Annotated in this window: 48 protein-coding genes; 27 read left to right on the top strand and 21 right to left on the bottom strand. The window is 60.7% G+C overall.

Features of this window, described 5'->3' with window-relative positions:
- Window positions 1-221 precede the first annotated feature (221 nt).
- From P0D68_RS32320 to P0D68_RS32345, 6 genes are all read left to right on the top strand, one after another.
- Window positions 222-1,439, top strand: a complete 1,218-nt coding sequence (locus P0D68_RS32320) for a XylR family transcriptional regulator (protein ID WP_408303061.1) — start codon at window positions 222-224, stop codon at window positions 1,437-1,439.
- A 33-nt stretch (window positions 1,440-1,472) separates the two neighbouring features.
- Window positions 1,473-2,558: an aldose epimerase family protein gene (locus tag P0D68_RS32325; RefSeq protein WP_408303063.1), complete on the top strand. Its 1,086-nt coding sequence runs from the start codon at window positions 1,473-1,475 to the stop codon at window positions 2,556-2,558.
- A 170-nt stretch (window positions 2,559-2,728) separates the two neighbouring features.
- The gene (locus P0D68_RS32330; RefSeq protein ID WP_408186596.1) at window positions 2,729-3,031 is read left to right on the top strand and encodes a DUF4148 domain-containing protein; all 303 of its coding nucleotides are present in this window, start codon (window positions 2,729-2,731) and stop codon (window positions 3,029-3,031) included.
- A 197-nt stretch (window positions 3,032-3,228) separates the two neighbouring features.
- A complete protein-coding gene (locus P0D68_RS32335; RefSeq protein WP_091808973.1) occupies window positions 3,229-3,450 on the top strand; it encodes a hypothetical protein in 222 nt (73 codons plus the stop codon).
- Between the two features lie 314 nt (window positions 3,451-3,764).
- Window positions 3,765-4,841 carry a polyamine ABC transporter substrate-binding protein gene (locus P0D68_RS32340; protein WP_408303134.1) on the top strand — a complete coding sequence of 359 codons (1,077 nt, stop codon included), beginning with the start codon at window positions 3,765-3,767 and terminating at the stop codon, window positions 4,839-4,841.
- Window positions 4,842-4,988: 147 nt separating this feature from the next.
- On the top strand, window positions 4,989-5,351 hold the full coding sequence (locus P0D68_RS32345; RefSeq protein WP_408303065.1) for a cupin domain-containing protein: 363 nt from the start codon (window positions 4,989-4,991) through the stop codon (window positions 5,349-5,351).
- 60 nt (window positions 5,352-5,411) lie between these two features.
- Here the strand turns inward: P0D68_RS32345 and P0D68_RS32350 are convergent, their stop codons facing one another.
- The 3 genes from P0D68_RS32350 to P0D68_RS32360 all read right to left on the bottom strand — a co-directional run bounded on the left by P0D68_RS32350 (window position 5,412) and on the right by P0D68_RS32360 (window position 11,183).
- Window positions 5,412-7,262, bottom strand: a complete 1,851-nt coding sequence (locus tag P0D68_RS32350; protein ID WP_408468802.1) for a GGDEF domain-containing protein — start codon at window positions 7,260-7,262, stop codon at window positions 5,412-5,414.
- 40 nt (window positions 7,263-7,302) lie between these two features.
- Complete coding sequence (locus P0D68_RS32355; protein ID WP_408468803.1) at window positions 7,303-9,474, bottom strand: EAL domain-containing protein; 2,172 nt, start codon at window positions 9,472-9,474, stop codon at window positions 7,303-7,305.
- A gap of 161 nt (window positions 9,475-9,635) precedes the next feature.
- Window positions 9,636-11,183, bottom strand: a complete 1,548-nt coding sequence (locus tag P0D68_RS32360) for a methyl-accepting chemotaxis protein (protein WP_408303069.1) — start codon at window positions 11,181-11,183, stop codon at window positions 9,636-9,638.
- Window positions 11,184-12,290: 1,107 nt separating this feature from the next.
- Here P0D68_RS32360 and P0D68_RS32365 point away from each other — a divergent pair.
- The gene (locus tag P0D68_RS32365; RefSeq protein ID WP_408186591.1) at window positions 12,291-13,040 is read left to right on the top strand and encodes a Crp/Fnr family transcriptional regulator; all 750 of its coding nucleotides are present in this window, start codon (window positions 12,291-12,293) and stop codon (window positions 13,038-13,040) included.
- Between the two features lie 38 nt (window positions 13,041-13,078).
- Here the strand turns inward: P0D68_RS32365 and P0D68_RS32370 are convergent, their stop codons facing one another.
- From P0D68_RS32370 to P0D68_RS32390, 5 genes are all read right to left on the bottom strand, one after another.
- Window positions 13,079-14,080, bottom strand: a complete 1,002-nt coding sequence (locus P0D68_RS32370) for a transketolase family protein (protein ID WP_408186590.1) — start codon at window positions 14,078-14,080, stop codon at window positions 13,079-13,081.
- Window positions 14,077-14,919, bottom strand: a complete 843-nt coding sequence (locus P0D68_RS32375; protein ID WP_408303071.1) for a transketolase — start codon at window positions 14,917-14,919, stop codon at window positions 14,077-14,079. The genes P0D68_RS32370 and P0D68_RS32375 overlap by 4 nt, the downstream gene beginning before the upstream one ends.
- A 45-nt stretch (window positions 14,920-14,964) precedes the next feature.
- On the bottom strand, window positions 14,965-16,293 hold the full coding sequence (locus tag P0D68_RS32380) for an MFS transporter (protein ID WP_408303073.1): 1,329 nt from the start codon (window positions 16,291-16,293) through the stop codon (window positions 14,965-14,967).
- Between the two features lie 136 nt (window positions 16,294-16,429).
- Window positions 16,430-17,179, bottom strand: coding sequence for an SDR family NAD(P)-dependent oxidoreductase (locus P0D68_RS32385; RefSeq protein ID WP_408303075.1), 750 nt, complete (start codon window positions 17,177-17,179; stop codon window positions 16,430-16,432).
- A gap of 163 nt (window positions 17,180-17,342) precedes the next feature.
- The gene (locus P0D68_RS32390) at window positions 17,343-18,233 is read right to left on the bottom strand and encodes a LysR substrate-binding domain-containing protein (RefSeq protein WP_408303077.1); all 891 of its coding nucleotides are present in this window, start codon (window positions 18,231-18,233) and stop codon (window positions 17,343-17,345) included.
- Between P0D68_RS32390 and P0D68_RS32395 the strand changes: the two genes are divergently transcribed.
- A complete protein-coding gene (locus P0D68_RS32395; protein ID WP_408303079.1) occupies window positions 18,226-18,561 on the top strand; it encodes a hypothetical protein in 336 nt (111 codons plus the stop codon). The genes P0D68_RS32390 and P0D68_RS32395 overlap by 8 nt on opposite strands.
- 56 nt (window positions 18,562-18,617) lie before the next feature.
- On the opposite strand, the gene P0D68_RS32400 is transcribed toward P0D68_RS32395, so the two are convergent.
- The gene (locus P0D68_RS32400; RefSeq protein ID WP_408303081.1) at window positions 18,618-20,045 is read right to left on the bottom strand and encodes a cytochrome P450; all 1,428 of its coding nucleotides are present in this window, start codon (window positions 20,043-20,045) and stop codon (window positions 18,618-18,620) included.
- A 254-nt stretch (window positions 20,046-20,299) separates the two neighbouring features.
- Here P0D68_RS32400 and P0D68_RS32405 point away from each other — a divergent pair, with 254 nt between their 5' ends.
- Window positions 20,300-20,818, top strand: a complete 519-nt coding sequence (locus P0D68_RS32405) for a RidA family protein (RefSeq protein ID WP_408303083.1) — start codon at window positions 20,300-20,302, stop codon at window positions 20,816-20,818.
- On the opposite strand, the gene P0D68_RS32410 is transcribed toward P0D68_RS32405, so the two are convergent.
- Window positions 20,809-21,927, bottom strand: coding sequence for a DesA family fatty acid desaturase (locus P0D68_RS32410; protein ID WP_459252021.1), 1,119 nt, complete (start codon window positions 21,925-21,927; stop codon window positions 20,809-20,811). The genes P0D68_RS32405 and P0D68_RS32410 overlap by 10 nt on opposite strands.
- A gap of 591 nt (window positions 21,928-22,518) precedes the next feature.
- Between P0D68_RS32410 and P0D68_RS32415 the strand changes: the two genes are divergently transcribed.
- The gene (locus P0D68_RS32415; RefSeq protein WP_408303085.1) at window positions 22,519-22,746 is read left to right on the top strand and encodes a hypothetical protein; all 228 of its coding nucleotides are present in this window, start codon (window positions 22,519-22,521) and stop codon (window positions 22,744-22,746) included.
- A gap of 177 nt (window positions 22,747-22,923) precedes the next feature.
- Here P0D68_RS32415 and P0D68_RS32420 read toward each other — a convergent pair whose 3' ends face one another.
- Entirely contained in the window at window positions 22,924-23,871 is a 948-nt protein-coding gene (locus P0D68_RS32420; protein WP_408303087.1) for a PTS sugar transporter subunit IIA, read from the bottom strand.
- 131 nt (window positions 23,872-24,002) lie between these two features.
- Complete coding sequence (mgtA, locus tag P0D68_RS32425; RefSeq protein ID WP_408468804.1) at window positions 24,003-26,519, bottom strand: magnesium-translocating P-type ATPase; 2,517 nt, start codon at window positions 26,517-26,519, stop codon at window positions 24,003-24,005.
- Here mgtA and P0D68_RS32430 point away from each other — a divergent pair.
- The 5 genes from P0D68_RS32430 to P0D68_RS32450 all read left to right on the top strand — a co-directional run bounded on the left by P0D68_RS32430 (window position 26,464) and on the right by P0D68_RS32450 (window position 32,133).
- Complete coding sequence (locus tag P0D68_RS32430; RefSeq protein WP_408468805.1) at window positions 26,464-26,703, top strand: hypothetical protein; 240 nt, start codon at window positions 26,464-26,466, stop codon at window positions 26,701-26,703. The genes mgtA and P0D68_RS32430 overlap by 56 nt on opposite strands.
- Window positions 26,704-26,936: 233 nt before the next feature.
- A complete protein-coding gene (locus tag P0D68_RS32435; RefSeq protein WP_408303089.1) occupies window positions 26,937-28,898 on the top strand; it encodes a phosphate transport regulator in 1,962 nt (653 codons plus the stop codon).
- Window positions 28,895-30,529: a PEP/pyruvate-binding domain-containing protein gene (locus P0D68_RS32440; RefSeq protein ID WP_408303091.1), complete on the top strand. Its 1,635-nt coding sequence runs from the start codon at window positions 28,895-28,897 to the stop codon at window positions 30,527-30,529. Before P0D68_RS32435 ends, P0D68_RS32440 begins: the two co-directional genes overlap by 4 nt.
- A gap of 138 nt (window positions 30,530-30,667) precedes the next feature.
- Window positions 30,668-30,886 carry an HP1242/YdcH family protein gene (locus tag P0D68_RS32445; RefSeq protein WP_091804415.1) on the top strand — a complete coding sequence of 73 codons (219 nt, stop codon included), beginning with the start codon at window positions 30,668-30,670 and terminating at the stop codon, window positions 30,884-30,886.
- Window positions 30,887-31,284: 398 nt separating this feature from the next.
- Complete coding sequence (locus P0D68_RS32450) at window positions 31,285-32,133, top strand: hypothetical protein (RefSeq protein WP_408303093.1); 849 nt, start codon at window positions 31,285-31,287, stop codon at window positions 32,131-32,133.
- Window positions 32,134-32,320: 187 nt separating this feature from the next.
- On the opposite strand, the gene P0D68_RS32455 is transcribed toward P0D68_RS32450, so the two are convergent.
- Window positions 32,321-33,451, bottom strand: a complete 1,131-nt coding sequence (locus tag P0D68_RS32455; RefSeq protein ID WP_408303095.1) for an MBL fold metallo-hydrolase — start codon at window positions 33,449-33,451, stop codon at window positions 32,321-32,323.
- Between the two features lie 85 nt (window positions 33,452-33,536).
- Here P0D68_RS32455 and P0D68_RS32460 point away from each other — a divergent pair, with 85 nt between their 5' ends.
- Complete coding sequence (locus P0D68_RS32460) at window positions 33,537-34,151, top strand: TetR/AcrR family transcriptional regulator (protein ID WP_408303097.1); 615 nt, start codon at window positions 33,537-33,539, stop codon at window positions 34,149-34,151.
- A 123-nt stretch (window positions 34,152-34,274) separates the two neighbouring features.
- On the opposite strand, the gene P0D68_RS32465 is transcribed toward P0D68_RS32460, so the two are convergent.
- Complete coding sequence (locus P0D68_RS32465; protein ID WP_408303099.1) at window positions 34,275-35,039, bottom strand: SDR family oxidoreductase; 765 nt, start codon at window positions 35,037-35,039, stop codon at window positions 34,275-34,277.
- 139 nt (window positions 35,040-35,178) lie between these two features.
- Between P0D68_RS32465 and P0D68_RS32470 the strand changes: the two genes are divergently transcribed.
- Complete coding sequence (locus tag P0D68_RS32470) at window positions 35,179-36,096, top strand: LysR family transcriptional regulator (RefSeq protein WP_408303101.1); 918 nt, start codon at window positions 35,179-35,181, stop codon at window positions 36,094-36,096.
- Between the two features lie 111 nt (window positions 36,097-36,207).
- Here P0D68_RS32470 and P0D68_RS32475 read toward each other — a convergent pair whose 3' ends face one another.
- From P0D68_RS32475 to P0D68_RS32500, 6 genes are all read right to left on the bottom strand, one after another.
- On the bottom strand, window positions 36,208-36,690 hold the full coding sequence (locus tag P0D68_RS32475) for a cupin domain-containing protein (RefSeq protein ID WP_408303103.1): 483 nt from the start codon (window positions 36,688-36,690) through the stop codon (window positions 36,208-36,210).
- A 267-nt stretch (window positions 36,691-36,957) separates the two neighbouring features.
- Window positions 36,958-38,118: a porin gene (locus P0D68_RS32480; protein WP_408303105.1), complete on the bottom strand. Its 1,161-nt coding sequence runs from the start codon at window positions 38,116-38,118 to the stop codon at window positions 36,958-36,960.
- A 603-nt stretch (window positions 38,119-38,721) separates the two neighbouring features.
- Entirely contained in the window at window positions 38,722-39,333 is a 612-nt protein-coding gene (locus P0D68_RS32485; RefSeq protein ID WP_408303107.1) for an ATP phosphoribosyltransferase regulatory subunit, read from the bottom strand.
- Between the two features lie 333 nt (window positions 39,334-39,666).
- Window positions 39,667-40,062 carry a hypothetical protein gene (locus tag P0D68_RS32490; RefSeq protein ID WP_408303109.1) on the bottom strand — a complete coding sequence of 132 codons (396 nt, stop codon included), beginning with the start codon at window positions 40,060-40,062 and terminating at the stop codon, window positions 39,667-39,669.
- A gap of 598 nt (window positions 40,063-40,660) precedes the next feature.
- A complete protein-coding gene (locus P0D68_RS32495) occupies window positions 40,661-41,095 on the bottom strand; it encodes a YybH family protein (protein ID WP_408303111.1) in 435 nt (144 codons plus the stop codon).
- A 64-nt stretch (window positions 41,096-41,159) separates the two neighbouring features.
- Window positions 41,160-42,113 carry a LysR substrate-binding domain-containing protein gene (locus P0D68_RS32500; protein ID WP_408303113.1) on the bottom strand — a complete coding sequence of 318 codons (954 nt, stop codon included), beginning with the start codon at window positions 42,111-42,113 and terminating at the stop codon, window positions 41,160-41,162.
- Between the two features lie 157 nt (window positions 42,114-42,270).
- Between P0D68_RS32500 and P0D68_RS32505 the strand changes: the two genes are divergently transcribed.
- The 10 genes from P0D68_RS32505 to P0D68_RS32550 all read left to right on the top strand — a co-directional run bounded on the left by P0D68_RS32505 (window position 42,271) and on the right by P0D68_RS32550 (window position 52,206).
- Complete coding sequence (locus tag P0D68_RS32505) at window positions 42,271-43,338, top strand: ABC transporter substrate-binding protein (protein ID WP_091804443.1); 1,068 nt, start codon at window positions 42,271-42,273, stop codon at window positions 43,336-43,338.
- A 57-nt stretch (window positions 43,339-43,395) separates the two neighbouring features.
- A complete protein-coding gene (locus tag P0D68_RS32510) occupies window positions 43,396-44,475 on the top strand; it encodes an ABC transporter ATP-binding protein (protein WP_091804446.1) in 1,080 nt (359 codons plus the stop codon).
- Window positions 44,462-45,334: an ABC transporter permease gene (locus tag P0D68_RS32515; RefSeq protein WP_408303115.1), complete on the top strand. Its 873-nt coding sequence runs from the start codon at window positions 44,462-44,464 to the stop codon at window positions 45,332-45,334. The genes P0D68_RS32510 and P0D68_RS32515 overlap by 14 nt, the downstream gene beginning before the upstream one ends.
- 15 nt (window positions 45,335-45,349) lie before the next feature.
- Complete coding sequence (locus P0D68_RS32520; protein ID WP_091804452.1) at window positions 45,350-46,147, top strand: ABC transporter permease; 798 nt, start codon at window positions 45,350-45,352, stop codon at window positions 46,145-46,147.
- On the top strand, window positions 46,144-47,280 hold the full coding sequence (locus P0D68_RS32525) for an NAD(P)/FAD-dependent oxidoreductase (RefSeq protein ID WP_408303118.1): 1,137 nt from the start codon (window positions 46,144-46,146) through the stop codon (window positions 47,278-47,280). Before P0D68_RS32520 ends, P0D68_RS32525 begins: the two co-directional genes overlap by 4 nt.
- A 7-nt stretch (window positions 47,281-47,287) precedes the next feature.
- Window positions 47,288-47,659 (top strand): (2Fe-2S)-binding protein, encoded by a 372-nt coding sequence (locus P0D68_RS32530; RefSeq protein WP_408303120.1) that lies wholly within the window; start codon window positions 47,288-47,290, stop codon window positions 47,657-47,659.
- On the top strand, window positions 47,649-49,067 hold the full coding sequence (locus P0D68_RS32535) for an FAD-dependent oxidoreductase (protein WP_408303122.1): 1,419 nt from the start codon (window positions 47,649-47,651) through the stop codon (window positions 49,065-49,067). Before P0D68_RS32530 ends, P0D68_RS32535 begins: the two co-directional genes overlap by 11 nt.
- Window positions 49,060-50,232 (top strand): NAD(P)/FAD-dependent oxidoreductase, encoded by a 1,173-nt coding sequence (locus tag P0D68_RS32540; protein ID WP_408303124.1) that lies wholly within the window; start codon window positions 49,060-49,062, stop codon window positions 50,230-50,232. Before P0D68_RS32535 ends, P0D68_RS32540 begins: the two co-directional genes overlap by 8 nt.
- Before the next feature lie 78 nt (window positions 50,233-50,310).
- Complete coding sequence (locus P0D68_RS32545; protein ID WP_091804468.1) at window positions 50,311-50,664, top strand: RidA family protein; 354 nt, start codon at window positions 50,311-50,313, stop codon at window positions 50,662-50,664.
- 198 nt (window positions 50,665-50,862) lie between these two features.
- On the top strand, window positions 50,863-52,206 hold the full coding sequence (locus P0D68_RS32550) for a TAXI family TRAP transporter solute-binding subunit (protein WP_408303126.1): 1,344 nt from the start codon (window positions 50,863-50,865) through the stop codon (window positions 52,204-52,206).
- Between the two features lie 69 nt (window positions 52,207-52,275).
- Here the strand turns inward: P0D68_RS32550 and P0D68_RS32555 are convergent.
- Window positions 52,276-52,660 (bottom strand): 4Fe-4S dicluster domain-containing protein (locus P0D68_RS32555; protein WP_408303128.1); only part of this gene is annotated, 385 nt, incomplete at its 5' end.

The following is a 52,660-nucleotide window of genomic DNA, read 5'->3' on the forward strand; positions in this document are numbered from 1 at the left end:
ATGTTGCACCGCAACCCGTGCGACGTCGTCGCGCCGGTCGACAAGGTGACGCCATGCTGCCGCTTGCAAGATGCATCGGCAATTGCGAAATTGCGCAGCGTGCTTGATGTTTCTTACCGCCCGCCATTTTGTTTCGCACCAGGGCGTGATTCGAGGCCTAGAATAACCAGACGCTTAAAACCGGTGCCGCGCTAAACGGGCACCCAACGCCGCTTACCGCCATGACCCGTCCGCAAATACCACAGACGACGCATCGGATCGCACTGCTGTTCAACGCGAACAAGGTCTACGATCGCGAGATCATCACCGGCATTGGTAATTACCTGCTGTCCACGCGTGTGGCGTGGGACCTCTTTCTCGAAGAAGACTTTCGCTGCCGGCTAACGGGCATTGAACGCTTCGACGGCGACGGCATCATTGCGGATTTCGACGATCCCGCAGTGGGCGAAGCGTTGCGCGATTGTCCGTTGCCCGTGGTTGCCGTGGGTTCGTCGTTCGAAGATCCAGCGCACTACCCCCCGGATTTACCCTATATCGCCACCGACAACAGCAAGCTCATCTCGCTCGCCTATACGCATCTGATCGGCGCGGGTCTCGAGCACTTCGCGTTGTACAGCCTGCCGCAAGCGCAGGAAAACCGCTGGGCGCAACAGCGCGAACTCGCGTTCGCCCATTTGCGCAGTGCCGATGGCCGCAGCGCCGCGCAGATCGCCAGCGAGATGTATCGCGGCCTGTCGACCAGCGCGCCGTCATGGAATCAGGCGACCGAGCAGCTCACCGCATGGCTGCGGGATCTACCGAAGCCGGTCGGCATCATTGCCGTGACCGATGCTCGTGCCCGGCATCTGCTCCAGGCGTGTTTGATTGCCGGAATTCCCGTGCCGGAGGAAGTCGCGATCATCGGCATCGACAACGATCCGTTGACACGCACGTTGACGCGAATTCCATTGTCTTCGGTGATTCAGGGCACTGAGGAAATGGGCCGCACCGCGGCTCACCTGTTGCATCAAATGCTGCATGGCGCGCGCTTTCCGGGGCGGCGCATTCTCGTGCCGCCAGTCGGCATCAACGTGCTCGAGTCGACCAGGCACCAACCGCTTGCGAGTCCTTACGTGATGCGGGCTCGCCACTTTATTCGCCAGTACGCGTGCCAGGGTATTCGCACCGAACAGGTCGCCGACTATGTGGGCGTGTCGCGTTCGTCGCTCGAAGAGTACTTCAGGCGCGAGCGGCAGTGCACCGTGCATCAGGAAATCCTGCGCCATAAACTCGATGTCGCGAAGGCGCTATTGGCGAAGCGCGATGCGTCGAGCGCGGAAGTGGCGATCCGTTGCGGCTTCACGTCACTGCAATACATGTATGCGGTGTTTCGCCGTGAACTCGGTTGCACGCCGCGCGAGTACCAGGAGCGGGTGAATTCGGCACCGGCGCCGGGCTGAGCATGCCTATTCTCTTTACTTCTCACCAACGACATGATCAGCATTGCACAACTTTCTTCTGAGCCGTGGGGCACATTGCGCAGCGGCGACGCCGTCCGGCTCTTCACGCTGCGTAACGCGCACGGCATGAAAGTCGCCATCAGCGATCTTGGCGCGACGCTGGTGTCGTGGCATGCGCCGGATCGTGCCGGCGTACTCGGCGATATCCTGCTCGGTCACGACACGCCCGCCGAGTATGTAGCGGCCAACACCTATATGGGCGGACTGATAGGACGCTGGGCGAACCGCATCGCCAATGCGCACTTCACACTCGACGGTATCGAATACACGCTCGACCGGAATAACGGCACGAACCTGTTACATGGTGGCACGAGCGGGTTTCATCGCGCGCTATGGGATGTGAGCGAGGACAACGGTGCACTGCTCATGCGTCTGGAGTCGCCCGAAGGCGACGCCGGTTTTCCGGGCAATGTGACAACGCAAGTGCGCTACTCGCTCGACGACGACGGCACGCTGACCATCGCCTATGAAGCCGTCACGGATGCGGCTACGCCGCTCAATCTGACGAGCCATCCGTACTTCAACCTCACTGGCCGCGCGGGTGCGGACATTCGTGGCCATATGCTGTCGATCGATGCCGACCGGTTCTTCGAAGTCGACACCGACTTGATTCCGTGCAAGCTGGCCGAGGTGGCGGGCAACGCCTTCGATTTTCGGCAGAGCGCACCGATCGGTGCGCGGCTCGAATGGCCGCACGCACAGTTGGCGACGGCCGGCGGATTCGATCATTGCTACGTGCTGCGCGATACGCGTGAGTTCGGCACGAATAGCGGCACGCCGGCCATGCGCCAGGTTGCCCGCGCCTACGACCCTGCCAGCGGACGTGAATTGACCGTGTCGACCGATCAACGCGGCTTACAGTTCTATAGCGGCAATTCGCTGAATGGCGATGTGGGACGCGGCGGCATTGCGTATCAACCGCACGCGGGCTTTTGTCTCGAAGCAGGCGGATTTCCGAATCAGGTCAACATGGCCGAACAGGACGAGGTGATCGTGCGCGCAGGCAACACCTATCGGCAGGTCACCGCCTACCGAGTGGATGTACGCCAGGGCGTGTAAAAACGTTTACTCAAATATTACGGCGGACATTACATCACGCCGACTTGTTGTTTGCCGCAACACTGAATTACCGCGTTAGTGGTTTCCCCTGGAGCACTCGCTTCCTAGAATCCGTGCATGGTGCCGAAGATTGGTGCGGCGCCCCAAAAAAATTCTCGGAGGGAAGCATCATGAAATCGCTCATCAAGGCAGTGGCGCTAGTCGTCGTGCTGGCCGCCCCGCTGGCGTCGTTCGCGCAATCCGAGCAACCGCTCACGCGTGCCGAGGTCAAGGCGCAATTGAAGCAGCTCGAACAGGCCGGCTACAACCCCGCGGTCGCAACCGACTCCACCTATCCCGCCGACATTCAGGCGGCCGAAGCCCGCGTTTCCGCGCAGAACAATGCGGCTACCGGATACGGTCCCTCCACGACAGGCTCGTCCGAAACCGGCTCTGGCGTTCCCGCCGGCAATCCGAATCTGCAGGGTCAATAGCGCTTCATCGTCGCGCATTCGATGCGAGCCATGCTTCATGTCATGCGCTCGCATTAGTACGTTCACCAGCGTATTGTCAGAAAATCCTTTGACGAAAATAATGGCTCGGCTATCCTAGGACGGCAGTTCGGTGGTTCTCACCGTGCATGCATGTGCATTATCGAGAACTTCTACTCAACGTCGCTTCGGGTTCAATCGTGAAAGTCCGTGGTCCATTGGTGAGATACCAGCGCGGTCGGGAAAGAACGATCCTGTTCGGCTGTCCGATCGCTCATCAGGGAAGTCACTGCGCTTCGCCATCCCGTCCTCTGTCTATCGACACGGTATTGTCGCGTCGCTCCGTACGCCGGCATAACGTCGTTGCAGCACCCTCCGCCATTCCTGTGCGCACCGACGAGATCGCGTCGCTTCTGCCCTAGCCCCCTTCTCTTTTCGCGGACCCGTGTTGCGTGCGAGGGGCCGTTCGTTTAGCGCTCGCGCCTGCAACGTCGTCCGTTCATGCCCGGCAAGCTCGCTTGCCGGCGCTTATCCGCATTCTTTTTAGCTCTGCTGTGCGCTTGCGCCGCAGCAGGCGACGCCACGTCTCTTGTCGTGGTTCGCATTCGTTGCGGATTGCGCGAATCGAGAAGGAAGGCACGCGCACGCCCGTACTGCGGTGAAAACTGAAGATCGATATCAAGGAGATTGCAGAATGAAGACTCGTCACGCCACGCTGCTTTCGCTTGCCGGCACGATGCTGTGCTCGCTGACCGCTTTGACCGCAATGAACGCCGCGCGCGCTGCGGACACATCGCTGAACGTCTATAACTGGTCGGACTATATTGGCAAGGACACGATTGCCAACTTCGAAAAGCAATCCGGCATTAACGTGAAATACGACAGTTACGACAGCGACGACACGCTGCAGGCCAAACTGCTTGCGGGCAGTTCCGGCTATGACATCGTGGTGCCGACATCGAGTTATATGGCGCGGCAGATCGAAGCCGGCATCTATCAGAAGATCGACAAGTCGAAGATGCCGAACCTCGCCCACCTCGATCCTGGCTTGATGAAACTGATTGCCGACGCGGACCCCGGCAATCAATACGGCGTGCCGTGGGCGTGGGGCACCGACGGTATCGGCTACAACGTGCAAGCGGTGAAGAAAGCGCTCGGCGGCGAAGCGCCTGTGGATAGCTGGTCGCTGTTATTCGACCCGGCGAATCTCGCGAAGGTGAAAAGCTGCGGGGTGTCGTTTCTCGACTCGGCCGCCGACGTCTTCCCCGCGGTGCTGCAGTACATGCATAAGGATCCGAACAGCACCAATCCCGGCGACTACCAGGCCGCATATGAGGTGCTGAAGAAAGTCCGGCCGTATATCACGCAATTCAATTCGTCCGGCTATATCAACGATCTGGCAAACAACGACATCTGCGTGGCGTTCGGCTTTTCCGGCGACGTGGGGATTGCACGGCGACGCGCATCGGAAGCCAGACGCGCGTATGAGGTGCGGTTCTCGAACATCAAGGACGCGGGCCTCGTCTGGATGGACGTGATGGTGATACCCAAAGATGCACCGCACCCCGAAGCGGCGATGAAATGGATGAACTACATCGAAGATCCGAAAGTGAGTGCGGAGATTACGAACGAAGTGTTCTATCCGACTGCGAATCGCGCAGCGCGGCAGTATGTGACGCCGGCGATCGAGCAGGATGCGAATGTGTATCCGCCTGAAGCCGTGCTGAACAAGATGACGTTGATGCGGCCACAGCCTGCGCCGATCATGCGGCTCGAGAACCGGCTTTGGGCCCAATTGAAGTCAGGCAGTTGAGTGACTGAGTGCCTGGCGATTGTGTTTTGAATCGCTCTTTGCGCTATTGCTATCGGGCGACATTCTTTTGGGCGTGGCGCGGGCAGTGGGTGCCCGCGCTGCGCTTCTTTTCCGTTGCGTTCTCTTTATTCCTCCATTCGAGACTTTATGAGTATTCTGAACATCGTGGATTTTTCAGCGCCTGCCAAGGAAAGCGCCGAGTACATGCCGAAGGCAGAAGCAGTGCTGGCCGGTGATCCTTTCCAGACCGTTCATACGCATTTCGCCAGCCCGTGCGGACAGCTTGCGGCGGGAATCTGGGAAGGGGCTTGCGGTCAGTGGGCCGTGAATTTCACCGAAAGCGAGTACTGCGAGATTCTCGAAGGCGTGTCGGTCATTCGGGACGCGAATGGAACCGCGAAAACCGTGCGCGCGGGGGACCGGTTTCTGATTCCCGCAGGATTTCACGGAACCTGGGAGGTTGTCGAGCCGTGCAAGAAGGTCTTTGTTTCGGTCGAGTTCAAAGGCTAGATTGTGTGGCCGCTTCGAGGCGGCTGACGAAGGGGCCGCGCTCGCCACTAAGCCATGTTGTCAGGCGTTGCCGCTTGGCACGCCGAGCGGATCGGCAACGATCCGATCACGCCCAGCCTCTTTTGCCTGATACAGCAGACGATCGGCGTGCCTGAAAAGGCGGCCCACGTCGCGCGATTCGCAGGCTGACGCGAGCGCGACGCCAAAGCTTGCGGTGATAGTGAAGCCATCGCCGCCGTTGCAAGGGATTCGGGTCTCGCTGATCTTGCGACGCAAGCGATCCGCTATCGCAAGCGCCTCTGCTGCATCGTGCACGCGGCTGAGTACCGCAAACTCTTCCCCACCCCATCTCGCGACGACATCCGAATCCCGGCAGGTTTCACGGCAAAGACGGGCGACGAGTTGCAACGCGTGATCGCCTGTGGCGTGACCGTAAGTATCGTTGATCCTCTTGAAGTGGTCGATGTCGAACATGATCAGCGCGAGTTCCGGTTCGGCCGCATTCCGTTCGGCACAGCTCACGCGCGCCCTGCTTTCGAACGCGCGGCGATTGAGCAGGTGGGTCAGGAAATCGGTTTCCGCCATGGCTTTCAGTTCATGGATCAGACGGCCTCGCTCGCGTTCGAGCTGCTGCCGCTCGACGCTGTTCGCTTTCAGCACGCCGATTGCATTGAACATGGCCTTGATCTCACCCCGATAGCGCGCTGCCGGGATTTCCGCGGTGAGGTCGCCGTTTGCTATCGCGCCAATTACATGCGTTGCGTCGAGGAGCGGTCGAATCACGCGTCTTCTGAATAACGTCGCGATCGAAAGCAGTATCGCCAACAGCAGAAATACGGAGAGGGCGCTGGCCGCGAGTAGCATCAAGGCATTGCTACGGTGTTGACGGATCTCCGTGTCAGCAAGATCCAGCACCTGGTCGCGGAACGCCGTAACCGGTCGCATCAGCGGCACGTAGTGATCCGCCAGCTGCGCGGGGGATATGCCGGCTCCGCCCGGCCGGCTCGCGAGCCGGCGAACCTCTGCGATATAGGCAATGCCCTCCCCGAAATACTGCTGATTCATTTTGTCGAACGCCGTTGATTCCAGCGCCGACCGGTCTCGGACATGCGCATCGATCAGTTCACGCAACTGGTCGACTCTCCCCTGCGTCCGCTCGATGGCGAGCTGATCGTCTTCACCGAGCGCTCTGCGCGCCGTCAGGGTCGCCGTAAAGTGTGAGCCGAGTTGGCCAGCCGCTTCCCGCAGATCCGCGGTCAGCGTGGCAAGAATCAGGCAATTCAACGCACGCGTATCGCCCTTGACCACATTTGCGGCCAACGCGTCGATCGCGGGCGCAAACTGTGGAATGACCTTGATCATCCCGTCCACTGCGCTCGACACCGCACGCTCCCGCCGTTGTGCCAACGGCAGACGGATGAGCGCATCGACATTCACCCGTGCGGCTGCGAGCTCGTCGCGTGCTTCCCTGATATGCGCAAGCTCCACGGCACATGCTGGACAGTGGCCGGACTGAAGCATCTCGATCAACTTCTCGATCGCGGCATCACTCTCCTCGCGCGCGAGACGCAGCTTCGCACTTCTCGCGTCAGGAGTCGGTAAGTCTTCGCCCAGCACGCTGTTCGTCGGGCCGCGCTCAGCCGAGACGCGCTCGATTGCCTGCAATCCGGCGCGATAGCTCTGGAACGCGTAGAGAGCGTCGTCAGCGACGATGTACGAGTGCCACTCGTGCACGACCAGCCTGCCACACAAAACCAGGACCGGAAGGAGTGCGACTGCGACACTGAGACTAAAACGCCTGTCTATGGACATGGCGGAGAATGCATTCCTGATCATGGAAACTTGCGCAAGACGTCGCGCGTCAAAAAGAAGAGAGATACCCCAATAGCGGGCGCACACGTATGCGGTCACCTCCACGTACGTTGCAGCCGCCTGTGCGAAGCGACATTGCTCAGTATTCCACCGCTTCGCTCATGATGGCGGTCACCAACCGCTGGCGTGCCGACCGATAGGCCACACTGTCCGGTCCGTGACTCACCGCCGCCGCAATCAGGGCTCGCTGCGCGGTCGGATCCGACAGTTCCCTCGGCAGAATGGACTCCGTTTCACTAAAGAACCTGGAGAATGGACAAACCTGACACGCCGAGTCGAGCGGCGCCGGCGCAGCCGCTGCAACGACTCCGATCGCGGGCGGCGTCGTCACGATGTCAAACAGCCTGCCAAAAGCGCGCGGGTCCTCGCAGATCAGATGCAGGCGTTCTTCCCAGATCAACAACGTCGCCAGTTTCCCCAACGCGCTTTTCGCGCTCAGAGAGCGCGGCAACTGGGGCCGGTTATGCATCCATGCCGTCAACTGCTGCGCGGGCATTGGGCGCGCAATCGCATAGCCTTGAGCGACGTCGGCACCGAGAATGACGATGGCTTCCAGCATGCCCGCATCTTCAATCCCTTCCACGACCACCGATTTACCCAACGAGCGGCCAAGCCTTGTCAACTGATAGACGAAACGCAACACGTTAGAAGCATCCTGACCCGCAACACTCACGATACTGCGGTCGATCTTGATCCAGTCAAAGGGCAATTCACGCAACCGATTCAGGCTGCTGTGCCCGGACCCCAGATCGTCTTCGGCCAGGTTGATGCCGAGCAACTTGAATTTCGCCAGTTCGCCGCACACATCCATACCGGATGGAAGTGCATCCGTTTCCAGAATTTCGAGGGTTAGCATGTCCGGGCAGCAAGCGTATTCCGTCAAGGCTTGCCGCGTGGCTTCGAAATAGCGGTTGTCACCCAACGCACTGGACGGCAGATTCACCGACACCTTCAACTCGAAACCCGCCTGGAGCCAGCGATTGCGCTGCGACAGCACCTGTGCCAAGCCCCGGACGTAAAGGTCGAGGAAATCATCCGAGGACAGCGCCGGGAAAAACTCACCAGGCGTCAGAACCCTATCGCCGTCGCGCAGTCGAGCCAGCGCTTCGACTTTGGTCACCTGCCCGCTTTTGAGGTCCAAAAGCGGCTGATAGTACATTTCCAGCGCATCCGATCTGAGCAGCGCCGCCCAATGCTGTCGCGTCGCATAAGGGACCGCCTGAGTCCGCCCTTCCTGATTCTCGATCCGCGCAATCGCGAGCCCCAAAAGAGTTTGTAATGGCGTGATGAAAGCCATCTGATCCGCTGCCGAATACCCGCCGGGAAACGCGCTATAGAGCAAAAGAATGGCTTTGGGAGCATGCCCGGGCTGACGTAAAGGAATCGCCACGCTGGAGCGGAAATTCTCCTGCATTGCCAGTGTCTTCCACGGCGCCATCAGGGGATCCGTCGCAAAGTTGATGCTTCGCTCCACGTTCCCGCTACGCCAGGCGCGCCCGACTGGACCCTGGCCTTGAGGCAGGTCGCCATTCGAGATCGGCCGTTGGGTCGAGTTCTCCATATCGGCAAGGTACCGCTCCATGGTTTTGCCTGACACCGACTCGAAGCGAAAAATCCCCTGACTATCGGGTCGCCCAACGGAGCAGCCCGCGACCTCGTCGTGTTCGCCGAGGATCTGAACAACCCGGCCGATTAGATCCGTGTAACTCTCCACTTCCCACGCCAGCCGGGTCACGCGTAACAGCACGTCCTGACGCGAAGTCTGCAGACGCTGGTAGGCCTCCGTTTGCCACGCCAGATCCTGCGTCAATCGCCTTCCCAGTACCGCCAGCGCCCTGCCGTGCAGTGTCGTATCGAGTGTGTCGTGAATCGCAGCGGAAAGAATGCCCCGGCTGCGAATCAGGTCTTCCCACTCCAATCCGACAATGGCGTGGATACGTCCGACCCGCAACGCCATTGCGCGATGATCCATTGCGGTCAGCTCCGGTGACGCGAGCGCGTACAGATTCTGGATCTGTTGCGTCTTGAGATGCTGAAGTTCCCGCTCCGACAGCGCCGCAAGCGTGTGCTCCGACTTGGGCAGGCGAATCAGGCCATCATAGAATCGCTTGACGATATCGGCGGCATTGTGCCGCAACACCTCCGTCAGCGAGGTGAGCGACGACGCCCATGCCTGGCTGTACAGATGTGAACCGTCGTCCATCAGGTCGTTCTCAGGCGTTGCGTCGGAAACCTCTTTCGACATGGCCATGGAAGCTCCGGGGTGTAGGCTTTCTTGCATGTTGTTGGCAGCGCGTCGCGCAGTCCGTGCGGGCATGAGTGCCGGTGGCATCAAGGCGGGCTTCGCGATGCATCGAGATGCGCCGGAACCCCACTGCGCGCCTGAGCGGCGAAGCACACGCTGGCACCACGCTATGCATCCAGCCGGAACGTGGAAACGACAGCCTTCAGATCGTCTGCCTGCATCTCCAGCGAACTGGCTGCGGCCGCGGCTTCTTCGACCAGTGCCGCGTTCTGCTGCGTAACCTGATCCATCTGCGTAACAGCCTCATTGACCTCGCCGATGCCCTTGCTCTGTTCCTGCGAAGAAGCTGCGATTTCACTCATGAGATCCGTCACACGCTTCACCTCCTGCGTAATCCTGTCCATGGCTTCGCCGGCTTCCTGCGCGTAGCCGGCACCAGTGCGCACACGCTGCACGGAATCAAGAATGAGTTCCCTGATCTCTTTCGACGCGGTCGACGAACGCTGCGCGAGCGAGCGCACCTCGGAGGCGACCACCGCAAAGCCTCTGCCCTGCTCGCCGGCACGCGCCGCCTCCACCGCCGCGTTCAAGGCGAGGATATTCGTCTGGAATGCGATGCTTTCGATCATGCCGACAATATCGGCAATCTTGTCGGAGCTGGCGTTGATCCCGTCCATGGTTTCCACCACGCGCGTTACCACGACACCGCCCTGTTCGGCCACCTTGACCGCCTGAGCAGCGAGATGATTAGCCTCGCTCGCATTCTCGGCGTTCTGAGTAACCGTGGAAATGAGTTGTTCCATGCTGGCTGCTGTTTGCTCCAGGGCCGCGGCCTGCTCCTCTGTGCGCTGCGACAGGTCCTGATTACCGACTGCAATCTGATGCGAAGCCGTCGCGATCGAATCGGCAGAAACCTTGATCGCGCCGATCGTTCGCGTGAGTTGCTCCTGCATGCTCTTCATCGAAAATAGCAGGCTCGATTGATCATCCCGATTCGTTTTGACCACTGCGGTCAGGTCATTGCTCGCAATCTGGTTAGCGAGTTCGGCCGCGTAGGATGGTTCTCCGCCCATCGCGCGCAGGATGCCGCGATTGAACAGCACCACGACAGTCGACAAAGCGCCGACTAGCACCAGCATGATTCCAAGGCTGCGATACAACATTGAACGGAACGCCGCGTCGATGTCGTCGACATAGACTCCTGTCGTGAGAATCCAGCCCCACGGCTGATAGCTCACGTTGTACGAAATTTTAGGAGAGGCCGCGGTCGAGCCCGGCCGCGGAAATGCGTACTCGTTGAACCCTTTGCCGTCGCGCTTGACGGCATCCACCGCGGCGCGAAAAACATACACGCCGTTCGGGTCCCTGTAGTTGCTCGCGTCCTTGCCGTTCAACTCTGGCCGTGTCGGATGCATCAGCACTGTTGCTTGCGAATTGATGATCGCGAAATAGCCTTCGTCGCCATACCGGATAGCACGGACCTTATCCATGGCCTGTTTCCTGGCTTCCGTCTCGGACAATGATCCCGCCGCTACCGCATCACCATATGTCTTGACGATGCTAAGGGCGATATCCGAAGCGTGGACCAGATCCATTTTTCGATCATCCAACTGCCCCTCCCTCTCTTCGTAGGCGTTGTAGATCGACATGCCGGCAAGACATGACAGGCTCAGAACGAGCGGGAGCCAGAGCTTCTGGGAGAAGGACAACTTCATACGTTAACAAACCTCTCAAATTGACCACGACGATCAGACAGTGCGGCATCCCCACAGCTTGCTAACGGCCTCAGGATCGATATCTTTAGAGAAACCCAACTTAAATATAATGTTCGGTCTACCAATTATTATCGACAAGACTGATTGACGTTTATTCAATCTCCCGCCGCAAACTGCGCCCGCACTCACGGAACAATTCAATCCCGGCTAGCAGGCGCACCGCTGCACGATAGGCAACTCGCAACGCCGGTGCGAACACACTTCGCATAGCACGTTCGCAACCTCGTCAGCCGAGCCCTCGATATGGATGCATCTGTTCCGCAGAATCATGTTGATTGTCTTACGCTCGCTTTCGCGCAGTCCTGCAGACTCGTCAGCTAGTAGTTCATCTAACAGCGCGTAAAGGCGATTGATCGCTGAACCCAACGGGGACGTGATGGGCCATGCATTCATCAAGTAGCACAGCGGCAGCACCGCGCGTCTCTCGCACCACTTGTCGAACAACGTCAGACAACGGTCATCCGCTGACCGCATGCACAAACACCATCGATCACGCATAAGAAAGTGCGCCTGCAAGTGGGCGGGTCATATGAGTTGAAATAGCAAAAGTCTGATGAATGCACGCCCGTTCATGCGATGCTTTAGATCGTTGGTTTAAGGTCCCTACCAAGATACCGGTTCATATCGCCACACTTGGCCCATTGGCGGCCCGGCAAACCTTCTCGTTTGACTTTAGTCAACTTCATGCGCTGTACCGGTAAGCGCTTAAAGTCGAGCGGGGAATATGATCGGTTCAGGACACAGTTTTGCCAGCATGTCAGGTTCACGGAGAAACCTGCGCGGATGGGACATGCAGCCGTGAGCCGAATCGGCGTTTTCGGCTCGCCCTTGCAACGTTGGCTAATGACTACATTTAGATTGAGACAGCCAATCGACGCGACGTAGGCCACGGTGTGGATGGCCAGGCATCGCCGGCACGACTGGCGCAAACGCGCTGGCGCATCCAACTGCGAATAAACACCCCCCTCGCCATTTCGTTGACGAAAGGGTCATGCACCGCCAATCAAAACTACGCCACGCGCGCGGCTCACCCGGTACTCATCATTCATGGACCACGAACTCCTCATCGCCCTTGGCAAGCAATCTTTCGCTAGCGAGCGCCCCAATCATTGTGCTCAATGCGGAATCCGCGACCTGTGTCTTGGGAGTGGGCTTGACTCGCATCAGATGTCGAGTCTCGCCGACGTGGTCGTCGAAAGAAGGCGCGTACAACAAGGCAAGGTTCTCTATGAGCAAGGATCCCCGTTCACGCATGTCTTCGCGATTGCGAGCGGTTCGTCAAAAGCCGTGGTGCGATCCGTCGACGGGCGTCTTCAGATCGCGGCGCTTGCACTGAGAGGTGATGTGGTTGGTTTTCTCGGCGCTGCGTCCGGGGCACAACCCGTTACGGTGGTTGCCCTTGAGAATTCGGTCTTCTGTGTTATCCCTTACCGGCACCTGTTGCGGCGTATCTCCCAGAACCAGCTGGTTGGCACCCAGTTTCAACGTCTCGTCGCGCGCGTCATGCAACAACGGCAGGCGGCGTTCCTGTCCACCGCGAGCGCCAATGCCGAACGGCGTGTGTGTGGTTTCCTCCTCTGGTTCTCGGACCAGCTTGCCGCGCGCAAACAGCATTTCACCGAGTTTTCGCTTCCCCTCAGTCGGACCGATATTGCTGATTTTGTCGGCCTGCGACTGGAAACCGTGAGCAGGGCATTCACCCGCCTTTGCGATCTGAATCTCATCGAGGCCAAGGGCCGGCATATCCGCATTCCGGACGTGCAGCTTTTGCGGAGATGGTTTTCAGAGTCGCGTTGAATGCCTGCGCACGATCGTAAAACGGCCCTATGGTGGGCTTATCCAAGCCAGCCCTTGATGGTTGCTGTCATGACATGGGTCGAGATGCCGTAGCGATCATGCAAGGTCGGCAACGCGCCGGCAGCGAGAAACTCGTCGGGCAGCGCGATCTGACGGTACATCGGCGTGACGCCGGCCGTGAGCAGCGTGGTCGCGACCGCCTCTCCGAGACCGCCGATTACCGAGTGATTTTCGGCGACCACCACCATGCGCCCCGTACGCCGGGCTTCGCGCAAGATCGTCTCAGTATCGAGCGGCTTGATGGTCGGCACATGCAAGACCGCGACGCCGACGTTGTCCACTTCCAGCGCCTTCGCGACTTCCAGCGAGCGCATGGTCATAATGCCCGAAGAAATAATCAGCACCTCCGCGCCGTCGCGAAGCAGCTTCGCCTTGCCCAACTCGAACTGATAGTCGTACTCATCGAGCACGGCCGGAACGTTGCCACGCAGCAGGCGCGCGTACACCGGGCCGTTATGCGCGGCGATCGCCGGCACCATCTGTTCGGTATCCAGCGCGTCGCACGGATCGATGACCGTCATGTTCGGCATCGCACGCATCAGGGCGAGATCCTCTGCCGCCTGATGGCTCGGGCCGTAGCCGGTCGTGAGGCCAGGCAGTGCGCAGATGATCTTTACGTCGAGGTTGTCCTCGGCAATGGCCTGGTGCATGAAGTCATACGCGCGACGGGTCGCGAATACGGCATACGTCGTCACGAACGGCTGGGCGCCCTCATGTGCCATACCGGCGGCCGCACCCATCAGCAACTGCTCGGCCATGCCCATCTGGTAGTAACGTTCAGGGAATTCCTTGCCGAAGATGTGCAAGTCCGTGTACTTGCCGAGGTCGGCTGTCATGCCAACGACATTCTTCTTCTCCCGAGCCAACTGGGCCAATGCATGACCAAACGGAGCGGAACGCGTGACCTGTCCCTCGCCGGCGATCGATGCAATCATCGCCGAAGTCTTCAGACGCGGCTTTTGGGTGGTGGTGTCACTCATGCTTGTCTCCCTGCTTCGAGTGCTGCGAGCGCCAGTTGCCACTCGTGGGCATCGACGCGGATAAAATGGTTCTTTTCCCGTTCTTCGAGGAACGGCACTCCGCAGCCCATGCGGGTATCGCAAACGATAATCCGCGGCTGCTCTTTCGGATGATTGCGTGCAGCATCGAAGGCCGCCTTCACTGCGTCGATGTCGTTGCCGTCCACCCGCTGCGTGAACCAGCCAAATGCTTCGAGCTTCTCGACGAGCGGCTCGAATGCCATGATCTTCGAAGAAGGACCGTCGGCTTGCTGGTTGTTGACGTCGACCATGGCGATCAGGTTGTCCAGCTTCCAGTGAGCGGCCGACATCAAGCCCTCCCAGATCGCGCCTTCGTCGAGTTCGCCGTCGGAGAAAAGCGTGTAGACGAAGGCGTTGGAGCCTTTGCGCTTCAAGCCCAGGCAGCGGCCCACCGCGATCGTGAGACCGTGGCCGAGCGAACCGCCTGACATCTCCATGCCGGGTGTGTAGCTCGCCATTCCGGACATGGGCAACCGGCTGTCGTCGCTACCGTAGGTTTCGAGTTCTTCCGGTGGCAGGAAGCCGGCTTCGAAAAGCGCGGCGTAAAGCGCGATTGCATAGTGGCCATTGGACAAGAGGAAGCGATCGCGGCCCTCCCAGTCGGGGTTCTCGGGCTGGTAGCGCATCGCGCCAAAGTAGGCAGCCGCGAGTACATCGGCGATATCGAGTGCCTGGCCGATATAGCCCTGGCCCTGTACTTCGCCCATCAGCAAGGCGTTTCTGCGAATCCGGTAGGCGCGCTCGGCGAGCGTCACCCCATCTGATGACGAACTGTTCATGGTGTCTCCTTGATTCAAAAAAGTGAGTCTTTGCAGCGGCCGGTGTCAGCGATTGACGGTTTTGGCTGGCACGAGGAAAACAAGCCCGGCACCGATGACGATGGCGACGGAGATGAAGATGAGCCCAGCCGTCGACTTACCGGTCAGATCGTTCAACCAGCCCACGATGGCCGGCGAGAAGAAGCCGGCGAGATTGGCGAAACAGTTCACCGCCGCGATACCCGCCGCGGCGGACATGCCACCGAGAAGCGCGGTCGGCAGTGACCAGAACTGTGAAGACGAAGCGAGAATGCCGGCAGCGGCAACACTGACACACACCAGCGATGCGCCGACTCCGCCCAGCATCGGAAGCGTTGCAAAGCCAGCTGCCGATACGAGCATCGGGATCGCAAGATGCAGACGGCGTTCGCGATGGCGGTCAGCACTCGCTCCCACCAGCGGCAGCGCAATGATGGCGCACAGGTACGGGATGGCTGTAAAGACGCCCACCCACAGCGGATCGGCTACGCCGGATTTGCGGATGATCGTCGGCAGCCAGAATGTGAGCCCATATTGACCGAGCACTACGCAGAAGTAGATGGAGGCCATCAACCACAGACGACGATCGCCGATGAATGACCTGATCGACACATGCGCGATCTTGTGTGCGTTGTCGTTGGCCACGTTTCGTGCAAGGAGTGCTTTCTCCGCATCGGTGAGCCACTTCGCGGCGGCGATACCGTTGTCGAGGTAGAGCAGAATGGCGACGCCAAGGAGCAGCGACGGCAGGGCTTCGAGGATGAACAGCCACTTCCAGCCAGCCAGTCCATGCACCCCCTGGAACGCATGCAGGATGTAACCGGACAGCGGCCCGCCGACAATGCCGGCCAGCGGAATCGCCATGAAAAAGAGTGAGAGTGCCTTTGCGCGCCGTGCCGAAGGAAACCAGTACGTCAGATACAGAATGACGCCTGGCGCGAACCCCGCCTCGGCCACGCCCAACATGAAGCGGAGAACATAGAACGTGGTGGGCGATTTGACGAAGACGAACGAGGCGGAGATCACAGCCCAGGTCAGCATGATGCGGGCGAGCCAGTTTCGTGCGCCCACTTTGTGCAACATGAGATTACTCGGTACTTCGAAGAGAAAATAGCCGAGAAAGAAAATGCCGGCGCCAAGGCCGTACACGGTTTCGCTAAATCGCAGGTCGTTGAGCATCTGCAGTTTTGCAAAGCCCACGTTGACACGATCGAGATAAGCGCCCAGATAGCAGAGCATCAGGAACGGTATCAGGCGCCGTCCGACTTTCGCATACGTTTTTGATTCGAAGCTCGCCGAGTCGGCGAGCTTCGTGACATCGCCCGCCATTGACGGCGCGGTTGCCTTCGTTTTCATGGTTGTCTCCTGTCGGCCAGCGTTAGCGCTTTAGCGCTTACTTCTGGCCCCATGCAAGATGTTTGCGGACATATCGCCCCGGGTTTTACCGCCGGGTGCAGTGACCCATCTGCCGCAGTCGCGACAGACGTCGTACTTAATGGATCAGCATTCCGCCGTTGACGTCGAGCGTGATGCCAGTGAGGTAAGTCGACAGGCCGCTTGAGAGGAACAGGCAGGCGTTCGCGACGTCCGCGGCATCGCCGAGCCGGCCGAGCGGAATGCCCTTGATGACGTCGGCGCGCATCTCCGTCGTAAGCTTGTCGCCGGTGATGTCGGTCTGAATGAGACCTGGCGTGATCGAGTTGACGCGGATGTTGTCCGGGCCGAGTTCACGTGCCATCGCGCGAGCGAGACCGAGCACGCCGGCTTTGGCCGCGCTGTAGTGCGGCCCGCCGAAGATGCCACCGCCGCGTTGCGCGGAAACGGATGACATGCAGACGATGCTGCCGCTCTTTTGCGCCCGCATTTGCGGAATGACCGCTTGCGACATATAGAGTGTGCCGCGCAGGTTCACGTCGATGACGGCATCGAAATTGTCAGCGCCGATGTCCATCGTCTTCAAAGGCTGCGTGATGCCTGCGTTATTGATCAATCCATCTACACGACCGTACTTCTCGATGACGGCCGTGGCGGCAGCAACACATGCGGCTTTGTCGGTCACGTCACAGGCGAGGCCGAGGTGGTCCTCGCCGAGTTCACGCGCGGCACGCTCGGCGTCTTCCTTGCGAAGGTCCAGAATCACCACGCGCGCGCCTTGGGCAGCGAGCGCTTTTGCGGTCGCCTTGCCAATACCGCGCGGCGAGGCTGCGCCGGTTACGATTACTACTTTGCTGTCGAGCAACATGTTTGTCTCCATCGATCACGTTAGTTGGTAGACGCAGTTTCAGTGCTTCGACCATCTCGATCAATGCAGTTCGGCTCAACTATTGCTGAAGAATTTTCAGGTGTCGCTGCGACCCTCTGGCATCACGCTGGGGTGCCGCCGCCCCGCTTGGCGTCGCTTGGCGCTACACGGCGGCGCGGCTGGTCTCCTGCTCGACCCAGGCCAAAAATTTGGCCACGCGCGGCAAATCCACGCTCCGAGCAGGGTAAACGAGGTGATGAGCTCCGACTTCGACTGCATACGTGCGATCGAAGACCGGTATGAGTGAACCTCGTTTGAGATGGACGGATGCGAGCATCGTGCTTTCGAGCGCGATGCCATGTCCCAATGCCGCGGCCTCGAGGGACATATACGAGCGGTCGAACGCGAAATCGTATGCCTTGTGCGACACCGCGACGCCGAATTTGCCGAACCATTGCTTCCACTGCACGACGGGCGTTTCCGAGAAAATCAGGCGCCGTTCGAGCAGATCCTCGGGGGTATGCACCGGGTGTCGTTTGAGGTATTCCTCCGAGGCAAGCGGCGCGATGAACTCGTTGCGTAGCGTTTTGATCTCGCCATCGGTCCAATGCGCGTAGCCATGCCTTATGTCGAGATCATAGTGGCCCGAGGTGAACGACACGTCCTCGTACGAGCACGCGAGATTCAACTGAATGTCGCCGTTCGCTTCCTGAAACAAGGCCAGCCGCGGCAGCAGCCACATCAGCCCGAAGCTGGGACTCGAGTGAATGCGAAGAATCTCGACACCCGATTGACTCGATGCCCGCTCGGTTGCGCGGCTCAGGTCGGCGAGCGATCCGGTTACATCCGCCAGATATTGCTGCCCCGTTGGCGTCAGCACCAGTCCTCGCCCAAGTCTTGTGAACAAGGGCCTTCCCACAATGGATTCGAGGTTGGCAATTTGATGGCTCACTGCCGACGGTGTTAACCCTAGTTCGTCAGCCGCCCGATTGACGCTCTTTGTTCGAGCGACACTCTCGAACGCGACGATGGCTTTTAGTGGAGGGATGCGCATTGTTTTTGGGTGCAGGGGTGCAAACCGTCTTGCTTCAGCATATTCTGCCGCGCTTCTGGCGATTCCAGAAATCTCGCGCATTCGAGAGGTAAAGGCAAGCGGTGGTTCGGCTGACTGGCGCTCGTCGATGGGCGCAATCTTTTCGCGTGGATTCGCCCAGGGCCGGGTTTATCTCAGGACATCAAGCGTGCGCGGTCGCTCGCTGAACGTTGACCCGCTTCTTCATGTTTTTTTGCCCGCCATTTCGACCTTCAGAAGCCACGCGGCCAACGTGGATTGCAACGACCGCATGCAGGTCCTCGCTGAGATTCGCAAGCAAGTCAGCTGAAGTCGGAGTCGAAGTCGGAGTCGGATCGGCCGAATGCACAAGCGCGCGGAGGATAACTATACGGTCCGTGCCGAAAGATGCACCGGCATGGCACTCGGGACCATAGTGAACGCAGTGATCTCCCGAATCGTATCCGGGTCGACCGCCATTCGGACCGTGAAATTGGCCATCAGCATCGACAGCACGAGGCGCATTTCCACAGCGGCCAAATAACGTCCCGGACATACACGTGGCCCGGCACCGAACTGCAGATATGCACGTGAGTCGTGCACTGTACGCGAGCGGCTATCGTCATGCAGCCATCGATCCGGGTCGAACTGCAAAGGATTCGAAAAATTGCGCGCGTCGATAGTGGCGGGCCGATTCAGGAAAAACATTTTCGTGCCGGCCGGCAACAAGATGTCGGCGAGACACACGTCTTCCAATGGCTCAAACGAATTCACCGCGGCGACCGGACGGAGCCTTCCGGTTTCCGTGCACACTGCCTCACACAGATCCAACTGCTTTAACGACGTAAAGTCCGGGCATACCGATGAAGAACCGAGCACACTGCTCGACGAGTCAAAGAGCCGCTGTTGCAAAGCCGGATCCGTAGCAACGTATAGCAGCGTCCACGCTATGGAATTCGCCGTCGTGTCTTCGCCTGCAAGCAGTAGCGTGAGAACATTCGCAGCCACCTGGTCATCGGTTACGTCGGACTGTGGCGCGTCGCGCGTGACGAGCATCGCTTCAAGGAGATGACGTGGCGCCTCCGAGGGGTCGTCGCGCATCCGCTCACGTGCCCTGGTCATCATATTTCGCACATACCGGTGAACTTCGATCAGAGAGCGATCGAGTTCGCGGTCCCGAGGAAATCTCACATATCGCCAGTAGGGAAAAGGCGCGTTGATACGTTTCATCAACATGGGAAAGATCAGCGCGAGATGCTCCTGTATGACACCACGATCCTGGTCGATGGTCCTCGAGTCTTCGCCAAAAGCAAGAGCACTGGTGACGTCCACCGTGTAGCGCTTGAGATCGTCAGTCATCTCGACTACAGTTCCGTGCGCCGCTGCGCGTTGCCAGCGTTGGTAAAGCCTTTCCGTGATGGCCTTCAGACTGGGGTAAAAAGCTTTGATATGCGGAATGGACAACGAATGCATGATCAGCTTTCGTTGAGGCGCCCACGCTGCGCCCTCGACCGAGAAGAGACCGTTGCAGCCGATTTCCTCCAGCACCGACTCTATCGACGCATAACGGCGATACCGGTGCGGACGTTCGCGCATGATGGTCTGACACAGCTCCGGATCGGTCCACACTGTCACCGGCATTCGACAGATCTGAAATCTGAAAGGCGAGCCTAGCTCCCGCGCCCATTGTTCGAGTACGAGGTGCAGCCGGGTCGGGGATAGCTGATGGAGGTTGCCAAAAAAAGGCAAACCCTTCGGACATGGGAGATCGGCCACCTGCCTGTACCGGATGTGGGAAGTGGACACTGTATCCATGGAATGCCCCTTGTTTCACGGTTCCTTGATCGAGACGGCCGCAGCCTGGCGCTAACTATCAGTCATTCAGCATAGATCATCCAGCATGCGCGGAGTCGGGAGAATGCCTGCTTTCATAAATCAGGCGGTGCAGTACTACGTACTACTAGCTTCAATAGAACGATTCGGGGCAGCGATAAATTTAGACTGCTCTGCCAGGCGGAGCAGCAAAGAACCATGCCCGGTCCGGTAGGCGGAACTCTGAGGAGGCGATCATGGCGCGAATCGAAGCGAAGTTGGCGGAATTAGGCTTGACGTTGCCTGCGCCGCTACAGATGCCGGCAAACATCCGCATGACTTTGCCTTTTGCATGGGTTCGAGTACGAGGTGCGCGAGCTTTCGTTTCAGGACACGTTCCGCTTAACCTCGACGGGACAATTGCGCAACCGGTCGGCAGAGTTGGCGCTGAAGTATCGGTGGACGAAGGCTATACAGCGGCGCGCCTCGTGGCGCTCGCGCATTTGGCGAGCCTGCAGAAAGCGCTTGGAGACCTGGATCGCATTACGGCATGGCTGCGCGTTTTTGCAATGATTAATGTAGCGCCGGGCTTCGATCAGATGCCAAGGATCGCCAATGGCTACTCTGATCTCATTCTTGAAGTGTTTGGGCCGGACATTGGCACGCACTCTCGCTCGGCAGTGGGCGTGGCGCTTCCTCTGAATGTGCCAGTCGAGTGCGAGGCTGAGCTCGAGATCGACGGCGGCCGAAGCGACAGCATTAAACCTCAACCGTAGTGGCGAAGGCGAAGCGAAAACTCCCTTAGTGCGTCGATTCGACTCTGTTCAGCGCGTCGACACCAGTCTTCCAGCTGGAACAGGAGTTGTTCGCGAGAGCGATTCGAGCGCTCCCAGATTGCCGCCAGATCCTCGCGCAGTTCGACGTAGACAAGAAGCTTCGCGTCGTTGCCGCAGAGTTCCTTGGGCACGGGATGACCCGCTCCGCCTTGCCCTGCCTCCCCGTCGCGAAACCATTTTTTCACACCACGCATCAGCAAGGCTCTCTCCCTCCGGCTGATATGCTTCACTCGCGCAAGTTCCTGCCGATAAGCGCGCTCAGCCGTTCTCGCATAGCTTGCCATCACCTCGCAACGGTTTCGAAGCACGGCTTGCAGCGTCTCGTCGTCGAGAACCGCTTTGCCTTCGACCATCCGCGGTCTAGGCGCCACTTTCCTGACTGTGGCCAACCCGAGCGCGGAAAGCACGCAAATATACATCCAGCCCATGTCGAACTCGTACCACCTGTTCGACAGCTTTGCGGACGTTGCATACGCATGGTGATTATTGTGAAGTTCTTCTCCGCCGATCAGAATGCCGATCGGAATCACATTCGTGCTCGCATCAGGCGGACCGAAATTTCGGTAACCCCAGAAATGGCCCAGCCCGTTGACCACGCCGCCGGCCCAGAAAGGAATCCACATCATCTGAACGGCCCACACCGATACGCCGACAATACCAAACAGCGCCACGTCGATCACCATCAACAGGCTGATACCCAGATCCGGATATTTTTCATAGACATTCCGCTCCAGCCAGTCGGCCGGCGTACCGTGGCCGAACCGGCGCAGCGTCTCCTCGTTCTTCGCTTCGGTGCGGTACAGTTCGGCGCCGCCAAGCAAGACCCTCCAGATTCCGCTGACCTGTGGGCTGTGAGGATCCTCCTGCGTCTCGCACTTCGCATGGTGTTTGCGGTGAACCGCGGCCCACTTGCCGGTCACGATCCCAGTTGTCATCCATAACCAGAAACGAAAAAAATGACTGGCGAGAGGATGCAGATCAAGCGCGCGATGCGCCTGGCACCGGTGCAGATAGACCGTCACGCTGACGATCGTAATGTGCGTCGACACCAGCGTAGCCAGCAGGATCCGCCACCACGAAAAGGCCAGTAGGCCCCCTGAGAAGAACGCGAGTGTATGACTAAACAAGTGAACCCTCTTTCTACAACGGCGTAGCGCCAATCCAGAAACACATGATCACCGGCCTGACGTTTCGGGCAGGCGACAGGTCAACGCACGCAGCAAAGGATTCGGGACGGACTGATCGACACCGGCAAGACGGGGGTTGGCGATCCGGACGCGAGGTGACCGTGCAGTCACGACTCTTTCAGCGAGCGCATCTTCAATGATGTCTGAAACTTTAAGAGACGTCGGTACGGTGCCGCACCGGGCGCCAACGAATCGCGGGCACACGATGTATGCGTTTAACGAGGGATATTCTTGCGCGGGCCACGTCTTGTAACGACGCACGGAAGACAGCCCGGCGTCCCGCAGGCGGAGCTTGGCGAGAGCAAGTCGCGTCGACCGAGCGCCAAAAGTTGCAGCGGTTTACATCCGGAACTGCGCGCTTCGATATAGCGCATTAACGGCATACGCCCCGCGGTTTTATAAATTCGTTATACCGTTGATGACAGAATCTCAATTCAAAGAACGAGGTTCTACATGCTCCGGTTGAGATTTCGTCAATACAAGACAATTGCAGCAGCGAGTATCGAGGATACGGGTAAGGGCAGAAGCCTCATTGTTGCCCATCAGATTCAGCGTCGCTGGTGTTTGGCGCTCGTGGCCATTGCGAGCGTTTCCACCATGTTTGCGCTTAGCCTGGGGTTTGCTACGGTCGGCGTCGCCATCGCCGTCGCGGCCATTTTGCCGTTCGCATTCGTGTCATAGTCGGCTGCCGCAAGCGCTTGCAGGAGCATGCCAAGGTGTGTGGGCGCCGAAAACCGCACCAAGTGTATGGTTCCGCCGAACACCGAGGATATTTTCCTACGAGCGCTTGCGTCAGCGTTGCACTGCTCGCGTCAACAAAGAAGCCCGCGGATCGATGATCCACGTACGGCAAGAACCCTACCCGCGCGGACGGAACCGTTTGACGGCCGCAGGTGGATCACCTGCGGGATTTGTGTGCGGCCCCCTACGCCCAACATCACCCACCGCCTCGTAGCTGGCGAACAGTTGGGATACGGCCCGCGCGTCGATACAGCGATGTAGCACCTCGCGGAACTGATGGTCGCAGAAACGCTGTGCCACGTCAGCCAGCAAAAGCAGATGCGTGCTGTTTGCCCATTCCGGAACCAGCAGAACGATCACGTCGCTCACAGGTTGCCCATCCGGGGCATCGAATGGAATTGGCTGCGCGGGACGCACATAAAACGCCATGGCGTGGCGCAGCATTCTGATTTGACCGTGTGGAACAGCCACACCCTGGCCGAGACCGGTCGAGCCTAGCGCCTCGCGCGCCATCAGCCCAGTGGTCACGCTTGTTGCCGGCATGTCGTAGCGCTGCTCGAAGAAATGGCCAAACTGTTCGAACAGGGTCTCGCGGTCTGCTACGTCCCAGCCAAGTAGAACATGATCCGGGGAAAGCAGTTGGGCAAGCGTGTCTGCTTTCCCTACTGATTCAGCCTGATAATCAGACGAATCGGCGCGCGGCTGGGACGGGGTATGCATCAGAGCCCGCCAGGCGTTGGTTGGCGCCTGGGGGATTTCAAGCAGTTGTCCCACCTCCGCAGTCGGCGCCAGATGCGCAAGCCGTTGCATGGCCCCATTGACCGCGTCTTTTGGCAGATAGAGCGATAGCCGCACGCGCCCCGTTCCGTGCAGAGGGGCCACGCGAATGGTCCATTGCTGATCGCCGCAGTCCCGGATCAGCGCCTGACGCAAAGGTGTGGCGTGTTGGGCGTCCAGGGTCACGCGCATCATCACATTGCGGCTCGGCACGGACCGCGAACGGCCTTGTGGCGATGCCTTACCCATTCCAAAGAAGGTCCGCAGACCAACCAATGCGCGCGTCATGTGTGCCACCTGTCCATTGCTTTTTATCAGGCTACGCGAATTGGCGTTAACCCGGCGTAAAAAAACGCCGCAATCAGCATGTCCGGCACACTGCCCGCCCTGGTGATGCTCCACTAGCCGAGTCGCAGCACTCAATCCAGCCCGAATCGCCGGACAAAATAGGTCTTCATCAGATGTGTCAACACGGCATAACTCAGGAGAATCAACAGAAGGGCTGGCCAGTAAGCCGGCGGCAAGGGAATGAAGCCCAGGAATGTGCCGAGCCACGTATAGGGTATGGAGATTCCCACCGCGGCGATGACGAGACTCGTCGCAATCAGCGCCGCGCTTGCTCGACTTTGCAAAAACGGCACTTTCGAAGTCCGGATAATGTGGATGATCAGCGTCTGGGTAAGGAGCGACTCCACAAACCAGCCCGTCTGAAACAAGGAAGGCTTGTCCCATGCGCCGAACACATAAAGCATCATGAAATACGTGACATAGTCAAAGACGGAGCTGATCGGCCCGATCAGCAGCATGAACTTGACGATGTTGCCGATATCCCACCGACGCGGCACACGCAGATATTCTTCATCCACGTTGTCTGTCGGAATGGCGGTTTGCGAAAAGTCGTATAGCAGGTTGTTGGTGAGCACCTGGATTGGCGCCATGGGCAGAAACGGAAGGATGATGCTGGCGCCGAGCACGCTGAACATATTCCCGAAGTTCGAACTGGCGCCCATCTTGATGTACTTGGTGATGTTGCCGAACACCTTGCGGCCTTCGAGCACGCCTTCGCCAAGCACGGCGAGGCTCTTTTCGAGCAGAATGATATCGGCCGATTCCTTCGCGATGTCGACGGCGCTATCGACCGAAATGCCGACGTCCGCGACCTTGAGCGCCGGTCCATCATTGATGCCGTCACCCAGGAAACCCACAACATGCCCCTTGCGATGCAAGGCGTCGATAACGGAAGCCTTCTGCGCCGGCGATACTTTGGCGAAGACAGAGGCGGTCTCCGCCAGATCAGCTAATTGCTCGGGCGATAGTGATTCGAGTTCCTTGCCCAGTACGACCCGATCCACGGCAAGCCCGACTTCATGGCAAATCTTGCGGGTAACGATGTCGTTGTCCCCGGTGAGAATCTTCACCTGCACGCCGCGCTCTTTTAACGTTGCAATGGCCGCCGCCGCCGTCTCTTTGGGCGGGTCGAGAAACGCAATGTAGCCGAGCAGTATCAGATCGGCCTCATCCTTGACCGCATAGGTGGCCTGCTGCGGCGGCATCTCCTTGTAGGCCACCGCGACGACTCGAAACCCATCGGCGTTGAGCGCGGCGGTGGCGTCTTTTGCCGCGGTGAAATTGCGTTCGTCGAGCGTGCCCATTACGCCGTTGATCACGTAACGGGTGCATACCGAAAAAATCTCCTCGACCGCCCCTTTGCAGATCAGAATGTGAGTACCGTCCCCCCGTGCCAGCACGACGGACATCCGGCGGCGCTCGAAATCGAATGGCATCTCGTCGATCTTGGTGTACTGCTCGTGCGCCTTGAGTTGCTCATGAAGCTCCACGTGCTTCAACACGGCGACATCCAGCAGGTTCTTGAGGCCCGACTGGTGAGCGCTGTTCAGATACGCATATTCGAGCACCTGATCCGATTCGTCACCATGGAAATCGAGGTGGCGCTTGAGGATGATTCGGTCCTGCGTCAGCGTGCCGGTCTTGTCCGTGCAAAGAATATCCATCGCGCCGAAATTCTGGATCGCGTTGATGCGCTTCACGATGACTTTCTTCCGTGACATCGCAATCGCGCCCTTGGCCAGATTGACCGTCACGATCATCGGCAGCATCTCGGGCGTGAGCCCCACTGCCACGGCGACCGCGAAAAGCAACGCCTCGAACCAGTTACCTTTGGTCAGCCCATTGATAACGAATACGAGGGGAACCATCACCAGGATAAAAGCCATCATCAACCAGGTGAATCGTGCAATGCCTTTGTCGAAGCTCGTCTGTACACGCTGCGCGGCGATCAGGTCCGCGACGCGGCCGAAAGCCGTCCTGCCCCCGGTCAGCACCACAACGCCGCAACCGACACCGCTGACAACGGCGCTACCCATGAAACAGATATTCGGCAGGTCGAAATGCGTTTCGGCAGAAGTGCTGCAGGCATGCGCGAATTTTTCGAGTGGCATTGCCTCGCCAGTGAGCGCCGATTGATTGACGAATAGATCTCTCGCCGAGATCAGCCGCAGGTCAGCGGGAATCATATCGCCAGCGGACAACAGGACGACGTCGCCAGGAACGATCTGTTCGATTGGAATGTCGATATGGTCCGCTTCAGCCGCCGTTGCACGCCGGCGTACACTGGCGTTCGTTCGCACCATTCTGCGCAGTGCGTCGGCGGCTTTGTTCGAGCGGTGCTCCTGAAGAAAACCCAGCGAAACGCTAAGCACCACCATCACCGCGATCATGATCGCGGCGCGTGAGTCGCCCAGAAAGTACGATGCAGTTGCCAGCGACAACAGCAACAGGTTCAGCGGATTGATCGATCGATTCGCGAGTTCACCGAGGATCGTATGGCGCACTTCGTGAGCCACCTGATTGGCGCCGGTAGTGCGCAAGCGCTCCGCTACCTCGTCGGCGGACAGGCCGCTCGCCGTGCTGTGCAAGCGTTGGAGCGCTTCATCAGGTGAAAGCCCGGCGATCTCGCTGAGCGTTTCGCTGCTCGTGGCCGACCCATGCGCGCCTGCCGGCGACGGCGAACGGCGCAGCCAGGTCCTGAAGAAAGGGATCATGGTGCGCATTCCATACTTGCCGTCGAGAAGTATCATGGCCTGGTCGATCGATAGTTGAACAGCGGTTTCCTTCGCCTGCGGGAAACGAAAGAAGAAGAACAATTCGCCAAGCGATTTCCCCTTCACCATCATGCACCCTGAACGCGTCATACGCGTTTCTGCGGATGCTCGCGCAGGTCAATCGGTGCGCAGTTGATGTGTATCAACGAATACTCCGGCCTCGTCGCTGCTGTCAGGAAAGTGTCATATACGCAGCCGAGACTGGACCACCTACCCGCACAAGTGGCTCCCATGACGCAAAAGACCCAGGCAATTGCTGCAATGGGACAGCGCAGTCTGCTGCTGCCAGGCTGGATCAAGGCGGCACTGTCCGCCAACGACCGTCTGAAGCTCTACCTGAGCGTGCTGCAGGTGGCATTCGCGCACGCCGAACATCCCGACCGCGAATTGCCGGACCTGACCGCAGAACTGGTCGCCGCACACGTCGACGCGCCATGGCTTCACGACATGCCTGCAAGCGCTTCGCTAGTTGACGGCACGTTGCTGCTGCCCGACCTCGCGCGTCTCGTGCAGCGTCTCGCCGAAGATCTGGAGACGATGGCCCGACCGTTGCTCCAACCGGACGACCAGACAGACACATTGCACGCGCGTGTCCAGCACTGGCTGGACGGGCTCGACGCACTGCGGGGCGAACGCCTTAGCCGCGCACAACTGCAATCGCTAACACGCGGCCAGCGAACGAATGGAGACGACAGCCTGCACCTGCTGGTGATGGACCTTCACCGTGCGCTCAACCAACTGGCGAATACGGTGTCGAGCGAGCAGATCGACGGTGCGCACGTGTGGCAACTGCAACCGGCCGACCGCGCGCGCGTCGTCGCGTTCATGCGTGGGCTGAACCGCACGGCGCCACTGAAGTTCGATCATCCGGGGCTCGACACCGCCGCGACACGCGACGGCGAGCGGCTGCTGCTGCAAAACGACATCGGCACCAACGACGTTCATGTGCTGGTCGTGCAGGTTGAAGGCCTGACGATTACGTTGAGTTATTCGGATCTGCACCGGCCGCGCTTCGCGTTCTTCCAGTCGCTGCTGGTGCCTTACGGTGCGCAGTGGAGCGACTTGCAATCGAAGGTCAATGCCGCGCTGAACGAAGGTGACGCTTACACGTTCGGCGTCGCGCGCTTTGATTGTGCCGACGAGCGCACGCTCGACACCGCGCTCGAAGGAATCGGGTCACGCATTGTTTTTCTGATCGACTGGAACCGGGCCCGCAAGCGGTTGCTGTCGTTTGTCGATAAAGACGCGGCTATCGAGGTTCTGCGCGATGCGGCCCGGCTCGACGTGGGTCACATGGCGTGGTTGAAGGCCGGTGGTGAAGCGCTCATCTACGCTGCGATGCAGGCCGTCGGTCAAGGGGCGTTCCGCATCGGCGACCGGCTGGACGCAGTGCTGGGCTCGCGCGATGCGCAGGCGTTCATGGTCGAAGTGCTGCAGATGGCCAGTCACGCGCTGATCGGCGGGCAGCCGGCGGCGCTCGTCGCCGATCAAACGCGGTTGCTGCTCGCCCGGCGTGTGCGCCAGCACAGCAGCGCGTTCGAGCTGCTGGAGGAGCACGCCGCGTACTGCCACGCACTGGCGCAAGCGGTAAGCGACGGCCTGACGCATGACGTCATGTGCGCGCCGCCAGCGGGCGAGAACCCTGCGCAGGCACTGGCCGCGAGAGCGAAGGCATGGGAGCGGCAGGCGGACCATCTGGTAATGCGCGCGCGTGAGCAGGCGCAGCGTCAGCCTCGCTGGCAGCCGTTCAAGCAACTGCTTGAACTCTCCGACGACATCGCCGACGCGCTCGAAGAAGCCGCGTTCCTGATGAGCCTGATCGCCGACGGCCACCAGCAAGGTTGGGACAGCAACGTCCACGAATCGCTGTCGCGCCTCGCACAAACCGTGCTGATGGCGACACAGGAGCACGTCAAGTCGCTCGCTATCGCACGCAGCCTCGGCACCGCCAGCGATACGTCCGACAGCGATGCGTTTCTTGCGGCGTCGTGGAACGTGCTGCGCTCCGAGCGCCAATGTGACGAACTGCTGCGCGCGGCACGCCGCGCCATTCTCGGTGTCGTGCGCGATGCCGCCAGCCTGATGCTCGCCAACGATCTCGCAACGACACTCGAACTGGCCTCGGATCGTCTGCTGGTGGCCGGCTATGCGTTGCGCGATGTCGCCTTCGGCGAAACCGGAGCGAACACATGACAGCCCTTCAACCGGATGCCGTTCAACGCTGGCCCGACGAGGTCTACCTGATCGGCTGCGACGCCACGCCGCGCGGTAATCCTGAAGCGACTCATGCCTCGGCGGAAACGGTCGGCTTCAAGGCCTACAACCTGCTGCGCATGACTGACCTCGGTCTGCCGGTGCCGCCGGCTTTTGTGCTCGGCACGCACTACTGTCGCGACGCTCAAGCCCGCGAAACTGCCACCGCGAGCGCGGTGTGGGCACCCGGTCTATGGGAACTGGAGCATGCCACCGGTCAGCGCTTCGGCGACGCGCGCGTGCCGCTGCTGCTCTCGGTGCGCTCGGGGGCGCCTGTGTCGATGCCGGGGATGATGGATACGCTGCTCAACGTCGGCCTGTGCGATGCCACCCTTGCCGGCATGCTCCGCCAGACCGGCAATCCGCGTCTGGTCTGGGACACCTATCGCAGACTCGTTGCGAGCTACGGTGAACTGGTCGCGGGCGTGCCCCCGTCGATCTTCGAAGCGGAATACGCCGCGCTCGCCGGAACTCGCGACGAGCACGGACTCGATTTCGCCGAACTACGCGAACTCACGCATCGTTGCCTCGCCGCCTACGAGGGTGCTGCCGGCCAGCCATTTCCGCAAGATCCACAGGTTCAACTGGCGAACGCCATCGGCGCGGTGCTGACGAGTTGGCAATCATCCAGGGCCTGTGCGTACCGCAAACAGTGCGGCATCAGCGATGCAATCGGGACGGCCGTGACTGTGCAGGCCATGGTGTTCGGCAATGCGGGCGGGCGTTCGGGCGCGGGCGTCGGGTTTACGCGCGATCCGGTCAGCGGCGAGCCGGCGCTTTGGGTCGACTTCCTGTTCAACGCGCAAGGAGAAGATGTCGTCTCGGGCCGCCGTAGCGCGCGCGGCCACCAAGAGCTCGCCCAGGCAATGCCCGCGGTCTGGGAAGCATTGCGCGATGCGGCCACGCGGCTCGAACGCGCGTTCGGCGACATGCAGGACATTGAGTTCACTGTGCAGGATGCACACTTGTACATGCTGCAGACGCGCAATGGAAAACGCACGCCGCAAGCCGCCGCGCGGATTGCGCTGGATCTGCTCGACGAGGGCTCGATCAGTGCTGATGTGGCGCGTGAGCGCACGGCCGCGCTGAAGCCCGCTGCGTTGATGCGCATGTCTATCGCGGCATCCGATAACGATCGCCCGCTCACGCCACTCGCGCACGCCGCGAGTGCGAGTTGCGGGATCGCGTCAGGGGAAATCGCTTTCGACGAAGCACGCGCGCGCACGCGTCATGCTGCTGGTGCGTCGGTCATCCTGGTGCGTCGCGACGCGGAGACCGACGACATCGCCGCACTGGAGGTGGCTGCGGGTCTGCTCACGCAGCGAGGCGCACGCACCTCGCATGCTGCGGTCGTCGCGCGTCAACTTGGCAGGGTTTGCCTTGTCGGCTGCGCGGCGCTGCATCTCGATGAATCGACACGAACTGTGCAGATGGGAGATACGGTAATGCATGAGGGTGACGAAGTGACCCTCGACGGCAACGACGGCGCGATCTATGCGGGCACGGTGCGCACGGTCGTCGAGCCGTTGGTCGGATTGCAGGCACGTCTTGAGCGATTGCGCGCGCCATGAATCGGAATGCGCGGCAAGCGGGCGCCGCGCCCGTCCGATAGCGCCTTGATAAGAATCAAGGCCGAGCATTCCTGCGGGTGAAATACTAACGAATTGAAAGGCCAGATCTTTCCCCCGTGATCGAAAAAGGAGTGTGTGATGTTCCCTGAATTTCGCGACCTGATTTCCCGCCTGAAAACCGAAGACGCTCATTTCTCGCGGCTCTTTGATCGTCACAATGAACTGGACCACCAGATCAGCAACATGGAAGCGGGCGTGACCCCGTCTGACAACCCCGCTATCGAAACGCTGAAGAAAGAAAAGCTCCAGCTCAAAGATCAGCTTTATGCGGTGCTGAAGAAGGCCTCTGCTGCGTAAGCCGCTTGCCGCCTAGATCACTTCCGTGAGGCGAGCCAAATATTTTGCAAGCACTGGCGTAATGCCACGTTCTTCTCAAACGTTGTCGATATGGTTTGGAGCTGTGGCCACGGTGGCCCGAATGATCGGCATGACAGCGACGTAGCGTCCGGTGCAACTCACGGTGACGCACCTTCAGACTTCTGACAACAGCCGCGTGGTTGCAGTCTTGTATTCGATTCAACGCCGACATATAACGAATCATGCGATGCGCTCCCACGGCGGTGGGCGCCTCGTCGAGATACATCAGGCAGATTCCGTGCGACGGTTCAGCACCTGTTGAGGCATGCCAACAATGCGGCACCCTCGGCTATGCATTGGGTAGCAGCAGATGAAGCTCGCCCCGGCAGGAGAACAGCATGAACGTCCACGCAAAAACGCGAGAACGTACCGCGATCATCACGCTTGCTACGAGGGGACTGCGAACATCGGCAGGGACGATCGCGCTTGCCATTCTTTTAACTGGATGTGGCGGAGGTGCCGGGAGTGACAGCGCCGCCACCTCGGTGATCGCCAACAGCGTCAATCCACAGGACGTGGTCGTGAATCACCATGTCGTGTCGCTCAATGTGCAGTTCCGCGGCAAAACATATAGTCAGTGGGCGGTCTCGTTCTGGCGGTGGGCGCTGGAATTGCCGCTCGGCCCCCTTCCCCATCCGTTCGACGACTGCAACCATCGTCCCATCTCAGCGGCGCAAACGGGAAACGTCTGGTATTGGGCCACGCCCAATTCTGCACCGCTGACCTGCAATCAACTGGCGACAACCATTCCTGCTGGGACGTCTATCTTTCTGTCGGTGCTCGACGGAACGTCTATCTTCCTGCCCATGTTCAATGGGACGACGTCGCTGAACAATCCACCACTCCAGGCGTTCACGCCGGACCAGCTGAAAATTGTCAGTGCCTTCGCAAGCGACATCCGTGATTTGTTCTGCACTATCGACGGTGTTTCCGTCGGCAACATCTCGGCTTATCGCACGCCGATCGGCCAATTCTCGTTTTCTGCTCCGAGCCCGTGGATTTTTGGCCATACTGGTGGAAAAGGGACTGCCGTTGCGGACGGCTACTACCTGCTGCTGGAGCCACTATCCGCAGGGTTGCACACGATTCACTATGGTGGGAAGTTTGTTATTCCCGCCGGTGTGTTTGGATCCGAGCAGGCTGTCATTGCCAAAGACGTCACGCTCCTGATCAGGGTCGGCTCATAGGCTCTTGTAAGCCTATCGCCGACTTCCCTGCCATCCTCATCAATTGCGAAGTTGTGCCGATAGACTGGCTCGCTTTGTAGCCTGTGCGATATTCCACTTCTGAGTAGCGGAGACCTGTAAATGAGTGTTGGCGAATGAGGTATTGCGACGCGCAATCACCCGACGACCAGGCGGCGCCAATCAGGCTTCAGGAAGACTCCGCGTCTGCGGCATTGCGCGACGCGCACAGGCGCCATGCGGTCTTCGGCGCAGCGGCGGTCTCGACGGCATGGCGCCACCAGCGTTCGCCGCGATGCGGGGCGCTCAGATCCAGCCGCTCGCCCATGCCGGGCGTCGAGAGCGCGACACCATGCACGAGAGCGAGGCCGCTCACCCTTTCGAACGGCTCCTGCCAGTGGTGCATCGCGAGGTCGAACGTGCCGTTGTGAATGGGCACGAGCCAGCGGCCGCGCAGATCGATATGCGCCTGCACGGTTTCTTCGGGCTGCATATGAACGTACGGCCACTGTGGGTCGTATGCGCCGGTCTCGACCAGCGTGACGTCGAATGGTCCAAGGCGCTCGCCGATCGTCCTGAAGCCGTCGAAGTAGCCGGTGTCGCCGCTGAAGAAAACACGCAGATCATCGTCGACGATCACCCACGACGCCCATAACGTGCTGTTGCCGTCGAACAGGCTACGGCCGGAAAAGTGCTGCGCGGGCGTCGCGGTGAACTGCATGCCATCCATCTCCGTGCCTTGCCACCAGTCGAACTGCCGTACTTTCTCAGCGTCGATGCCCCATTCGATCAACCGGTCACCCACGCCGAGCGGTGTCAGAAACACACCGGTGCTCTGCGCGAGCGAGAGCACGGTTTCGCGATCCAGATGGTCGTAGTGATCGTGTGACAGGATCACGCCTCGTAGCGGCGGCAAATCGGCCAGCGCGATCGGCGGCGCATGGAAGCGCTTCGGGCCCAGATTCCGGAATGGCGACGCACGCTCGGCAAAAACGGGATCGGTCAGCCAGAACTGGCCGCGCAGCTTCAGCAGCATCGTCGAGTGGCCGAGCCGGTAGAGGCTGCGGTCGGGCGCCTCGTCGAGCTGCGAACGCGTCAGCGCGCCCACAGGCAACGCGACCGTCGGCACCGTGCCGCGCGGTTTGTTGAACAGCAGGTTCCACGCGATCCCAAGCGTCTTGCGCAGGCCTTCGACGGGACGCGGCTTGACGTTGCGAAAACGTTCACCGTCGTGCTGCGGTGAGTGGCTGGACAACGCGCGGCCGCGTTTCGCGGCGGTAACGCCGAGCACGCGGCTGACAAAGGCGGGGAGCGACGTCATGAGATAGGCGGTCCAAAGAAAAATGTACACTCGGCAGTGTAGTTTATTTTCGAGAAAAGTAAACTGCCCGGTGTAAAATCCGCTTATGGATTCAAGTGACACCCCTCAACGCCTGACTGACCGCAAACGTGCCGCCATTGTCGGCGCCGCGATCGAGGAATTCCTCGCGGCCGGTTACGACGCGACCAGCATGGACCGTATCGCCGCCCGCGCGAACGTCTCGAAACGTACGGTCTATAACCATTTCCCAAGCAAGGAAGCCCTTTTCGCGGCGATTCTTCATCGGCTTTGGGACGCGAGCCAGCAGGGCGACGCGCCCGCCTACCGTGCCGACGAACCATTGCGCACACAGTTGCTCGACCTGTTGGGCCGCAAGCTGCGGCTGCTAAATGACGAGTCATTTCTGTCGCTTGCACGCGTGGCAATAGCGGCCGGAATTCATTCGCCGGAACGCGCGCGGGACATGGTCGCCCGCCTCGGTGAACGCGAAGAAGACCTGACCGTGTGGGTCCGGGCGGCCGCCGCGGACGGCCGTCTCAAGACCGACGACCCGCTTTTCGCGGCGCTGCAGTTGCAGGTGTTGGTGAAGGGCTTTGCATTCTGGCCGCAGGTGACGATGGGCCAGGCGCCGCTCGGCGAACAGGAGCAAGGTCAGCTCGCGGAATCGGTCGCTGACCTGTTCCTCGCGCGCTATGCGTGAGCCGGCGTCCGGGGCTCGCGATTCGAACTTCACATGCCGCGAACTGGCTGTCGACCACGAAGCGCAGCCATGTTCACATGGGCGATCTCTTCAAGCGAAAGGTCCCGGACGCCGCCCGGAATTTCACGTGCGTGTAATCGATGCGCCGCCATCCACTAGCGAAGCAGTGCCGGTCACGAAAGACGAGTCGTCGGACGCCAGATAGAGCACCGAACGGGCAAGTTCCTCCGGCCGCGCAACCCGCTTGAGCGCATGCAACGCGGTGACGAACGCTTGTGACTCGGCCGTATCGTTCATGTCGCGATACATTGGTGTATCCACGGCGCCGGGCAGAATCGCGTTGACGCGCACGCCTTGCGGGCCGTACTCGGCAGCGAGCGCTTGCGTCAGCCCAATCAGTCCGGCTTTGCTCGCAGCGTAGGCCGCGGTGCCGGGGAAAGCGAATGAATACCCGACGAACGTCGACGTAAAGATGATCGATCCGCCGCCTTGCTTCACCATTTCGGGGATCTGGTGCTTCGCGCCCAGAAACGCGCTCGTCAGATTGGTCGCCAATGCCGCCGACCAGCCAGCCTCCGACACGCCCGTGCTCGGGCCCATTTCGCCCAGCGTGCCGGCGTTGTTATAGGCAATGTCGAGCCGGCCAAAGCGGCTGACGGCGAGCGCCACCAGCGCTTTTGCGAAGTCCTCCGACTGCACGTCGCCCGCCAGGAAAGCGGCCTCACCACCCGCTTCGGCAATCTCAGCAGCGAGCGTTTCAAGTTCGGCTTCGCGGCGCGCCGCGATCACCACTTTCGCACCTTCCGCAGCGAATAGTTTTGCGGTGGCCCGGCCAATTCCCGCGCTGGCACCGGTCACGATGGCGACTTTTCCGTTCAAGCGTTGCATGTTCAATCTCCTGCAGCAGTTTGTCGACCAAGGCGGAATACCTCGGTCCGTGGAAAGCACTATAGGCTTCAGCCATGGATGCAGAAAGGCGCAAAATATGGGTATATCATTCAGCAATTATGAATAATCGGGAACCGACATGGACCGGCTGCGCGCTTTTGAAGTCTTCGTGACCGTGGTGAGCCGAGGCAGCTTCACGCGAGCGGCCGATGTGCTCGAAACCTCGCCCGCCAACGTGACCCGCTACGTGAATGAGTTGGAGGCGCATCTCGGCACGCGCCTGCTGAATCGCACATCACGCAAACTCTCGCTCACCGAGGGCGGCGAGACCTTTTACTCCCGCTGCAAATCCATTCTCGACGACGTCGCCGAGACCGAGGGGCTCGTGTCGTCCGCGTCGATCGAACCGCGCGGCCGGCTGCGCATCAATGCGCCTGTGAGTTTTGGGATTCTGCACCTGGCGCCGCTATGGCCCGAGTTCATGCGGAAATATCCCGAAGTGGAGCTCGACGTCTCGCTGATCGACCGCGTCGTCGATATTGTCGACGAAGGTTACGACCTCGCCATTCGCATCTCACGCGCCGGCTCGACTAACTACGCAGCCCGCAAGCTTGCGACATCCACCAACATTCTGTGTGCGTCGCCGGCTTACCTCGCGCGTTACGGATATCCCGCAGCGCCCGCGGACCTGAACGAACATCGATGCATCGGCTACTCGTATGCGGCCACCGGCGACGAATGGCAACTGATCGACAGAAATGGCAAGGCTCACATCGTGAAGGTCAACTACCACATGCGCACCAACAATGGCGACACAGCGCGTGCTGCCGCGCTTGCCGGGCAAGGCGTGATCTGGCAGCCCACGTTTCTGGTCGGCAACGACCTGCGTGCCGGCCATCTTGTTCGGGTCTTGCCTGAGTATCGTCTGCCTGACATCGACGTGCTCGCGTTGTACCCGAGTCGTCGACACATGAGCGCCAAGATGCGCGCGTTGATCGATTTCCTCGTCGATGCATTCGGCGGAACGCCTCCGTGGGATCGGCCCGGCCACGCGTGAGCGCGTGTCGCAGCGCCGACGAATCGAAAGGCGCCTGGAAAACTGCGTCCAGCGCGCGCCGACCTTGCCGTTGACGCCGCGTATGAACTGTCCGCGCTTTGGAAGCGAACGTTACTCCGGCTTCCCGTCATGATCGCCGATCGGTCTGATTGGCCAGTCCGTCCAGCGGTCCGCGCGCGTCAGTTCGTACGCTTCATTTAGTGGATATCGGATACGGTTGTCTTCGCGCGGGCGCTCGCCGATCACCATCAGCCTGACTTCGTCGGCGGTGTTGTTGATGAACGTGTGGCAGATACCGGTGCCGGCCGGAAACGCAACCGAGTCGCCTTCGACAAGAGCGTGCAGAACGCCGTCGATCCAGACATCGGGCTTGCCTTGAAGCACGTAGACGAACTCCTGCTCGGTACTTTCGGCGTGCGGATATGAAGTGCGGCGACCCGGCAAGAGCCTGACATGATGTATGCCGATCCGCGTAATACCCATCGCGGCGGAGAGGGGCGCGTCGAGTCCCATCGGCTCGGAGTCACCCCGATAGCAATGCGCATGCAGCTCTTCCAGTTCGGTCCAGTGCTTGATGAAATCCGGGCGACTCATCGCTTGTTCTCCTTGGTGACGAAAAACGATGATAGCGGGTTACAGAGAGAACGAACGACGCACGATCCTCGCGCGGTGGCCTTCAATGCCTGAAGCAATCCCCGCCTTTGCTGTTCAGAGGAACGGCTTGGCGGGGTTTGATCAGTTGTCTTCAGCTAAAGCCAGAGCTATCGACCCGCTCGATAACGCGCGGTCCGGCCAGCGCAGCCACGGCCGCCGCTGCGGATTGCGACAGAGCCCCTCGGCGCGCCGACCATGACGGGTCGGCTAAAAACGGTGCCTCAGCCCCAAGGCGGCGACGAACTGATTCGCGCCGGACGCGCGCGAGAAGTTCGAGATCTGCGCGCCCTGAATCCCGGTTCCTTGCAGTTGGTTGGCGCGTTGATAGATGGCTTCCGCATAGACGTCGGTGCTGGGCGACAGGAAGTAGGTGTTGACGATGCCGGCCTGATGCCACTTCGGATAGCGCACGCCCGTCGGCGTGGCGAAACGGCCGAGCGTGAATGTATAGGCAGCCGAAATATCCCACCGCGGAGTGACGGCGTAGCGCACGTTGATTTCGACGTTGTCGAAGCGTACGTCGTCGCCGGGCAGGCTGATAGCGGTATCGGCCACGTTGTTGATCGACGAGGCTTTGTCCAGCCGCGTTTCGCTCAATATGAGGCCGACCGCGGTTTGAGTGAAATGATAAAGGCCGCCCGCCGCCCAGGTGCGCTGCCGCTCCGCGTTGAACGGCGCGCCGGCCGGTTCGGCGCCGTTCGTATTGGCCGTCGCGAGGTTCGATGCGTTATTGAATTGAAAGTAGCCCGCGCCGAGGTCCAGATTGGTGTACTGATACCCGAGACCAAAACTGTAGCCACGGTTATCCGCGAAGCCGCCCGCTTCGTTCGAGAAGCCATATAGCGCCCCGAGCTTCAGTCCACCCAGCAACACCGGACTCGTGTACTTGACCGAATTGTTCGTGCGTGTGTAATTGTCGAGGTTGTCGTTGTCGAAAACGTGCGCGAAAGCGGTCCCGCCGTATCGTGTGCCGCCCAGCGCGAACGGCTCGACGAACTGAACGACTTCGTCGAACTGACGACCGAATGTGAGCGTGCCTGTCGACTGCGAAGCAAGTCCCATCCACGACTGAAAACCAAACAGGCGGCCCTGTTGCGCGGCGGTGCCGTTCATCACGTTAAAGCCGTTGGTCAGCGTGAAAATCGCGCTGAGATCGCTCGATATCTGCTCGTTGCCGGACAATGCCCATCGGCTGATGTTGATGTCGCCATTCTTCGCCTGCCAGGCACTTCGATGACCATTCGCGTTGCCCGCGTCGCTGACGTAGGCGAGACCCGCGTCGACCGATCCTGATAGGCGCACCGAGCTTTGTGCGTGCACGGCCGGACAGGCGAACGCGAGCAAAACGCTCGTTATCCGAATTTTCATCTTCAACTTTCTTTTATTCATATATTAATCTGATGCTTTGCGAGGGGTTGCGATATATGTCGATATATGTCGATATGCCGGCAGGAGACGATTAATGCGCGCATTGTGTGGATTGCATTTTCCATTTCCTGAAAATGCTTTCATGCACCTGGCTGCAGGCCGAATGTTGTGCGGTCTGATCGTGTAAGCGGCTGCTTGCCGGGATTAGGGAGCTGCGTGCGTCCACGTCCATGGCTCGACGCGTGACGCAGGCATATAGTCGGCGTACGTGCCGGGGCCGATAAAGCGTATTTTCAGGAAGAGACTGTTATGGATAGCTCAACGTCGGCGTATGCGCCCCGGGCGTAACGAACCTCGGTCCATCGGGTTAGTCGAGATTACTAAATCGCTATTTATTGGTTGACGGCTCTTTGTCGGAGTGGTGTTCGATTAATGATTCGACTCCAATCTGCCGAATTGGAAAAAATGAAGTTAACACGCGTGATTCAATAGGCGATAGCGTGCTAACTCAACCGGCCTTTCAGCGCATGAGTCAGGTCGGCGGGCGAACGGCCGCTATCTGAGAACAGGGGACATGTGAATGCCCCCTCAATCTTCCCTTCGCTATATGAGCCCTTGAGCAGCCATGGCTAACAGCAGCCGCTCTGCCCCAATGCCGAAACCCGCGCCCTCCCGGTATGCCCCTCCGCCTACAACTTGCTGTTGCGCGCCGAGTTCGGTGCAGCGCATCTCGAACCCTTGGCCGTTCAGGTAATAGCTGAGTCCCCTGCGAGCCGCGTCATCGATCTCATACCGTAATCCGAGTGAATCGAGAAAGCCGACCGCAATCTCCAGGCTCCGCCTCGCAGCCAGTTCAGGATTTGCGCAAAGATATTCGAATCCCAGTTGCGAAAACTCCCGATAGCGGCCGGCCTGCGGTCGCTCGTATCGATAGCAGCGCGCAACGTAGAACAGCATGCGCGCCTCTCGTTGACCAAGCAGTGCGATGCACCTCTCCTGGAATAAGGCCGTGGCTTCCGGGATCAGACAGCAGGGTCGTCCCTTCTTATCCGGAAAGGCCCACATCTGGCCGATGATCTCACTGCCGCCGGCCTTCTGGACGAACGTATCCTGCGACCACAAGGCAGGCACGATAGCCTCTTCGGCTCCAGCATCAATGAAGATAGCTCCGGAACCGATCTTCCAGAGTGCGTATTTGTGCGGCTTCCTTCCCAACGATAAAACGAGTTCCGCGAATCATGGTCATGAGATCCTCTCGAGTCCGGAAAATAAAAAAAGGCGCCTGAGGCGCCTTGATCGTTTGTGCATGGAGACGGAGAAAACGAACTCCCGAATTCCTTGCTATGGACGTAACGAATCACGGCGCACTGGATCGTGGCCGTGATGATGGTAAAACCGGGTCGATACGTTACGAAGTTCCATATAGACAATACTGACACACAAAACCTGGAAGCACCATCCTGCACTGAACTCGTCGAGGCGAGCGCAAACGAAACGGCGCGCTTCCGTACAGGCCACGCCCCGCGAATTCAACCTGTCGGCAGAAGATCAGTTCCGCGCTTTTTCAATTGCGCCGACGGCCAGTTGGCGCGCGAGGTCGCCGTACAACTCGGCCCACTTGCCGAGCAAGCCAGGGTCGTCAGTAAGAAAGAGCGGATGCTCGGCCCACGCGCTCACGTCCGCGCCTTTCCAGGCCATTTCGAAGATTCGCAGATCTTCGTCCTCGCTCACGCCGATATCGACCATTTCGCGGAACGACGCATGATCGGCGAGTTGCACGTTCCGCACCGGGATCGTGTGAATGGCAGCCAGTGCGCTCGCCGCGCGCTCGCGGGCATCTTCGCGAGTGCCGGCGAACACGAACACGATGCTGTCTTCGTCGGCGTGACTGAATACGGCCCGATAGAGCGAGGATCTGCAGCGATCGCTGAGTTGCGTGCCCATGGTTGCCTTGATTGCTGAAGACGGTTCGCCATATTGGCCGGTGGATCGGGGGCCGCCGGGTTGCGCTTCCGGTCGGTGCTTTCGGTTGCGGCATCCGTCGCTGCACAGGTACAGATACATTCCGCATACGACAAGACAAGCCAGCGAGAGAATTCCCACACCCCCAAGTACAGCCAGATCAGCGTGCGCCATTTCAGGCCCCCTTCAGTCCCGCTTATACTTCGTCTCCCATGTCCGAAGCCTTCCGGCAAGTTCAGTCGAGTCCGGGGCCGCGGCGTATCGGTCTGCGCCCTTCGTCGGATAGCATGAGGCTGTCAGCGAAGGGCGACGCTACGAGTATCCGGCGAGGTTCCCCAGCGATCAACTGAGCACACCTCTCTATTGACCAAAGCGGTTCACTATAGGACGCTAGTGGGCTGGAGTGCCGGAACCGCAAAGCTCTCGTAAGCGCAATTGCAATCGCACGGCCTTGAACGCCGCTGCTTATTACCGCCTTATCCACACAATGTTATAACGCTGTGCCGGAAAAGGCAGGCTTGATCTGGTAAACCCAGGTGCTTCCGGTAACGTACGTCGTGAAAGTGATTGTGCTGCCCGATCACACCACCCCGCCGTCTCTCAAGATGGCTTCTCCCGTGCGAGGATTCGTCAGGGTGACGTTCTCGAGCGCCTTGATTCGCCACTCGCCAGCCTGCCGCGTCAGCACCGCAAGGATCAGCGTATCGACAGCATGAGGCCCCGCCGGATGCGCCGCACCGACCGTGAGGCGGCTCCAGAAGTGCATGAGCGCCGCATCGCCGCCGATCGCGACCACGTCGATCAACTCGTTCTGCAGCGTGGAATCGCTGTAGATAGTGGCGTGGATGGGTGCATGCAGCTCGATGATCGCCTCGACGCCGCGCACGTAGTGCCCGAACCGGTTCACGAAGGTCGCGTCCTCATGGAACAACGCTCCGAGGGACTCCATGTCGTGGCGGTTCCAGGCGTTCTGAAACGCATGGAGCGCGTCTTCGGGTTGTCTCATTTGATTCATGTGGATTCTCTCAAGTGTTTACACTGGGACGCCGGACGCCCACTGCTCACGTTACTCGCGCCCCTCACGCCCCACTCCGCGCCCGTACCCGCCGGCGTCCCGCCACACTCCGCGCCGGCGCCACGACCTCCGCCAGCAATTCCTCGTGCAAGCCCCGCAAAACCTCGACGAACGCCGATGCGAGCCGCTCCCGCGGCCGGTGCGGAGGAAACAGCAGATAGGTCTGAAAACGCGTAGCCGGCAAGAAAGGGCGAATCTCGATCCCAGGTCCTGCGAAGTCGCGCGCGACGATCGGATGTGCGAGCGTCACCCCCATGCCGTGACGCACCATCTCGCAGCACATTGCAGTGTATTGCGCTTCGATCGCGAGGACGCGCTGCACGCCCGCGCGCTGGAACACCTCGTCCATCATCGCACGCGTGCCGTCGCCGTGACACAGCGAGATGAACGACTCGCCTTCCAGATCCTCCGGCTTGATGCTGCGCTTCGCCGCCAGCCGATGCGCCGCGGGCAACACACACACGGCAGCCACATCCGACAGTTGCTCGACCTCGCAATCGGACGCCTCGCTGACATACACGGCCACGCCGAGGTCGCAAAACTGCGACGCCGTCCAATGATTGACCGTGCCCGACGTATTCACGTGCAGCGACACGGTGACTTCCGGGAATAGCTCGACAAAGCGTTTGATCGCATGCGGCACCAGCGTCATGCCCGCCGAAGGCATTGCCGCGATGCGCAAACGCCCGCTGCCGAGATTGCGAATCTGCGCCGCGGCAGCCACCAACCCTTGCAAGCCGACGAACGCGCGTTCGACTTCGCGAAAGAACGCCTCGCCCTCGCTGGTTGGAATCAGACGCACGCCGCTGCGCTGAAAGAGCTGCAAGCCCGTATCGCGCTCCAGTTGCGCGATCAGACGGCTGACGTTCGGCTGCGAAGTGAAGAGCGCCTTGGCCGCGGCGGTCATCGATCCCGACACCATCACCGCGCGAAACGCCTCGATGTGCTTGAGATTCATCCGTATTCTCCCTTAGACGAGGCCCACCAATCCATATCATCCATGCATAGATAGGTATTTTATTCGTATTGGACGACATGACCAGCCGGCGCGACACTGCATTGTAACGACGGGCAGTGAAGCCCGCCTCCCCACACCGGAACTGGAGATCGTCGTCATGAGAAGAGCGTTGCATCGCCGTCTGTCCGCCCCATCCCGCACCGCCATCGCGGCGCTTTCATTCACTTCCGCCCTGGCCGCGCCGCTCTTCGCGCAAGCCGAGACCACGCTGTATGTCGCCAACGTCGGCGGCTCGAACGAGCAGGTCTACCGGCAAAAAATCATTCCGCCGTTCGAAAAGGCGCACAACGTCAAGATCGTCTACGTCGCCGGAAATTCGAGCGATACGCTCGCCAAGTTGCAGGCGCAGAAAGGCCATCAGCAGATCAACGTCGCGGTGATGGACGATGGTCCCATGTATCAGGCGATGCAGCTCAACCTGTGCGCAAAGCTCGACGACGCGCCCGTGATGAAAGACCTCTACCCGCTCGCGAAGCTCGGACCGACCGCGATCGGTGTCGGCATGGTGGCGACCGGCATCGGCTACAACGAAGAGGCGTTCAAGAAGGCCGGCCTGCCGCCGCCCGATTCGTGGAAGGCGCTCACGGACAGCCGCATCAAGGGCAAACTCGGCGTGCCGCCGATCACCAACACCTATGGTCTGCATACGCTCGTGATGCTCGCGCGTCTTTCCGGCGGCGGCGAGAAGAACATCGATCCGGGTTTCGCCGCGATGACCAAGGACGTCGCGCCGAACGTACTCTCCTGGGCGCCCACGCCCGGCGAAATGGACGGCCAGATGCAGGCCGGCGACGTGATCCTCGCGCCCTATGGCAGCGGCCGCGCAGTCGCATTGCAGAACACCGGCTTTCCGCTCAAGTTCATCTACCCGAAGGAAGGCGCGGTCGCGCTGCAGGTAGCAGCATGCGCCGTCGCGGAAAACGCCCAGCCGCAGTTATCGCAGCAGTTCGTGCAATACCTGTTGAGCCCGGAAGTGCAGACGTTGCAAGCGCAAGGCATCGGCCTGGGTCCGGTCAACAAGACCGTCAAACTCACGCCTGAGATTGCCGCGCGCGTGCCCTACGGTCCCGAACAGATCTCGAAGCTGACCGCGATGGACTGGACCACGATCAACCAGCATCGCACCGAGTGGACCGAGCGCTGGAACCGTTCGGTCGAACGCTGAACTCCGACACCGGCAAGTCCCTCGCGCGGCGCGCGATCTGACGAAGGAGCAAGGCGTATGGCCTTCCTGACTTTGCAAAACATCTCGAAACGCTACGGCGATTTCACGGCAATCGAACACCTGGATCTTTCCGTCGAACGCGGCGAACTGCTTTCGCTGCTCGGACCGTCCGGCTGCGGCAAGACCACCACGCTGCAAATGGTCGCGGGCTTCGTCACGCCGACCACCGGCAGCATCCTGCTCGATGGCCGGGACATTACGCACGAGCGTCCCGAGAAACGCGGCATCGGCGTGGTATTCCAGAGCTACGCGCTGTTTCCACACATGACGGTGGCAGGCAACGTCGGCTTCGGGTTGGAGATGCGCAAGGTCAAGCGCAAGGAGCGCGACGAGCGCGTTGCCGAGGCGTTGTCGCTCGTGCGCCTGAACGGCCTCGGGCACCGCTATCCGAAGGAACTGTCGGGCGGCCAGCGGCAGCGTGTGGCGATTGCGCGCGCTATCGCGATGCAGCCCGAACTGCTGCTGCTCGACGAGCCGATGTCCAACCTCGACGCCAAGTTGCGCGAAGAGATGCACATCGAATTGCGCGCAATCCAGAAGCGGCTCGGCATCACGACGATTCTCGTCACGCACGATCAGGTCGAAGCGATGACCATGAGCGATCGCATCGCGGTGATGCATCGCGGCGTGATTGCGCAACTGAGCACGCCTTACGACGCGTATGAGCGCCCCGCCACGCCGTTTGCCTCGACGTTCCTCGGGCGCACCAACGCGTTTTCCGGCGAAGTGCTGCGCCGCAACCCGCGCTGCGCCGAGGTAGAGGTCGCGGGCACCACCCTGCATGTTCCACACGAAGGCCGTCATGTCAACGGCGCGGTGAACGTGTATATCCGTCCGGAAAAGGTGCATCTGGCCAATGGCGATGCGCGGGTGCGCGGCCGCATCTCGACACGTGTTTTCGTCGGCAATCAATGGCTGCTCGAAGTGGACACCGAACTCGGCAAGCTGCGTATCGCGCAACCGAATCACGGCGCGCCACCGCCCGAGGAAGGCGACGAAGTCGGCCTCGCGTGGACCGACGACGACCTGCGCGTGCTCACGCGAGACAACCAGGAGAGCCCTCATGGCCACGCTTGACGACGCCCGCCCCGGTGCCGCGCCGTGGCTGCTGTCGGGCCCCGCGCTGTTGCTGTTCATCGGCTTGCTGTTGGTGCCGATGCTGCTCACGCTGATGCTGTCGTTCCGCGTCTTCAGCGATACGGCGGGTGTCACGGCCGCCTATACGCTCGCGAACTACTGGGAAGTCATCAGCGACCCATATTACGGCACGATCTTCCTGCGCACCGCCGGCCTCGCCTTCGCCGTCACGCTGCTGTCCATCGTGCTCGGCGTGCCGGAGACCATCGTGCTCGCACGCATGAAGCGTCCGTGGCAGTCGCTCTGTCTGTTGATCGTGCTGGGCCCGCTGCTCATCTCCGTGGTGGTGCGCACGCTCGGCTGGCAGATTCTGCTCGGCAACAACGGCGTGCTGAATAACGTTCTGCAAGCGCTGCCCATCACCAGCGAACCCATTCGCCTCGTGTTCACGATGACCGGCATGATCATCGCGCTCACCCACGTACTGGTGCCGTTCATGGTGATGTCGGTCTGGGCGACGATGCAGAAGCTCGATCCGCAGGTGGAATGGGCCGGCCGCTCGCTCGGTGGCTCGCCGTTCGCGGTGTTCCGCCGCGTGGTGCTGCCGCAGATCATGCCGGGCGTGCTGTCGGGCTCGATCATCGTATTCGCGTTGTCGGCCTCGGCGTTCGCCACGCCCGCGCTGATCGGCGGCCGGCGCCTCAAGGTGGTCGCCACCGCGGCCTACGACGAGTTCCTCGGCACGCTCAACTGGCCGCTCGGCGCGACTATCGCCGTGCTACTGCTGATCGCCAATGTGGCGATCGTGATGGGTTGCAGCCGGCTCGCCGAACGCCGCTTCCAGCACATCTTCGACTGAGCGAAGGAGACGATCATGAAACAGAACGGCATTCTCGGCCTCGTCTACAACGCGTTCTTTCTGACTTTCATTCTCGCGCCGCTCGCGGTGGTGATGCTCGTGGCGTTCACCGACAAGGGCTTCATCTCGATGCCTTTCGACGGCGCGTCGCTGCGCTGGTTCCGCGCGATCCTCGAGAACGGCGACATCGTCGCGGCGTTCTGGCTCTCGGTGCGGCTCGCGTTCGCGGCGGCGACGATCGGCGTGTTGCTGGCGGTGCCTGCCGCGCTGGCGATCGCCCGCTATCGCTTTCCGGGCCGCGCCGCGCTCACGAGCTTCTTCCTCTCGCCGATGATGATTCCGGCAGTCGTGCTCGGCATCGCGTTCCTGCGCTTTCTGTCGCTGCTGCATCTGTCCGGATCGTTCTGGTCGCTGGTGTGCGCGCACGTGATCATCGTGCTGCCGTATGCGCTGCGGCTCGCGCTGTCGTCGGCGGTCGGGCTCGATCGCGATGCCGAACGCGCCGCGCTCTCCTGTGGCGCGAGCCGCTTCACCGCCTTTCGCCGCGTGGTGCTGCCGATGATCCGCACCGGCGTGGCGGGCGGCTGGGTGCTCTCGTTCATCCAGAGCTTCGACGAACTGACCATGACCATTTTCGTCGCGACGCCCGGCACCACCACGCTGCCCGTCGCCATGTACAACCAGATCGCGCAGACGATCGATCCGCTGGTCGCTTCGGTGTCGGCGGTGCTGATCGTCGGCACGGTCCTTTTGATGATCCTGCTCGATCGCATGGTCGGCCTGGATCGCATTCTGATCGGAGAAACCCGATGACATTGACTAGCACCGCCAGCCCCGACGTCCTTGTATTGGGCGGCGGCCTCGTCGGTTCGGCCGTGGCCTACGGACTCGCCCGCGAAGGCGCGCGCGTGACCGTGCTCGACGAGGACGACGGCGGCTTTCGCGCGTCGCGCGGCAATTTCGGCCTCGTCTGGGTTCAGGGCAAGGGCTATGGCCTGTCTCCTTATGCACGGTGGTCGCGCAGTTCGGCCACGCGCTGGCCGGGACTCGCGGAAGCGCTGTTGCAGGAAACAGGCGTGAACGTGGCATTGCGTCAGCCCGGCGGCTTTCACTTCTGCTTCGACGACAACGAACTCGCCGAACGCGAAAAACGCCTCTCGACACTGCAAGCCGAACTGGGCGATTACCCCTACCAGATACTCGACGCCGCCGAAGTCCGCGCGCGCATTCCGCAGATCGGCCCCGCGGTGATCGGCGCGAGCTATACGCCAATGGATGGTCACGTGAACCCGCTCAAGCTCCTGCGCGGACTGCACACCGCCATGCAGGCGCGCGGCGTGCGGCTCGTGTCGGGCGAACGCGCGGAACGCATCGAGCCGCAAGCGCAGGGCTTCGTCGTGCACGGAAAGCGCGGGACGTATCGCGCGGCGCGGGTCGTGCTCGCTGCCGGGCTCGGCAATCGCACGCTCGCGCCGTTCGTCGGACTCGACGCGCCGGTCGCGCCCAATCGCGGCCAGGTGCTGGTGAGCGAGCGCGTCGCACCGTTTCTCGAGTATCCGACGCTCAACGTACGCCAGACCGACGAAGGCAGCGTGCAGTTCGGCGATTCGATGGAAGAAGTCGGCTTCAACGATTTCACGACCACGCATGTGCTCGCCGACATCGCCCGGCGCGGCGTGCGCGCGTTCCCGATGTTGCATGACGTGCGGCTCGTGCGCATGTGGGCCGCGTTGCGCGTCTACAGTCCCGACGGTTTTCCGATCTATGACCAGTCCGAGGCGCACCCCGGCGCGTTCGTCGTCACCTGCCATAGCGGCGTGACGCTGGCGGCCGCGCATGCGCTGCGCGTTGCGCCGTGGATCATGGGCGCGCCGATGCCCGAGGAATTGCCCACTTTCTCCGCGCGCCGCTTCGAGCACGCCGGAGAACTGACTCCCGCTCATTGAATTCGACATGACTACCCAATCGACTCACACACTCTTCAAGCCGCTGCCGGACGCGCAAGGCGCAGCCGCTGCGAGCGTCGACATCTGGTTCAACGACCGGCCGCTGTCCGTGCCGGGCGCCCGCTCCGTGGCGGCGGCGCTGCTCGCCGCAGGCGTATCGCGCTTTCGTGCGACGCCCGTGTCGGGCGCAGCGCGCGCGCCTTTCTGCATGATGGGCGCGTGCTTCGAATGTCTCGTCGAAATCGATGGCGTGCCGAGCCGCCAGGCCTGCATGGTCGAAGTCAAAGCCGGCATGCGAATCCGCTCGCAGGAAGGCGCGCGCGACCTGCCGCCCGCAAACCTGACCGACGCACCGCTGGAGAACGCCCATGGCCGCTGATTTCGCATCCGATTTCGCTTCCGAAGCCGTCGACGTCGTTGTGGTGGGCGCCGGCCCCGCGGGCATGAGCGCAGCGACGCGCGCCGCGCGTGCCGGCCTCAAAACCGTGCTGATCGACGAACAGGACGCCGTGGGCGGCCAGATCTATCGCGGCATCGGCCGCGCCGATGCGCGCCGCAAGGAGATTCTCGGGCCGGACTACGCAGCGGGCTCCGCCATCGCCGATGCGTTCGCCGCCTCCGGCGCGCGCCACGTGACCCATGCGACGGTGTGGCAGGTCACGCGCGAGCGCGGCGTCAATTATCTGAAGGACGGCAAGATCGGCAGCTTCGACGCGCAATGCGTGATTCTCGCGAGCGGCGCGTTGGAGCGGCCCTTCCCGATTCCGGGCTGGACGCTGCCCGGCGTGCTGACGGCGGGCGCAGCGCAAATTCTGTTGAAGAGCGCGGGCGAAGTGCCGGCCGCGCCGCCGGTGCTGGCGGGCTGCGGGCCGCTGCTGTATCTGCTCGGCTGGCAGTATGTGCGCGCCGGCGTGCCGATCCGCGCGCTGGTCGATACCACGCGTCACGAGGACCGCTGGCGCGCGAAGCGTCACGCGCTGGCGGCGCTGCGCGCGTGGCCGTTTCTGAGCAAAGGCTTGCAACTGATCCGCACGCTGCGCGAAGCGGGTGTGCCGATCTTCGAGGCGGCGGACGATCTGCGCGTGGAAGCGCGCATCGGCACGGATCACGTGGAGCGCGCCGCCGCGCTTCACTTCACGACACAAGGCACGGCGCATCGTATCGAAGCCGACGTGATCCTGCTGCACCAAGGCGTCGTTCCGAACACGCAATTCACGCAAGCGCTGCGCGCGTCGCACCGCTGGGACAACGCGCAACTCTGCTTCACCCCGAAAGTCGATGCATGGGGCGAACTGGACGTGCCCGGCATTTTCGTCGCGGGCGATGGCGCGGGCATCGGCGGCGCGCAGGCAGCGGCCTTGCAGGGCACGCTCGCGGGTCTCGCGGCGGCCGCGCAACTCGGCGCGATCACCCCGGCGACACGCGACGCGGAAGCCGTCGCGCATCGCCGCGCACTGGCGGGCGTGATGCGCATCCGGCCTTTTCTCGACAGCCTGTATCGTCCGCGCGACGTCAATCGCATTCCGCGCGACGAGACTATCGTGTGCCGTTGCGAGGAAGTCACCGCGGGCGAGTTGCGCAAGTTCGTCGAACTCGGCTGTGTCGGACCGAATCAGGCGAAGTCGTTCGGACGCTGCGGCATGGGTCCGTGTCAGGGACGCATGTGCGGCCTCACCGTGACGGAAGTGATCGCCGACGCGCGCCGCGTCTCGCCCGCCGAAGTCGGCTACTACCGCATCCGTCCGCCGATCAAGCCGCTCACGCTCGGAGAACTCGCTGGTGAGTGACACGACCGAGATTCAGGAAGCCGATGTCCTCGTGGTCGGCGGCGGGCTGCACGGCACGAGCAGCGCGTTCCACATGGCGCGGCGCGGCGCGAAGGTGATCGTGCTCGAAGCCGACTACGTCGCGCGTCATTCGTCGGGCGTGAATGCAGGCGGCGTGCGCACGCTGGGCCGTCCATTGCCCGAGATTCCGCTTGCGCTGATGTCGCGGGAAATCTGGCACGGCATGACCGATCTGCTCGGTGAGGATGGCGGCTTCGTTCCTTCCGGTCAGTTGAAGATCGCCGAAACGGATGACGAACTCGAAGCATGCCGCGAGCGCGTCGCCCTGCTCGAATCGCATGGATTCACGCACGAAAAGGTCATCGACCGGGAAAGCGTGCTCGAACTCGAACCGGCGCTCGCGCGGCATGTCACTGGCGGAATCTGGGTGGAGCGCGACGGCTACGCGCTGCCCTATCGAACCACCACCGCATTCCGGCTCGCCGCGCAACGACTCGGCACGCGGTTTCTGGAAGGCACGCCGGTGCGCCGCATCGAACAGCGTGGCACGCGATGGTTCGCCGTCACGTCACTCGGCACGTTCAGCGCGCAAAAGCTGCTCGTCACCGCGGGCGCGTGGTCCGGCGAATTGGCGAAGCAGGTCGGCGAGCCCGTGCCGGTGCACCCCGAAGGTTTGATGCTGATGGTCACGCATCGTGTTGCACCGTTCTGTTCCGCGACGCTCGGCGCAACGGGCAGGCCGCTGTCCTTCAAGCAGTTCGACAACGGCACCGTGGTAATTGGCGGCAAGCTGATCGGCATTGCGGATCTGGCCAATCGTCACGGCGAAGTCGATTTCGTTCGTCTCGTGCGCAGTGCGCGCACCGTGACCGATCTGTTTCCTCATCTGCGCAATCTTGGCGTGAACCGCGCGTGGGCCGGCGTCGAAGCGTTTACCGAAGATGAACTGCCGGTCATCTCCGCGAGCCGCAAGGCGTCGGATCTGTATTACTCGTTTGGCTATTGCGGCAGCGGCTTTCAGCTCGGGCCGGGCTGCGGCAAGCTCGTGTCCGAACTGATGCTCGACGGCGCGCCGTCGATTTCGCTCGATGCGTTTGCCATCGATCGCTTTGGCCGCACCGCGGAATCGTCCCTTAGCGGTGCTTCGTCTCTAGCGACGCATTAAACGCTGTTATTTCTTTGCGCCGTCGTGCGTGCAGTCAGCGCGCGGCGACTTCGTTCGACTTCAACTGGAGAGAGTGTCATGACCGATATCGTTCGTATCGAAACCAATCAACGTATGAGCCGCGTCGTCAAGGCGGCCGGCCTCGTATTCGTCGGCGGCCAGACTTCCGCCGATCACACCGCTGACGTGAAACTCCAGACCGCGAAGGTGCTGGAGAAGATCGACAATTTTCTGGAGAAGGCCGGCATCGACAAGACGCGACTCGTCTCCGCACAGGTCTGGCTCGCGGACATTACCCGCGATTTCGCGGGAATGAACGAGGTATGGGACGCATGGGTTCCGCAAGGTAGCGCACCCGCGCGCGCGACGGTGCAAGCGAAGCTTGCCGCGCCCGAGTTGCTGGTCGAAATCGCGGTGGTGGCACTTGCCTGAGAGGCGCTGCTGGCGCGGGTGTTTATCTGGCGTCTGAGGGTTCGCCGACAAACGCCTTCTACCTGGTTGATTGCCGATACAGCGCAGGAAGAAAGCGCCTGCCGGATTGTTGACATGAAGCCGGGTAGCCTGCAGTCTACGCACGTTAGGGCAGCGTTGTGCTCCTCCCGTCCGGAGGACTGACCAAAGAGACCAAACGTGCCAAGGAACAACCCCGTTCTCCATCGCGCCCGGAAAGGACCCATCAGGCCAAGGCGCCCGTGGCTCTTCATCACGGGTGCGATTCTGCTGCTGGCCGTGTCGGGCTGGTTGCTGGCGATCATTCTCGAACCCGCGTTTCAACATACGATCGTCATTACATCCGGAGCGGACGAGGGAATCTATCGCGGCTTTGCGGACCGCTACGGCCCGATCCTGAAACGCAAAGGCGTGACGCTCGATATCCGCAGTTCTTCCGGTTCGATCGAAAATTATCAGCGGCTGAAAGATCCAGACAGCGTTTACCAGGTCGGCTTTATCCAGTCAGGCACGACGAGTCCGAAAGAGACCGACAACCTCAAAACGATCGCCGCGGTGTCGTACGAACCGATCTGGGTGTTCTATCGCGGCGACACCACGATTGACCGGTTGGCGCAATTGCGTGGCAAGCGGATTTCCATTGGCGTTCCTGGCAGTGGTCTGCTCAACGTCGCGCTGCAATTGCTCGCCTACAGCGGTGTCTCAGGCGACGACGCCAAGCTGTTGCAAATGGACGCTACCAAAGCGTATCAAGGTCTCGAAACGGGACAACTCGATGCGGCGTTCTTTATTGGCAGGCCGGATGCCGATATGCAACGAACCCTGCTCAACAGCAATCTGAAGCTAATGAGCTTTGCTCAGGCCGACGCGCTAGTCCAAAAATTTCCGGCTCTCTCCAAAGTCATTTTTCCGCGCGGCTCGACGAGCATTGCCAATGATCGTCCGTCGGCGGATGTCACCCTGCTCGCCGCAACGGCGTTGCTCGTGGCGAAAGACTCGTTGCACCCGGCCTTCGTCTATCTGTTGCTGGATACGGCAAGCGCCGTCCATGGCCGCGAGGATTACTTTACGCCACTCGGCACCTTTCCCAACGTCAACACCGACGAATTTCCCGTTTCCGACGAAAGCATTCGCTACTTCAAATCTGGCCGTCCGTTCCTGCAACGCTACCTTCCGTTCTGGCTGGCCAGTTTTATCGAACGGCGTCTTCTGATTCTTCTACCCTTCGCGGCTTTGCTGCTTGGGGTACTTCAGGCGTTGCCCCGAATCGCGGCGAACCGGATCAAAAACCGCCTCGTAGTCTGGTACCGCGAAGTGAAGCTGCTGGAAGATGAGATATGGCGAAGCGAGCGGCCGAGCCAGGAACAGATCTCACAATGGAGCGCCGAGATCGAACAGATCGACGCAAATGCTAACCAGATACGCTTGCCGCAGCGTTATCTTCCGGACATTTACGCCCTCAAACAGGCCATTGAGGTCGTTAGAGGGCGGATTTCCTACATGGCTACGCAGATAAATAAATAGCCTGACAGGAAAGTCGATGGGTTCGGATCGCACGCGAGGCGGCCATGTCAGGTCGCCCTGCGAGATCGACTACATGTTCGGATAGTTCGGACCGCCGCCGCCTTCAGGCGTCACCCACACGATGTTCTGCGTCGGGTCCTTGATATCGCAGGTTTTGCAGTGCACGCAGTTCTGCGCGTTGATCACGAGGCGTTCGGTGTTGTCGTCGTTCTTAACGAACTCGTACACCGCTGCCGGGCAGTAACGTGACTCCGGGCCGGCGTAGGTCTGCCAGTTCACATTCACCGGCACTGAAGGATCTTTCAGCGTCAGGTGAGCGGGCTGGTTTTCTTCGTGGTTCGTGTTCGAGATGAACACTGAAGAGAGCCGGTCAAACGTCAGCTTGCCATCGGGCTTCGGATAGACGATAGGCTTGCATTGCGAAGCCGGCTTCAGCATCTCGTGATCCGAATGT

The sequence above is a fragment of the Paraburkholderia sp. RL17-380-BIE-A genome (assembly GCF_046028085.1).
Classification (GTDB): Bacteria; Pseudomonadota; Gammaproteobacteria; order Burkholderiales; family Burkholderiaceae; genus Paraburkholderia.

Bases quoted from the DNA above. Each gene is read 5' to 3' on its own strand.
- P0D68_RS32385 (WP_408303075.1), bottom strand. From the start codon at position 17,179: ATGTTGCTCGACAGCAAAGTAGTAATCGTAACCGGCGCAGCCTCGCCG.
- P0D68_RS32515 (WP_408303115.1), top strand. From the start codon at position 44,462: ATGGCCACGCTTGACGACGCCCGCCCCGGTGCCGCGCCGTGGCTGCTG.
- P0D68_RS32360 (WP_408303069.1), bottom strand. From the start codon at position 11,183: ATGAAGTTGTCCTTCTCCCAGAAGCTCTGGCTCCCGCTCGTTCTGAGC.
- P0D68_RS32490 (WP_408303109.1), bottom strand. From the start codon at position 40,062: ATGGGCACGCAACTCAGCGATCGCTGCAGATCCTCGCTCTATCGGGCC.
- P0D68_RS32495 (WP_408303111.1), bottom strand. From the start codon at position 41,095: ATGAATCAAATGAGACAACCCGAAGACGCGCTCCATGCGTTTCAGAAC.
- P0D68_RS32400 (WP_408303081.1), bottom strand. From the start codon at position 20,045: ATGGATACAGTGTCCACTTCCCACATCCGGTACAGGCAGGTGGCCGAT.
- P0D68_RS32510 (WP_091804446.1), top strand. From the start codon at position 43,396: ATGGCCTTCCTGACTTTGCAAAACATCTCGAAACGCTACGGCGATTTC.
- P0D68_RS32450 (WP_408303093.1), top strand. From the start codon at position 31,285: ATGAACGTCCACGCAAAAACGCGAGAACGTACCGCGATCATCACGCTT.
- P0D68_RS32465 (WP_408303099.1), bottom strand. From the start codon at position 35,039: ATGCAACGCTTGAACGGAAAAGTCGCCATCGTGACCGGTGCCAGCGCG.
- P0D68_RS32520 (WP_091804452.1), top strand. From the start codon at position 45,350: ATGAAACAGAACGGCATTCTCGGCCTCGTCTACAACGCGTTCTTTCTG.
- P0D68_RS32380 (WP_408303073.1), bottom strand. From the start codon at position 16,293: ATGAAAACGAAGGCAACCGCGCCGTCAATGGCGGGCGATGTCACGAAG.
- P0D68_RS32365 (WP_408186591.1), top strand. From the start codon at position 12,291: ATGGACCACGAACTCCTCATCGCCCTTGGCAAGCAATCTTTCGCTAGC.
- P0D68_RS32470 (WP_408303101.1), top strand. From the start codon at position 35,179: ATGGACCGGCTGCGCGCTTTTGAAGTCTTCGTGACCGTGGTGAGCCGA.
- P0D68_RS32420 (WP_408303087.1), bottom strand. From the start codon at position 23,871: ATGACGCGCGCATTGGTTGGTCTGCGGACCTTCTTTGGAATGGGTAAG.
- P0D68_RS32415 (WP_408303085.1), top strand. From the start codon at position 22,519: ATGCTCCGGTTGAGATTTCGTCAATACAAGACAATTGCAGCAGCGAGT.
- P0D68_RS32480 (WP_408303105.1), bottom strand. From the start codon at position 38,118: ATGAAAATTCGGATAACGAGCGTTTTGCTCGCGTTCGCCTGTCCGGCC.
- P0D68_RS32395 (WP_408303079.1), top strand. From the start codon at position 18,226: ATGCGCATTGTTTTTGGGTGCAGGGGTGCAAACCGTCTTGCTTCAGCA.
- P0D68_RS32455 (WP_408303095.1), bottom strand. From the start codon at position 33,451: ATGACGTCGCTCCCCGCCTTTGTCAGCCGCGTGCTCGGCGTTACCGCC.
- P0D68_RS32460 (WP_408303097.1), top strand. From the start codon at position 33,537: ATGGATTCAAGTGACACCCCTCAACGCCTGACTGACCGCAAACGTGCC.
- P0D68_RS32390 (WP_408303077.1), bottom strand. From the start codon at position 18,233: ATGCGCATCCCTCCACTAAAAGCCATCGTCGCGTTCGAGAGTGTCGCT.
- P0D68_RS32370 (WP_408186590.1), bottom strand. From the start codon at position 14,080: ATGAGTGACACCACCACCCAAAAGCCGCGTCTGAAGACTTCGGCGATG.
- P0D68_RS32405 (WP_408303083.1), top strand. From the start codon at position 20,300: ATGGCGCGAATCGAAGCGAAGTTGGCGGAATTAGGCTTGACGTTGCCT.
- P0D68_RS32345 (WP_408303065.1), top strand. From the start codon at position 4,989: ATGAGTATTCTGAACATCGTGGATTTTTCAGCGCCTGCCAAGGAAAGC.
- P0D68_RS32340 (WP_408303134.1), top strand. From the start codon at position 3,765: ATGCTGTGCTCGCTGACCGCTTTGACCGCAATGAACGCCGCGCGCGCT.
- P0D68_RS32435 (WP_408303089.1), top strand. From the start codon at position 26,937: ATGACGCAAAAGACCCAGGCAATTGCTGCAATGGGACAGCGCAGTCTG.
- P0D68_RS32475 (WP_408303103.1), bottom strand. From the start codon at position 36,690: ATGAGTCGCCCGGATTTCATCAAGCACTGGACCGAACTGGAAGAGCTG.
- P0D68_RS32325 (WP_408303063.1), top strand. From the start codon at position 1,473: ATGATCAGCATTGCACAACTTTCTTCTGAGCCGTGGGGCACATTGCGC.
- P0D68_RS32440 (WP_408303091.1), top strand. From the start codon at position 28,895: ATGACAGCCCTTCAACCGGATGCCGTTCAACGCTGGCCCGACGAGGTC.
- P0D68_RS32445 (WP_091804415.1), top strand. From the start codon at position 30,668: ATGTTCCCTGAATTTCGCGACCTGATTTCCCGCCTGAAAACCGAAGAC.
- P0D68_RS32320 (WP_408303061.1), top strand. From the start codon at position 222: ATGACCCGTCCGCAAATACCACAGACGACGCATCGGATCGCACTGCTG.
- P0D68_RS32500 (WP_408303113.1), bottom strand. From the start codon at position 42,113: ATGAATCTCAAGCACATCGAGGCGTTTCGCGCGGTGATGGTGTCGGGA.
- P0D68_RS32355 (WP_408468803.1), bottom strand. From the start codon at position 9,474: ATGGCCATGTCGAAAGAGGTTTCCGACGCAACGCCTGAGAACGACCTG.
- P0D68_RS32545 (WP_091804468.1), top strand. From the start codon at position 50,311: ATGACCGATATCGTTCGTATCGAAACCAATCAACGTATGAGCCGCGTC.
- P0D68_RS32505 (WP_091804443.1), top strand. From the start codon at position 42,271: ATGAGAAGAGCGTTGCATCGCCGTCTGTCCGCCCCATCCCGCACCGCC.
- P0D68_RS32525 (WP_408303118.1), top strand. From the start codon at position 46,144: ATGACATTGACTAGCACCGCCAGCCCCGACGTCCTTGTATTGGGCGGC.
- P0D68_RS32375 (WP_408303071.1), bottom strand. From the start codon at position 14,919: ATGAACAGTTCGTCATCAGATGGGGTGACGCTCGCCGAGCGCGCCTAC.
- P0D68_RS32530 (WP_408303120.1), top strand. From the start codon at position 47,288: ATGACTACCCAATCGACTCACACACTCTTCAAGCCGCTGCCGGACGCG.
- P0D68_RS32535 (WP_408303122.1), top strand. From the start codon at position 47,649: ATGGCCGCTGATTTCGCATCCGATTTCGCTTCCGAAGCCGTCGACGTC.
- P0D68_RS32330 (WP_408186596.1), top strand. From the start codon at position 2,729: ATGAAATCGCTCATCAAGGCAGTGGCGCTAGTCGTCGTGCTGGCCGCC.